The 57,671-nt window shown below is 72.6% G+C and carries 42 protein-coding genes and 1 pseudogene (1 of these 43 only partly in view); 32 read left to right on the plus strand and 11 right to left on the minus strand.

From position 1 onward, the window contains the following. Window positions 1-105 precede the first annotated feature (105 nt). Together Q4C85_RS00325 and Q4C85_RS00330 are read right to left on the minus strand one after the other, a co-directional pair. Window positions 106-1,092, minus strand: a complete 987-nt coding sequence (locus tag Q4C85_RS00325) for an LCP family protein (protein WP_303138377.1) — start codon at window positions 1,090-1,092, stop codon at window positions 106-108. Window positions 1,093-1,717: 625 nt separating this feature from the next. Then, window positions 1,718-2,983 carry an LCP family protein gene (locus tag Q4C85_RS00330; protein WP_303138380.1) on the minus strand — a complete coding sequence of 422 codons (1,266 nt, stop codon included), beginning with the start codon at window positions 2,981-2,983 and terminating at the stop codon, window positions 1,718-1,720. 314 nt (window positions 2,984-3,297) lie between these two features. Here Q4C85_RS00330 and Q4C85_RS00335 point away from each other — a divergent pair, with 314 nt between their 5' ends. Next, window positions 3,298-4,134, plus strand: a complete 837-nt coding sequence (locus tag Q4C85_RS00335) for a glycosyltransferase family 2 protein (protein WP_303138381.1) — start codon at window positions 3,298-3,300, stop codon at window positions 4,132-4,134. A gap of 10 nt (window positions 4,135-4,144) precedes the next feature. On the opposite strand, the gene Q4C85_RS00340 is transcribed toward Q4C85_RS00335, so the two are convergent. Both Q4C85_RS00340 and Q4C85_RS00345 read right to left on the minus strand, forming a co-directional pair. Then, the gene (locus tag Q4C85_RS00340) at window positions 4,145-4,498 is read right to left on the minus strand and encodes a DUF2304 domain-containing protein (RefSeq protein ID WP_303138383.1); all 354 of its coding nucleotides are present in this window, start codon (window positions 4,496-4,498) and stop codon (window positions 4,145-4,147) included. A 13-nt stretch (window positions 4,499-4,511) separates the two neighbouring features. After that, window positions 4,512-5,219: a glycosyltransferase family 2 protein gene (locus tag Q4C85_RS00345; RefSeq protein ID WP_303138385.1), complete on the minus strand. Its 708-nt coding sequence runs from the start codon at window positions 5,217-5,219 to the stop codon at window positions 4,512-4,514. Between the two features lie 94 nt (window positions 5,220-5,313). On the opposite strand from Q4C85_RS00345, the gene Q4C85_RS00350 reads away from it, so the two are divergent. Genes Q4C85_RS00350 through Q4C85_RS00365 form a run of 4 tightly spaced genes read left to right on the plus strand, consistent with a single transcriptional unit; the run spans window position 5,314 to window position 9,362 of the window. Next, complete coding sequence (locus tag Q4C85_RS00350; protein ID WP_303138388.1) at window positions 5,314-5,937, plus strand: acyltransferase; 624 nt, start codon at window positions 5,314-5,316, stop codon at window positions 5,935-5,937. After that, window positions 5,937-7,058, plus strand: coding sequence for a DegT/DnrJ/EryC1/StrS aminotransferase family protein (locus Q4C85_RS00355; RefSeq protein ID WP_303138391.1), 1,122 nt, complete (start codon window positions 5,937-5,939; stop codon window positions 7,056-7,058). Before Q4C85_RS00350 ends, Q4C85_RS00355 begins: the two co-directional genes overlap by 1 nt. A gap of 1 nt (window position 7,059) precedes the next feature. Next, window positions 7,060-8,049 carry a Gfo/Idh/MocA family protein gene (locus tag Q4C85_RS00360; RefSeq protein ID WP_303138393.1) on the plus strand — a complete coding sequence of 330 codons (990 nt, stop codon included), beginning with the start codon at window positions 7,060-7,062 and terminating at the stop codon, window positions 8,047-8,049. Next, window positions 8,046-9,362 (plus strand): glycosyltransferase, encoded by a 1,317-nt coding sequence (locus Q4C85_RS00365; RefSeq protein ID WP_303138396.1) that lies wholly within the window; start codon window positions 8,046-8,048, stop codon window positions 9,360-9,362. Before Q4C85_RS00360 ends, Q4C85_RS00365 begins: the two co-directional genes overlap by 4 nt. Window positions 9,363-9,429: 67 nt before the next feature. Here the strand turns inward: Q4C85_RS00365 and wecB are convergent, their stop codons facing one another. Further along, on the minus strand, window positions 9,430-10,512 hold the full coding sequence (gene wecB, locus Q4C85_RS00370) for a non-hydrolyzing UDP-N-acetylglucosamine 2-epimerase (protein ID WP_303138399.1): 1,083 nt from the start codon (window positions 10,510-10,512) through the stop codon (window positions 9,430-9,432). Window positions 10,513-10,707: 195 nt separating this feature from the next. Here wecB and Q4C85_RS00375 point away from each other — a divergent pair. The 14 genes and pseudogenes from Q4C85_RS00375 to Q4C85_RS00440 all read left to right on the plus strand — a co-directional run. After that, window positions 10,708-11,261: pseudogene (locus tag Q4C85_RS00375) on the plus strand (transposase); the annotation flags it as partial. A gap of 252 nt (window positions 11,262-11,513) precedes the next feature. Next, window positions 11,514-13,343: an ABC transporter ATP-binding protein gene (locus tag Q4C85_RS00380; protein ID WP_303138401.1), complete on the plus strand. Its 1,830-nt coding sequence runs from the start codon at window positions 11,514-11,516 to the stop codon at window positions 13,341-13,343. Further along, window positions 13,340-14,794 carry a glycosyltransferase gene (locus tag Q4C85_RS00385; protein ID WP_303138402.1) on the plus strand — a complete coding sequence of 485 codons (1,455 nt, stop codon included), beginning with the start codon at window positions 13,340-13,342 and terminating at the stop codon, window positions 14,792-14,794. The genes Q4C85_RS00380 and Q4C85_RS00385 overlap by 4 nt, the downstream gene beginning before the upstream one ends. Continuing rightward, a complete protein-coding gene (locus tag Q4C85_RS00390) occupies window positions 14,791-16,074 on the plus strand; it encodes a glycosyltransferase (protein WP_303138404.1) in 1,284 nt (427 codons plus the stop codon). The genes Q4C85_RS00385 and Q4C85_RS00390 overlap by 4 nt, the downstream gene beginning before the upstream one ends. Continuing rightward, window positions 16,071-17,273 (plus strand): glycosyltransferase family 4 protein, encoded by a 1,203-nt coding sequence (locus tag Q4C85_RS00395; protein ID WP_303138406.1) that lies wholly within the window; start codon window positions 16,071-16,073, stop codon window positions 17,271-17,273. The genes Q4C85_RS00390 and Q4C85_RS00395 overlap by 4 nt, the downstream gene beginning before the upstream one ends. Then, on the plus strand, window positions 17,270-18,544 hold the full coding sequence (locus Q4C85_RS00400; protein WP_303138408.1) for a glycosyltransferase: 1,275 nt from the start codon (window positions 17,270-17,272) through the stop codon (window positions 18,542-18,544). Before Q4C85_RS00395 ends, Q4C85_RS00400 begins: the two co-directional genes overlap by 4 nt. Before the next feature lie 15 nt (window positions 18,545-18,559). Then, window positions 18,560-20,269, plus strand: a complete 1,710-nt coding sequence (locus Q4C85_RS00405; protein WP_303138410.1) for a glycosyltransferase — start codon at window positions 18,560-18,562, stop codon at window positions 20,267-20,269. 71 nt (window positions 20,270-20,340) lie between these two features. Beyond that, the gene (locus Q4C85_RS00410) at window positions 20,341-21,645 is read left to right on the plus strand and encodes a nucleotide sugar dehydrogenase (RefSeq protein ID WP_303138412.1); all 1,305 of its coding nucleotides are present in this window, start codon (window positions 20,341-20,343) and stop codon (window positions 21,643-21,645) included. Between the two features lie 8 nt (window positions 21,646-21,653). Beyond that, entirely contained in the window at window positions 21,654-23,639 is a 1,986-nt protein-coding gene (locus tag Q4C85_RS00415; protein WP_303138415.1) for a DUF6541 family protein, read from the plus strand. 28 nt (window positions 23,640-23,667) lie between these two features. Then, window positions 23,668-25,590 (plus strand): DUF6541 family protein, encoded by a 1,923-nt coding sequence (locus tag Q4C85_RS00420; protein WP_303138417.1) that lies wholly within the window; start codon window positions 23,668-23,670, stop codon window positions 25,588-25,590. A 53-nt stretch (window positions 25,591-25,643) separates the two neighbouring features. Further along, window positions 25,644-26,690 carry an XRE family transcriptional regulator gene (locus Q4C85_RS00425; RefSeq protein WP_303138419.1) on the plus strand — a complete coding sequence of 349 codons (1,047 nt, stop codon included), beginning with the start codon at window positions 25,644-25,646 and terminating at the stop codon, window positions 26,688-26,690. Beyond that, window positions 26,687-27,271: a hypothetical protein gene (locus Q4C85_RS00430; protein ID WP_303138421.1), complete on the plus strand. Its 585-nt coding sequence runs from the start codon at window positions 26,687-26,689 to the stop codon at window positions 27,269-27,271. The genes Q4C85_RS00425 and Q4C85_RS00430 overlap by 4 nt, the downstream gene beginning before the upstream one ends. A 236-nt stretch (window positions 27,272-27,507) precedes the next feature. Then, on the plus strand, window positions 27,508-29,106 hold the full coding sequence (locus Q4C85_RS00435; RefSeq protein WP_303138424.1) for a hypothetical protein: 1,599 nt from the start codon (window positions 27,508-27,510) through the stop codon (window positions 29,104-29,106). Between the two features lie 240 nt (window positions 29,107-29,346). Beyond that, window positions 29,347-31,275 carry a DUF6541 family protein gene (locus tag Q4C85_RS00440; RefSeq protein ID WP_303138426.1) on the plus strand — a complete coding sequence of 643 codons (1,929 nt, stop codon included), beginning with the start codon at window positions 29,347-29,349 and terminating at the stop codon, window positions 31,273-31,275. A 726-nt stretch (window positions 31,276-32,001) separates the two neighbouring features. Here Q4C85_RS00440 and rfbB read toward each other — a convergent pair. Then, window positions 32,002-32,997 carry a dTDP-glucose 4,6-dehydratase gene (gene rfbB / locus Q4C85_RS00445; protein WP_303138429.1) on the minus strand — a complete coding sequence of 332 codons (996 nt, stop codon included), beginning with the start codon at window positions 32,995-32,997 and terminating at the stop codon, window positions 32,002-32,004. A 283-nt stretch (window positions 32,998-33,280) separates the two neighbouring features. Between rfbB and Q4C85_RS00450 the strand changes: the two genes are divergently transcribed. The 3 genes from Q4C85_RS00450 to Q4C85_RS00460 all read left to right on the plus strand — a co-directional run bounded on the left by Q4C85_RS00450 (window position 33,281) and on the right by Q4C85_RS00460 (window position 38,826). Beyond that, entirely contained in the window at window positions 33,281-35,488 is a 2,208-nt protein-coding gene (locus tag Q4C85_RS00450; RefSeq protein ID WP_303138431.1) for an N-acetylmuramoyl-L-alanine amidase, read from the plus strand. A 91-nt stretch (window positions 35,489-35,579) separates the two neighbouring features. After that, complete coding sequence (locus Q4C85_RS00455) at window positions 35,580-38,390, plus strand: hypothetical protein (protein WP_303138433.1); 2,811 nt, start codon at window positions 35,580-35,582, stop codon at window positions 38,388-38,390. Window positions 38,391-38,448: 58 nt separating this feature from the next. After that, window positions 38,449-38,826 (plus strand): hypothetical protein, encoded by a 378-nt coding sequence (locus tag Q4C85_RS00460; protein WP_303138436.1) that lies wholly within the window; start codon window positions 38,449-38,451, stop codon window positions 38,824-38,826. 21 nt (window positions 38,827-38,847) lie between these two features. Here Q4C85_RS00460 and Q4C85_RS00465 read toward each other — a convergent pair whose 3' ends face one another. The 4 genes from Q4C85_RS00465 to Q4C85_RS00480 form a co-directional block, all read right to left on the minus strand. After that, the gene (locus Q4C85_RS00465) at window positions 38,848-39,792 is read right to left on the minus strand and encodes a lysylphosphatidylglycerol synthase domain-containing protein (RefSeq protein WP_303138439.1); all 945 of its coding nucleotides are present in this window, start codon (window positions 39,790-39,792) and stop codon (window positions 38,848-38,850) included. Then, window positions 39,789-40,922: a glycosyltransferase family 4 protein gene (locus Q4C85_RS00470; protein ID WP_303138442.1), complete on the minus strand. Its 1,134-nt coding sequence runs from the start codon at window positions 40,920-40,922 to the stop codon at window positions 39,789-39,791. The genes Q4C85_RS00465 and Q4C85_RS00470 overlap by 4 nt, the downstream gene beginning before the upstream one ends. Continuing rightward, on the minus strand, window positions 40,919-41,917 hold the full coding sequence (locus Q4C85_RS00475) for a glycosyltransferase family 2 protein (RefSeq protein ID WP_303138445.1): 999 nt from the start codon (window positions 41,915-41,917) through the stop codon (window positions 40,919-40,921). Before Q4C85_RS00475 ends, Q4C85_RS00470 begins: the two co-directional genes overlap by 4 nt. Window positions 41,918-42,017: 100 nt before the next feature. Beyond that, complete coding sequence (locus Q4C85_RS00480) at window positions 42,018-43,340, minus strand: UDP-glucose/GDP-mannose dehydrogenase family protein (RefSeq protein WP_303138448.1); 1,323 nt, start codon at window positions 43,338-43,340, stop codon at window positions 42,018-42,020. Between the two features lie 183 nt (window positions 43,341-43,523). Here Q4C85_RS00480 and Q4C85_RS00485 point away from each other — a divergent pair, with 183 nt between their 5' ends. Genes Q4C85_RS00485 through Q4C85_RS00500 form a run of 4 tightly spaced genes read left to right on the plus strand, consistent with a single transcriptional unit; the run spans window position 43,524 to window position 47,932 of the window. Then, window positions 43,524-44,354 (plus strand): ABC transporter permease, encoded by an 831-nt coding sequence (locus tag Q4C85_RS00485; RefSeq protein WP_303138451.1) that lies wholly within the window; start codon window positions 43,524-43,526, stop codon window positions 44,352-44,354. A 5-nt stretch (window positions 44,355-44,359) separates the two neighbouring features. After that, complete coding sequence (locus Q4C85_RS00490) at window positions 44,360-45,574, plus strand: ABC transporter ATP-binding protein (protein WP_303138454.1); 1,215 nt, start codon at window positions 44,360-44,362, stop codon at window positions 45,572-45,574. A gap of 1 nt (window position 45,575) precedes the next feature. Further along, on the plus strand, window positions 45,576-47,018 hold the full coding sequence (locus Q4C85_RS00495) for a glycosyltransferase family 4 protein (protein WP_303138456.1): 1,443 nt from the start codon (window positions 45,576-45,578) through the stop codon (window positions 47,016-47,018). Beyond that, window positions 47,015-47,932, plus strand: coding sequence for a glycosyltransferase family 2 protein (locus tag Q4C85_RS00500; protein ID WP_303138459.1), 918 nt, complete (start codon window positions 47,015-47,017; stop codon window positions 47,930-47,932). Before Q4C85_RS00495 ends, Q4C85_RS00500 begins: the two co-directional genes overlap by 4 nt. 706 nt (window positions 47,933-48,638) lie before the next feature. Here the strand turns inward: Q4C85_RS00500 and Q4C85_RS00505 are convergent. Beyond that, complete coding sequence (locus Q4C85_RS00505; protein WP_303138460.1) at window positions 48,639-51,194, minus strand: glycosyltransferase; 2,556 nt, start codon at window positions 51,192-51,194, stop codon at window positions 48,639-48,641. 60 nt (window positions 51,195-51,254) lie between these two features. Here Q4C85_RS00505 and Q4C85_RS00510 point away from each other — a divergent pair, with 60 nt between their 5' ends. The 6 genes from Q4C85_RS00510 to Q4C85_RS00535 form a co-directional block, all read left to right on the plus strand. Further along, window positions 51,255-51,611 carry a hypothetical protein gene (locus tag Q4C85_RS00510; RefSeq protein ID WP_303138462.1) on the plus strand — a complete coding sequence of 119 codons (357 nt, stop codon included), beginning with the start codon at window positions 51,255-51,257 and terminating at the stop codon, window positions 51,609-51,611. Beyond that, window positions 51,608-53,005 carry a glycosyltransferase family 2 protein gene (locus tag Q4C85_RS00515; RefSeq protein ID WP_303138464.1) on the plus strand — a complete coding sequence of 466 codons (1,398 nt, stop codon included), beginning with the start codon at window positions 51,608-51,610 and terminating at the stop codon, window positions 53,003-53,005. Before Q4C85_RS00510 ends, Q4C85_RS00515 begins: the two co-directional genes overlap by 4 nt. Window positions 53,006-53,170: 165 nt before the next feature. Next, window positions 53,171-54,505 (plus strand): hypothetical protein, encoded by a 1,335-nt coding sequence (locus tag Q4C85_RS00520; protein ID WP_303138467.1) that lies wholly within the window; start codon window positions 53,171-53,173, stop codon window positions 54,503-54,505. 169 nt (window positions 54,506-54,674) lie between these two features. Next, the gene (locus Q4C85_RS00525) at window positions 54,675-56,096 is read left to right on the plus strand and encodes a bifunctional dTDP-4-dehydrorhamnose 3,5-epimerase family protein/NAD(P)-dependent oxidoreductase (protein WP_303138468.1); all 1,422 of its coding nucleotides are present in this window, start codon (window positions 54,675-54,677) and stop codon (window positions 56,094-56,096) included. Continuing rightward, window positions 56,086-57,363: a lipopolysaccharide biosynthesis protein gene (locus Q4C85_RS00530; protein ID WP_303138470.1), complete on the plus strand. Its 1,278-nt coding sequence runs from the start codon at window positions 56,086-56,088 to the stop codon at window positions 57,361-57,363. Before Q4C85_RS00525 ends, Q4C85_RS00530 begins: the two co-directional genes overlap by 11 nt. Then, window positions 57,360-57,671: the 5' end (the start) of a glycosyltransferase gene (locus tag Q4C85_RS00535; RefSeq protein ID WP_303138473.1), read on the plus strand. It continues 615 nt past the right edge of the window; 312 of the gene's 927 nt are visible here — the first part of the coding sequence; its start codon is at window positions 57,360-57,362; its stop codon lies off the right edge, out of view. Before Q4C85_RS00530 ends, Q4C85_RS00535 begins: the two co-directional genes overlap by 4 nt.

The following is a 57,671-nucleotide window of genomic DNA, read 5'->3' on the forward strand; positions in this document are numbered from 1 at the left end:
CGCCGGGGGGGGCCCCCCCCCCCCCCCGCCCCCCGCGGGGGGGGGGGGGGGGGGGGCCCCGCCCCCCCCCGCCGGGGGGGGGGCCACGGCCGGCACCCACGCGCCTCAGCCGGAGGTCTGGTTGAAGTCGGCCTCGGTCAGCGAGCCCTCGCTCAGCTTGGTGAAGAAGTCCGGCGCGGTCGTGTCGACCAGGAGCACCGCGGCACCGATCCCGCCGGGCTCGTAGTCGAGGGACTCGATGGGGGGCGCCCCCGAGAGCCCCGCGCCGGAGGCGGAGCGGAAGGCGAGGACCATCTGGCCCAGGTCGATCATCGTGGCGTCCTCATCGACCGTGAGCACCTGGGTCCCCGCCTCGACGAGGGCGTTCTGGCGCCACGGGTTGATCAGGGTGGCAGGCGAGACCGCCTTGGAGACGACGGCGGAGATGACCGTGCGCTGGCGCAGGCCGCGACCGATGTCCCCGGTCGGGTCGGACTTGCGCATGCGGGCATAGGCCAGGGCCTTCGTGCCGTCGACGTCCTGGCAGGTGCCCTGGGAGGTGTCCCACACCAGGCCGGAGTCGGCGTCATCGACGTCGTAGTCCAGGCACACGTTGATCCCGCCGACCGCGTCGACCATCTGGGCGACCCCGCCCATACCGACCTCGACGTAGTGGTCCATGGTCAGCCCGGACAAGGCCTCCACCGTGCGCACGAGCAGCTGAGGGCCGCCGTAGGAGTAGGCGGAGTTGATCTTCTCGTCCCCGTAGTCGGGGATTTCAACATAGGTGTCCCGGGGGATCGAGGTCAGCGACGCCTGCCCGTTCTCCGCCTTGTGGAGCAGCATGATCGTGTCGGCGCGCGCGCCCTCAGTGCCGTCGGCCACGGCACCGTCCGACCGGGAGTCCGAGCCGACGATGAGCCATGTCTCGCCCGGGGTGTCGGCGGCCCCCGACAGGGCGTCGACCCGCTGAAGGTTGGAGTTGACGTCGTGGTAGAGCCACAGCAGCCGTCCACCGACCAGGACGAGCAGGAGCACGAGTACCGCCGCGACCCAGCGCAGGGGGCGGCGCTTCTTGCGCGGGGAGGGCGCGTTCGGCTCGGTGCCCGGCATGAGGGGTGGGGCGCCTCCGGCCCGGCCGGGGCCCGACTGCCGGGGCGCCTGGCCGGGGGCGCCGGAGGCGCGGGCCGCCCCGGCCGGCATGACGCTCGTGGCCTCGGGGCGCCGGGTGGGCGAGCCGCCCAGTGGGACGGCGCTGGAGCCCGGGCGGGCACGGCTGCGGCCCGACCGGGAGACGGCGGGCTGCTCGGAGGGCCGGGAGGCCTCGCGACCGGCCTGCCCGGCCGGACGCGGCTGTCTCTGCCCGGCCGGACGCGGGGGGCCCGAGGACGAACGTGCCGGGGCCCCGGAGCCGCGTCCGTGCACCGAGCGGCGCTCGACCGGCCGGCTCCCGCCGGGTCCGGGGGCGCCGCCGGAGACCGGTCGGTCTCCGCGCTGCGCGGGACCCGCTGACGACGTTGCCCGGCCCGCTGAGGGTGCCTGCCGACCCGGCTGCGCTGGCCGTGGGGCGCCGCCCTCCTCGGCGCGGGTCTTGTCGGGCCGGGGCGCCCCGGGCCGGCGGCCCCCGGCGCCCGGGGGGCGTCCTGCCCGGCCCCGGGAGCCCGGAGTGATGGAGGGCGGCAGATCGTCGTCAGCAGGTGTCACAGTGGGCTGCGTCTCCTTCCGGTGACCTCGCGGGTCAGCGGCACTGAGCCGCGGGGTTGCTCGTCGTCGCGGCGGCCGAGGGGGCGGTGGTCGTGGCCTGCTCCTCGGTCGTCGGCGCCTCTTGGGTGGTGGTGGCGCTGTCGGCGGTGGCCGCGGGGTCCTGGGCGGCAGCGCTCGAGGTCGAGCCATCAGCCGAGACTGTCACGCTCTCCTCCGGCACGGGCGTGTCCTCGCGCAGCGCCGTCCACACCGCGTCGGCCGCGGCGGACGGAACGACGCGGTTGGCGTCCCACGACGCCGGCTCATTGGGCATCGTGATGAAGTTGACGTTCTCCATGCCGATCGCCTGGACCGACTGCGCCAGCCCGGTGAGGGTCGACAGAGACAGGGTGTCGGAGACCGTCAGCGCGGCCAGGGTCGAGCGCAGGAAGCTGTAGAGCTCGCCCGCGTTGGTCAGCAGGTTCTTGGACTGGGCGGTGCGGAGCATCGCGCTCATGAGGTTCTGCTGACGGGCGATGCGGGAGATGTCCGACCCGTCCCCCACGCCGTGGCGCACCCGCGAGTACTGCAGGGCCATCGTGCCGTCCATCGTGTGGCAGCCGGCCTCGAGGACCAGGCCCGTGTAGTCGGTGTCGTCGATGTCCTCACTGACGTAGACCGGCACCCCGCCCAGCGAGTTGACCATGGTCGACAGCCCGTTGAAGTCGACGACCATCCACTCGTCGATGCGCACCTGGGTCAGCGCCTCGACGGTCTTGATCGTGCAGGCCACCCCCGCCCCGACGGCCACGGCGTCCGAGCCGGTGCCCGCGCCGTTGGCGAAGGCCGCGTTGAACTGGGTGTCGTCCATCGCCGGCTCGGTCTGCCCGTCGGCGGTCGTGCACTCGGGGATCGACACGAGCGTGTCGCGGGGGATGGACACGACGTCGATCCGGGAGCGGTCGGCGGACATGTGCAGGACCATGGCCGTGTCCGACCGGGCCACCGCCACATCCTCCGAGCCCTCGGAGTTGTCGACGTTGTTGGCTCCCGAGCGGGTGTCCGAGCCCAGGATGAGGATGTTGACCGCCTGACCCTCGTAGTTGTCGGTGGCCGGCTCGGCGCGCGTGGGCCGGTCGGAGCCGAGCAAGGCGTCGACGTCGAGGCGGTTGAGCTGCGAGATGAGGTCGTGGTAGGCGAATCCCGCGCTGGAGACGACGAAGAGCACGACGGCGAAGCATGTCAGCAGGACGTTCCTGGCGACATGGCGCGTGAGGTCCTTGGCGGAGTGCCGCGCGTGCTTGGTGGGGTAGGTGGGCACGATGAGGATCATATGGAACCGGTGGCCCTGCGTCCGTGTCGTGCCTCATGGTGGCGGCGGTGATTTACTCCCACCGCTGTGGGGTGTCTCACGCCGTTATATCGCTGTGATAATGCTGTGGGGCGACCCGCACCTCCCGCGCCGTCGGCCCGGGGTGGAGACGGGCCTGTCAGATGGCGCGGATGCCTCGGAGGCGCTCCGGTAGGCTCCGACGCATGAGGCACTCCACGCCAGAACCGGTTCGCGATGACTCGGGCCGCTCCGGACGCTCCGAGGACTCGGCCGGCACGACGCCCCGGCGCGACCCTGAGACGGTGAGGGTTGTCACAGTGGCGTACAACCCGGGTGAGGAGCTCGACCGCTTCCTCGCCTCGCTCGGCGAGGCGACCACCCGGCCCGTGACCACTGTCATCGCCGACAACGGCGAGGAGCACGCCGAGGTCGAGCGCCTCGCCGCCCGCCACGGAGCCCGCGTCGTCGGCGACGGCGTCAACCGCGGCTACGGCGGCGGTGCCAACCTGGCGGCCCAGGACCTCCAGGAGGACTGGCTCGTCGTGGCCAACCCGGACCTCGTCTGGCGTCCGGGCAGCCTCGACCTGCTCATCGACACCGGCCAGGACCACCCGCGCGCGGGCTGCCTGGGTCCCCGGCTGCTCAACCCCGACGGCACGATCTACCCGTCGGGACGGGCGCTGCCCTCCCTCGTCGGCGGGGCGGGGCACGCTGTGCTGGGGCGGGTCTGGCCCGCCAACCCCTTCACGAGCGCCTACCACGGCCGCGACGACGGCGGCGTGCGCGAGGTCGGTTGGCTGTCCGGGGCCTGCCTGCTCGTGCCCGCCGCGGTGTGGCGCGCCCTGGGCGGCTTCGACGACTCCTACTTCATGTTCTTCGAGGACGTCGACCTGGGGGCCAGGGTCAGCCGCGCCGGCTGGCTCAACCTCCAGGTCACCGAGGCCGAGGTCGTCCACGAGCAGGGCGCGAGCTGGAAGGCCCGCCCCGAGCGGATGATCCGCGCCCACCACGACTCGGCGCGCCGTTACATCAACCGCACCCACCCCGCCGCCTGGCAGGCACCGCTGCGCTGGTCGGTGGGGGCCGGGCTCCGGCTGCGCGAGGAGCTCGAGGTGCGCGCCTCACGACGCGGGTCCTGAGCCGCCGGGCTCAGGACCCGCGGGGCGGCTCGGGGGCGTCGTCCAGCGCGATGCGGCGCGCCAGGCGGGTGATCTTGCGCTCCTGGGCGGCCTGCCTGCGGAAGGAGGACAGGAGCTGGACGAGGAAGGCCGCGACGAGGGCGTACAGCAGAAGGTCGGCGCCGCGCCCCACCCCGACCCAGTGGGCCACCGTGGTCGTCAGGGAGGGCATCGCCACGGCGATGATGGCGAACAGGACGAAGGTCAGCGTCACCAGGCGCCTGCCGGCCTGGTGGCGCGCGCCCCCCGGGGAGCGCAGCATCATCCAGCCGACCGCGGCGATGACGGTGATGAGGACGGTCTGGATGACGATCTGAGAGCTCATAGCGCTTGCCCCTTCAGGAGAACAGCAGGTCGACGAGGATGTTGACCGAGTTCCACAAGGACTGGCCCTTGGCCTTGGAGTACTCGGTGTAGGCGATGCTCACCGGCATCTCGCGCCAGGGCAGGCCGGTGGCGCCGAGCTGGCGGACGATCTCCGAGGCGTGCGCCATCCGGTTCTGACGCAGCTCGAGGGCCCCGGCCGCGTCGCGGCGCAGGAGGCGCAGGCCGTTGTGCGCGTCGGTCAGCCGCATCCCGGTGGTTCGGGAGGCGACCACCGCGGCGGTCTTGAGCACGAGCCGCTTGAGCCAGCCCACGGGGGAGGGGCCCTCGAGGAACCGGGAGCCGAGCACGATCGCCAGGTCCTCCCGGCGCGCGGTGGCCACCATGGCCGCGGCGTCGGCCACCGAGTGCTGGCCGTCTGCGTCGAAGGTGACGAGGTAGGGGTCCTCGGTGCGCTCGAGCACGTAGGTGATGCCCGTCTGCAGCGCGGCGCCCTGGCCGAGGTTGATGGGGTGGCGCACGACGACGGCGCCCGCGGCGGCGGCCTCGGCGGCAGAGTCGTCGTCCGAGCCGTCGTCGACGGCGACGACGAGCGGGAAGACCCTCCTGGCCTCCTCGATGACGCCGCGCACGACCTGCGCCTCGTTGTAGAGGGGAACGACGAGCCAGGCGTCGGTCACCCGCTCCTCGCCAGGGGAAGGAGAACCGTCTGTGGTAGCCACGCGTGCATTCTCGCACGCGGTGCGGCTTAGGATGGGGCAAGGTGCGCGCTCGTGCGGCGCCCCTCCACCCCTCCGCCACGACGAAGGAGCACCGATGGAGCCAGCAGGACCGCCCCGTGTCGCGCCGAGCGCGGACGTCTCCGACCAAGCCGTCATCGGCGACGGCGGCTCGATCTGGCACCTGGCCCAGGTGCGCGAGCACGCCGTCCTGGGCCAGGGCTGCGTCGTGGGGCGCGGGGCCTACATCGGTGAGGGCGTGCGCATGGGACGCCACTGCAAGGTGCAGAACTACGCCCTGGTCTACGAGCCCGCCGTCCTGGGCGACGGCGTGTTCATCGGCCCGGCAGTCACCCTGACCAACGACCACTTCCCCCGGGCGGTCAACCCCGACGGGACCCTCAAGTCGGCCGAGGACTGGGAGCCGGTGGGGGTCACTATCGAGGAGGGCGCCTCGATCGGAGCGCGCGCGGTGTGCGTGGCCCCGGTGAGGATCGGCGCCTGGGCGACGGTGGCCGCGGGCGCCGTCGTGACCCGCGACGTCCCTGCCCATGCCCTGGTCGCGGGCGTCCCCGCCCGCCGCGTGGGCTGGGTGGGGCGCGCCGGCCACCCGCTCCAGCCGGCCGAGCCGTCCCCGCAGGGGGCCCCGCGGTGGACCTGCCCGGTCACCGGTACCGTCTACGAAGAGTCCGACAACACGATCCGAGAGGTCAGCCACTGATGTCACGCGAGTTCATCCCCGCAGCCAAGCCGATCATCGGTGCCGAGGAGCGCGCCGCCGTCGACGCCGTCATCGCCTCGGGCATGGTGGTCCAGGGTCCGCAGGTGGCGGCCTTCGAGGAGGAGTTCTCCGCGCAGGTCGTCCCCGGCGCGCTGAGCGTGGCCGTCAACTCCGGCACCTCCGCCCAGCACCTGGCCACGCTGGCCTCCCGGCTGCCCGAGGGCGCCGAGGTCATCGTGCCCTCCTTCACCTTCGCTGCCACCGGCAACTCGGTGGCCGCGGCCGGGGCGACCCCGGTCTTCGCCGACATCGACCCGGTCACCTTCACCCTCGACCCCGCCTCAGTCGAGGCGTCCGTCACCGAGCGGACCGCGGCCATCGAGGTCGTCCACCTCTACGGGCTGCCGGCCGATATGCCCGAGATCCTGGCGATCGCCGAGCGTCACGACCTGCTCGTCTTCGAGGACTGCGCCCAGGCGCACGGGGCCGCCATCGGCTCAACGCCCGTGGGCGCCTTCGGCGCCTGGGGCTCCTTCTCCTTCTACCCCACCAAGAACATGACCTCCCTTGAGGGGGGCATGGTCACCACCGCCGACCCCGAGCTGGCCCACCGGGTGCGCCTCCTGCGCAACCAGGGCATGGAGGCCCAGTACGCCAACGAGCTCGTCGGCTTCAACAACCGCATGACCGACGTGGCCGCCGCCGTCGGCCGTGTCCAGCTGACGCGCCTGGCCGCCTGGACCGAGCAGCGCCAGGCCAACGCGGCCGCCCTCGACGCCGGCCTGGGCCAGGTCCCCGGGGTCGTCACCCCCCACGTGCCCGAGGGCTACACCCACGTCTACCACCAGTACACGATCCGCCTCGAGGGGGCCACCGGCGCCGAGCGCGACGCGGTCCAGGCCGCACTGCGCGAGGAGTGGCAGGTCGGCTCCGGGGTCTACTACCCCATCCCCAACCACCGTCTGGAGTCCCTGGCCCCCTACGCCCCCGGCCTGGAGCTGCCCGGCACGGAGCAGGCCGCCCGGGAGTGCCTGTCCCTGCCCGTCCACCCCTCGCTGAGCCCGGCCGACCTCGACCGCGTCGTCGAGGCCGTGGCCGCCACCGTCAAGGCGGGTGCCTGAGATGAGCGGGAATCTGCGCGTCGGCCTCATCGGCCTGGGCTCGATGGGCCGTCACCACGCCCGTGTCATCCGCGCCACCGAGGGCTTCGAGCTCGTCGCCGTGGCCGATCCCGGCGGCGACCGCTTCGGGGTCGCCGGCGACCTGCCGGTCCTCGGGGACGTCCACGCCCTCATCGAGGCCGGTATCGACGCCGCGATGGTGGCCGTGCCCACCGTCTACCACGAGGACGTCGCCCTGGCCCTGGCCGAGGCCGGGGTGCCGACGATGGTTGAGAAGCCCATCGCCGACTCCGCCGCGGCCGGCCGCCGCGTCGCCGGCGCCTTCGCCGAGCGCGGCCTGGTGGGCGCGGTCGGCTACGTCGAGCGCTGCAACCCCGCCCTGCGGGCGCTGCGTGAACGCCTCGACGCCGGCGAGCTCGGGCAGGTCTACCAGGTCCTCACCCGTCGTCAGGGCCCCTTCCCGGCGCGCATCAGCGACGTCGGGGTGGTCAAGGACCTGGCGACCCACGACATCGACCTGACCGCCTGGGTTGCCGGCTCGCCCTACCGCTCGATCAGCGCCCAGGTGACGCACCGCTCGGGCAGGGACAACGAGGACATGGTCGTGGCCACCGGCCTCCTGGCCAACGGCGTCATCGTCAACCACACCGTCAACTGGCTCACCCCCTTCAAGGAGCGGGTCACCATCGTCACCGGTGAGAAGGGGGCCTTCGTCGCCGACACCCTGACCGGCGACCTGACCTTCCACGCCAACGGCACGGTGGCCTCCACCTGGGACCAGATCGCCAACTTCCGGGGGGTCTCGGAGGGCGACGTCGTCCGCTACGCCATCCCCAAGCGCGAGCCCCTGGCCCTGGAGCAGGAGAACTTCCGCGACGCCCTGCGCGGCGACGCCTCACGGATCGTCACAATGGCCGAGGGGGTGGCCACGCTCGAGGTCATCGACGCCATCCTGGCCTCGGCCGCCGACGGGCAGACGGTCACGCTGTGAAGCGCCGGGCGGTTCTGGCGCCCGCGGGGGGCCTCGTGCGCGGCGCCGCCGGGCGTCGCGCCGGGGCCGGGCTGGGAGCCATCGCGGTGGGTGCCGCCGTCGTGGGCGCCGCGGTCGCGATCCACCGGGGGCACGGCCGGACGGGGCGCGGCATCGTCATCGCCTCGCGTCTGTACGCCCCCGAGCCGGCTGCGGCGGCACTGCGCCTGCGCTCCCTGGCCCGCTCGCTGGCGCGGCGCGGGGAGCCGGTGACGGTGCTGACCTCGGTGCCGCCGGGGGACCAGGCGCCGACCGACCCCGGGGTGGCGGTCCGCTCGGCCCCCGCCCTGCGCGACGACAACGGCTACATCCGCGGCTACGCCGCCTACCTCAGCTTCGACCTGCCGCTGGCGGCCCGTCTCCTGGCGGCGCCCCGTCCCCGTCTTGTCGTCGCCGAGCCGCCGCCGACCACCGGCGCGGTCGTGCGAGCCGTGTGCGTCCTGCGCGGCCTGCCCTACGCCTACTACGCCGCCGACGTGTGGTCCGACGCCGCGGGCTCGACGGGGGCGCCCGGCTGGGTCGTCGGCGCGCTGCGCGTCGTGGAGTCGGCGGTGGTGGGCGGCGCGCTGCGCGTGCTCGCCGTCAGCCAGGGGGTGGGGGAGCGGGTCACCGAGCTGGGGGCGCACCGGGTGACGGTGGTGCCCAACGGCATCGACACCGAGACCTTCACGAGCACCGGTCCGCTCGCCCCCGCCGCCCCCCGGGCCCCGTACTTCCTCTACGCCGGGACCGCTTCGGAGTGGCAGGGGGCCGGCGTCTTCATCGAGGCGCTGCGCCTGGTCCACGCCGAGCGCCCCGACGTCGAGCTCGTCTACCTCGGCCAGGGCAGCGACTGGGAGCACCTGCGTGAGCTGGCCGGGGACGACCCGCGGATCACGCTGCATGGCACCGTGCCCGCCGAGCAGGCCGCCGCCTGGCAGCGGGGCGCCGTGGGATCGGTGGTCTCCATCCGCCCCGGGCTGGGCTACGACTTCGCCTACCCCACCAAGATCTTCGCCGCCCTGGCCTGCGGGACGCCCGTGGTCTACGCCGGTCCCGGCCCCGCCCGGGCTGACATCCCGGCCGCCGGTCTGGGGCGGGCCTGCGACCTCGATGCCGCCGAGGTGGCCGACGCGATGCGGGCCGTCCTGGCCGATCACGAGGCGGCCCGGGCCGCGGGGCCCGCGGCGCTGGGAGCCGCGCGGGACAGGCTGCGGGCCTGGGTCCTGGCCGAGCGCTCCATGGGGGCCGCCACCGACCGTGCGGCCGGCGTGCTCCTGGAGGACCTGGGCTGAGGGGCTCGTTCGGCCGCGTTGCTACCGTGACCGTGGCCCGACGGCGGCCCGCGACGGTGCGCCGAGGTCAGTTGCGGGCGTGCTCGGCCAGGACCCGGGCGACGCGTTCGGCGGCGTGGCCGTCGCCGTAGGGATGCGCTAGAGCCTCCGGGGGCTCGGCGGGACGGGGGCGTGAGGCCGCGGCCACAAGATCGGGGCCGGGCTCGACGAGCACGTTCCAGCCCAGCTCGACGGTCTCGACCCACTCGGTCTGCGGGCGCACCGTCGTGCACGGGACTCGCAGGAGGAAGGCCTCCTTCTGCAGCCCGCCGGAGTCGGTGACCACGCCCCGTGCTCCCAGCGCCGCCGCGATAAGCCCCGGGTAGGGCAGGGGCGGGTGGACACGCAGCGAGCCGCGGTCGCTCAGGGCGATCCCGTGCTCGGAGCACTTCGAGACAAGACGGGGGTGGGCCAGGAGCACGACCGGGTGGTCGACCTCGGCCAGGGAGTCGAGCACCTCGACCAGGCGGTCGGCGTCGTCGGTGTTCTCAGCGCGGTGGATGGTGGCCAGGGAGTAGGCGCCAGGCCCCAGCCCGAGGTCGGCGGTCACCGGTGAGGGGCTGCCGGCCACCGAGTCGCGCGCCGAGAGCAGCACATCGGTCATCACGTCGCCGACCACCACGGTGCGTTCTGACAGCCCCTCGTCGGCCAGGTGAGCCGCGGCCACGGCGGTGGGGGCGAGCAGGAGGTCGGCGGCATGGTCGGTCAGGACCCGGTTGATCTCCTCGGGCATCGCACGGTTGAACGAGCGCAGGCCCGCCTCGAGGTGGGCCACCGGCACGTGTAGCTTGACCGCGGAGACGGCGCCGGCCAGCGTCGAGTTGGTGTCCCCGTAGACGAGCACCCAGTCTGCCTGCTGCTGGGTGAGAACCTCGTCCATCGCGGCGAGCATCGCCCCGGTCTGGACCCCGTGGCTGCCCGAGCCCACACCCATGTGGACCTGGGGGGCGGCGATGCCCAGGTCGGCGAAGAAGACCTCCGAGAGCATCGGGTCGTAGTGCTGGCCGGTGTGGACGATGACGTGCTCGACACCGGCGGCCCGCAGGGCCGCGTCGACAGGGGCCAGCTTGACGAACTGCGGACGGGCGCCGACGACGGACAGAACACGCATGCCCGCAGCCTACCGAGATCGGGACATATGACACCTCGAGATCGGGACAAAGGGTACAACCGGGTGGGAGGCGCCCAGCGCCTCCCACCCGGTTGTACCGACAGAGCTCAGTGAGGACCAGCCCGCGGGTGCCGCGGGTGCGGCGGTGGCGCGCTTGCGGCGGCGCACGGCTGACACGATCCCGGTCGTGCCCAGGCCTACAGCACCGACGGGGAGCCACGCCAGACAGCGGACGTGGCAGAGCTGACCGACCTGCTCGATCTGGACGGGTGGCCGGCCGGGATGAGAGTGATCGCGCGCCGAGAAGGACCGCACCCCGGCGCCCAGCTCAGGTTCGACGACGTCGATGGCTACCGGCTGACCGCCTTCGCGAGCAGCACCAGGACTGGCCAGCTGGTCGACCTAGAGGTGCGCCACCGTCAGCACGCCAGGTGCCAGGGGACCGTATCCGGTGCGCCAAGGACACCGGACTGAGCGCCTTGCCCCTCCAAGGCTTCGACCCCAACCGTATCTGGTGCCTGGTGGTGGCCCTGGCCTGTGACAACCTGGCCTGGGCGCAGATGCTCGCGCTGCACGGGCGCCCCGCCCGCAGGTGGGAGCCCACAACCGTGCGTCACCGCTTGCTGACCGTCGCGGCCGTGATCGTCCGCCACGCCCGCCGGACCGCCATCCGCTACAAGGCCTGCCAGCCCTTCGCCGGCCTCCTGACCCATGCGATCAGCAACCTGCGGGCACTGCCGGCCCCATAGCAGCAGCAGGCCCCACCCACCCACGAGCCACAGGGAAGGAACCCACCGGCAAGGACAGCCCGGCCACCGCGACGACACGCGGCAACCCGCCACACCCACGTGCCACAATCAGCCCCATCCCAACAAGGCCGAACCCCCACAAGCCAACCCAACCCACCCACGAAACATCAAGGCTAAGGTCTGACTGCGGTGTCGCGCATGCGGCGGTGCGCGACCACCGAGCTCGGGTGCGTGCACCGATATACTCGCCGGGTGAGTCTGCTGCTGCGCACCGTGCGATCCCTGCTGCGGGTGCTGCCCGACGGCAGCTCGCGGTTCATCCTGACCTTCGCCGGCCTCTTCTCCGCACTGTCGCTGCTCGACGTCGCCGCGCTGGGCCTGCTGGCCCTGCTCATGACCCCGCTGATGACAGGCGCCTCGATCACCGTGCCCGTGCTGGGCGCCAGGATCGACGCCGGAGGGGGGATGACGGCGCTGCTGGCCGTCGTGTGCCTGCTCATCATCTCCAAGGACCTCCTGGCGATCTTCATCCAGCGGGTCTCGACCCGCCGTTTCGCCGACTTCGAGCAGAACCTGGGCGCCCAGCTCCTCGACTCCTTTTTCTACGCCCCCTGGTCCGAGCGCCTGCGCCGACACTCCACCGACCTCGTGCGCTCCACCGACGTCGGCGTTGCCTCGACGGTCTCGGGCGTCCTCATCCCCTTCACCCAGCTCGCCGGGGAGGTGTGCACCTTCATCGCGGTCATGGCGGTCCTCATCGTCGCCCGGCCCGTCATGGCCGTCGTGACGGTCCTGTACTTCGTCCTGGTCGCCGCCGTCATGTACCTGTGGGTCCTGCGCCGCGCCGTGGCGGCCGGGCGGGACAACCGCACCTACTCGGTCAAGGCGGTGCGTCTGGTCTCCGAGATGGTCCACTCCCTCAAGGAGATCACCCTGAGGGACAAGGCCGGCGAGCTCGAGGCCGTCGTCCTGGCCGAGCGGCGCCGCGCCTCAGTGGCTCGCGCCGACCAGTCCTTCCTGGGGGCGGTGCCCCGGTACATGCTCGAGATCGCGCTGGTCGGCGGGCTCGTCCTGGCTGGGGGGATCGGCTACGCCCAGGGCGGGATGAACGAGGCGCTGTCCTCCCTGGCGCTGTTCGGCGTGTGCGGGTTCCGGGTCGTGCCCTCGATCACCCGCTTCCAGACGATCATGGGGCAGACCGGCGCCAACATCCCCCACGCCGAGCGGGTCCTGGCCGAGATCGAGGACGGCCGCGTCAACCGCGCCCAGCACGCCGAGGTCGCCGCCGGCGCGCACCTGCCCGACGACGCCTGCGCCCTGGTCCTCGACGAGGTCAGTTTCACCTACCCCGGCGCCGAGCGCCCCGCCGTCGACTCGGTGAGCCTGGCCGTGCCGTTCGGCACCTCGCTGGCCCTCGTCGGGGCCTCCGGCTCGGGCAAGTCGACCCTGGTCGACCTCATCCTCGGTCTGCTCGAGCCCACTGGCGGCCAGCTGCGCATCGACGACACCGACCTGCGCCAGGTGCTGCGGTCATGGCGCTCCCGGGTGGGCTACGTGCCCCAGGAGGTCTCGCTGTTCGACTCGACGGTCGCCCACAACGTCGCCCTGTCGTGGGACACGAGCACGATCGACGTCGAGCGGGTGCGCCGCGCCCTGCGCCGCGCCCAGCTGCTCGACATCATCGAGGAGCGCCCCGAGGGCATCTGGGAGCCAGTGGGGGAGTCCGGCATGAAGCTCTCCGGCGGGCAGCGCCAGCGCCTGGGCATCGCCCGCGCCCTGTACGCCGAGCCCCTCGTGCTCATCATGGACGAGGCGACCTCGGCGCTCGACACGGCCACCGAGGCGGCCGTCACCCGGGCGGTCAGCGAGCTGAGCGGCGAGGTCACGGTCATCGTCGTGGCCCACCGCCTGGCCACGATCCGCCACTCCGACCAAGTGTGCTTCATGCGCGAGGCTCGTCTGGAGGCGTCCGGCACCTTCGACGAAGTCGTCGCCGCCGCCCCCGACTTCGCCCAGCAGGCGGCGCTGGCGGGGCTCCTGGACGGCGCCGAGCCCGTCCACCCCACTGAGGAGGGCTCATGACGACACCGACCCTTCCGCGCTCCCGGGGCCGCGGGCCCCGCGTGGCCATGCTCGTCTACAACGACGCGCACAACGACACGCGCGTCCTTAAGGAGGCGGCCTCCCTGCGGTCGGCCGGTGCGACGGTGCGCATCTTCGCGGTGGCGCGCCCCCGCGCCGGCTACGGGCCGGGCGTGGAGGAGATCGACGAGGGCCTCGACATCGCCCGCCTCCGCGAGTTCAGCCTGGCCGGGGTGGCCGCACCGCTGCGACGGGGCGGGCCCAGCCCCCTGCCCTCCTCCGCCCAGGACGCGCACGAGCCCCAGGACCACGGGCCCCAGGACGGAGCGCCTGACCACGCCTCCCAGGCGGACCCGACCCCCGACACGTCCCCCGACCAGCACCCCGTCCCGCCCGAGGAGCCCGCCCGGGGGCCGGCGCCCCAGCGGCGCCTTGCCGCCGCCGGGGCGGTGCTGGGCCGGGTCGGCGCCGACGTGGCCATGCGCGCCTACAGGACGGTGTCGCTGTCCGCCTACTGGCTGCGGGCCGCCCGCGCCGTCCTGGCCTGGCGCCCCGACGTCGTCCACGCCAACGACGCCAACACCCTGGCCCCGGCGCTGTGGGTCGTCGACCGCTGCGGCGCCCGGCTCGTCTACGACTCCCACGAGCTGTGGCGCCACCGCAACGTGCGCCCCGACCGCCCGGTGGCCCCCCGCGTCGAGGCGGCCATCGAGACCCGCGGCATCGAGCGGGCCGACGCCGTCGTGACCGTCTCGCCCTCGATCGTCGAGTGGCTCGATGAGCACTACCATCTGTCGGCGCCACCGGTGCTCGTGCGCAACATCCCGGTCGCCGGCCCGCCCCCTGACCCCGCCCGCGGACGCCTGCGCGCGCTGGCCGGCCTGGCGCCCGAGGCCCGCGTCATCGCCTACGGCGGGCGCCTGACGACCTCGCGCGGTCTGGAGGAGACCATCGCCGCCCTGGCCGAGCTGCCCGACGACGTCCACCTCGTCATGCTCGGCTACGGCGAGCCGGACTACCTGGCCGCCCTGGAGGAGGCGGCCCGGCGCGCGGGGGTTGCCGACCGGGTCCACCGGGTGGGGCCCGTGGCCCCCCACGAGGTGGCCGAGTCGCTGGCCGACGCCGACCTGTCGGTGGTTCATGTCCGCCCCACCTGCCTGTCCTACCGTTTCGCCCTGCCCAACAAGCTCTTCGAGTCCATCCGTGCGGGCCTGCCCGTGGCCGCGGCCGACCTGCCCGACATCCGGGCCGTCGTCGAGGGACTGGGGGTCGGGGAGGTCTTCGACGGTGAGGACCCCGGCGCGCTGGCCGCGACCATCTCGACGATCCTGGACGACCCCGGGCGCTACCGGGCCGCCGCCCGCGCGGCAGCCCCGTCGCTGACCTGGGAGAACGAGGCCGAGGCGCTGCTCGGCGCCTACCGTCAGGCCCTCATGGGAGGACGCGCATGACAGCGAGTACCAGCCCCGGTACCAGCACCGGCCCCGCCGCGCCGGACCGTGCCCCCGGGACCGGCCGCCGCCCGCGGCTGCTCATCATCTCCTTGTCGCCGATCACCTCCGACGCCCGGGTCCTCAAGCAGGTGCGCCTGTTCACCCCCACCCACGAGGTGACCACCTGCGGCTACGGGGAGGCGCCTGCGGGCGTGGCCCGCCACGTGCGTATCCCCGACGGGCTCGTGTCCTGGCGCCTGGACCGCTCGGCCCTCATCGCCCGACGCTTCGAGCAGGCACAGGCCGGCCAGGAGGTCGTCGCATGGTGCCGCCGCCACCTCGTACCCGGCTCGTGGGACGTCGTCCTGGCCGACGACGCCGAGACCGTCCCCCTGGCCCTGTGGCTGCGGCCGCCCGGCGGCGTCCACGCCGACCTCCACGAGTACGCCCCCCGGCAGAAGGAGGGGGTCGCCCGCTGGAGGCTCTTCGTGGCTCCCTACGTGCGCTGGCTGTGCCGTACCTACGTCACCCGCGCCGACTCGGTGACCACCGTGGCCCGCGGCCTGGCCGATGCCTACGCCCGCGAGTACGGGCTGGCCGCGGAGGTCGTCACGAACGCCACTCCCTACCGCGCCGCGGAGCCCACCCCCGTCCAGACCGGTGCGGGCCGCCCGCTGCGCCTGGTCCACTCCGGGGCGGCCCTGCCCGACCGCCACCTCGAGATCATGGTCGAGGCCATGGGGCTGACGAACCGGGAGGCCACCCTCGACCTCTACCTCACCCGCAACGACCCGGCCGTCATCGAGGCCTTGCGCGAGCAGGCGGCCGGCCTGGCTCCCGGCCGGGTGCGCGTCATGGACCCCGTCCCCTACGCCGAGCTCGTCGAGACCCTGGCCCGTTACGACGTCGGGGTCTTCTCCATCCCCCCGGTGTCCTTCAACTACCGCCACACCCTGCCCAACAAGCTCTTCGACTTCGTCCAGGCCCGGCTGGCGGTCGTCGTCTCACCGAGCCCCGAGATGGCCCGCGTCGTCACCGAGCACCACCTGGGCGCCGTCACCGAGGACTTCACCGCCGCCTCCCTGGCCCGCACGATCGACGCTCTGAGTGACGCGGATGTGGCCGCAGGCAAGGCCGCCTCCCACCGGGCGGCGCGACCGCTGAGCGCCGAGGAGCAGGTCGGCCCCTGGTGGCGGGCGGTGCGCGCCCTGGACGAGCGGGCTGCGGCCCTCGACCCTGCCCTGCGCCTGCCCACCACCGCACAGGGGCCAGACACCGATGAGGAGGGCGCCTCATGAGGATCACCGCCGTCACCACCTGGTACCCCACGAGGAGGGCCCCGGCCCGGGGCAGCTTCGTCGTGCGCGACCTGGCGGCCATCGCCACGGTCCACGAGGTGCGGGTCGTCCACCTCGTCCCACCGGGGGACGACGACGGCACGCGGAGGCTGCGGCACGAGGGCGTCGAGGTGCTGCGCATCCCCATGCGCCCGGCCGACCCCCGGTCGGTGGCGCGCGCTGCCCGGGCCCTGGGCCCGGCGCTCCGTGGTGCCCAGCTCGTCCACTCCATGGCCTTCTCCTCCCTGGAGCCCTTGGCCCTGCGCCGGCCCGAGGCCCCTTGGGTCCACACCGAGCACTGGTCGGCCCTGACCACCCCCGGGACCCTGCCGAGGGCGGCCCGCCTCGCCCTGCCGGCCATCTCCCGCCTGCTGGCCCTGCCCGACGTGGCCACCGCCGTGTGCGAGTTCCTGGCCGCCCCGGTGCGTGCCGTGCGCGGACGGCGCCCCACCGAGGTGGTGCCCTGCATCGTCGAGCCCTACGAGCCCGCGGAGCGCCGCGACCGGGCCGACGGCGCCCTGCGGATGGTCGGGGTCGGCGGCCTCATCGAGCGCAAGGACCCGATGCTCGCCCTCGACACCGTGGCGGCGCTCGTGTCGCGCGGCGTCGACGCCCACCTGACCTGGGTGGGGGAGGGTCCGCTGCGCGAGCAGGTCGAGGCCCGTGCGGCCGCCCCCGACCTGGCCGGGCGCATCACCCTGACCGGCTCCCTGGACACCGCCGGGGTCCGAAACGCCCTGGCCGGGGCCGACCTCTTCCTGGGGCCGACCCGCGCCGACAACTTCTTCGTCTCCGCCGCCGAGGCCGTCATCGCAGGCCGGCCCTGCGTCGTGGGCTCCACCGGCGGCCAGGGCGAGTACCTCACCGAGCGCAGCGGCCGCCTCGTCGACTCCCGGGCCCCCGAGGACTGGGCGCAGGCGGTGGTCGAGCTCGACACCGCCACCCGGGCCGCCAGCGCCCGCTCCATCGCCGCGACGATCGGCGACGCCTTCTCCACACCGGTGGTCGCCGCTGGCTACAACCGCGCCTACCGCGAGGCCCTCGCCCCACGCACCGGCCCCTGGGCGCCGGACCGGGAGCCCGGGGTCGCAGGGGACCCGGCCGACGGCGGCGCCGAGCCCGCCGCCGGGACCGGCACCGAGGGGAGGGCGCGGCCGTGAGCGCGCTGCCGCCGCAGGCCACGGCCCCGCAGGACCGCCCGGCCGGGCCGTCGACCACCGCGCGCACCGACCTGGGCCGCCCGGAGCCCGGTGGCGCCGTGGTCGACGTCGTCATCGCCTGCCACAACCCCGCCCGTCCCGTGGGCCGCGCCGTCGCCTCCGTGCTCGAGGGCAACCCGCAGGCCTGCGTGACGGTCGTGTGCCACAACCGCCGCGCCGAGGAGATTGCGCAGGTCATCGACCCCGTCCACCGCGGCCGCGTGCGCTACCTCGAGCACCGCGACCCCCGCCCCTCGGCCTCGGGTCCTTTCAACGCGGGCATCCGGGCGGCCCGCACACCGTGGGTGTCGATCATGGGCTCCGACGACTCCCTGGCTCCCGGCGCGGTCGCCTCCTGGCTGCGCCTGGCCCGCGCCACCGGGGCCGAGTTCATCGTCCCCCGCCTGGCCCTGGGCACCCCTCGCACGATCGTGCCGACCCCCGCCGCGCGCCCCACCCGCCTGCTCGGGCCCACCCTGGCCGGTCTGGGTCCACGTCGCAGCGCGGTGCCCCGGCCGCTGGTCCTGCGTCTGGCGCTCATCGGCCGCGGCCTGTCCACCGCCTCCCTGGTCGCCGACCGCCTGTCCTACCGCTCGGCGCCCCTGGGCCTCATGAGCGTGGCGATGCTGGCCCGTGAGGACCTGTGGCTCGTCGAGGGGGCCACCGTGGGCGGCGACGTCGCCATGGTCACCCGCATGTTCGCCACCGTCCCCACCGCCTATGACGCCCGCGGCCCGGTCTACCTTATCGGGGAGGACGCCTCGGACCGGGTCACCTACGTCGTGCGGCCGATCGCCGAGCAGCTCGGCTTCCTCGACGAGCTGCTCGACCAGGACTGGGCCCGTGCCCTGGACCTGCGCTCACGGCGCGCCGTGGCCGCCAAGATGGCTCGCATCCACCTGTTCGGCGCCGTCCACTACCGGCCCGATGCCTCGACCTGGACCCCGCAGGAGCGTGCCGACCTGGCGGCGTGCGCCGCCCACCTCGAGGCCTTCGCCCCCGGTTACGCCACGGTGCTGTCGGTGGCCGAGACCGCGCTGCTGCGGGCCTGCCTCGACCCGCAGGTGCCGGCGAGCGAGCTGATCTCCCGCAGTGCCGCCCGGCGCCGCCACGGCCGGCCCTCCACGCTGCTGACCGGCAGCCCGCTGACTATCCTGTCCCGTGAGGCTCCCCTGCGCCTCATGGGGGCCTCGGTGCTCACCAAGATGGTGCCCGCCGACAGCCGATCCTGAACCACGGGAGGAAACATGCCTCGTTCGGCCACGGGAGTCATCGGTCTGCTCGCCCGGGCGGCCTCGTCGCCCACCGGGGAGAGGGCGCTGGTCGCCCTGACCCTCAGCCGCCTGACCCTGGCCCGCCGACGCGGCCGCGCCCTGGACGCCGCCCTTGAGGCCTCCCGTCGTGCCCGGTTCCTGTCCGACCGCGGCTCGACCGGCCGCGCCCACGGCCTGCTATCCGCCGCGGCCGCCCGGCTGACCGGGCCCGAGCAGGCGGTCCTGGCCGTCGAGGACGCCGCCGTCTCCCTGGACGCGGCCGAGGAGCCCCGCCGCTGGGGCCCCGCCCTCGAGGCCACCCTGGCGCTGGCGGACGCCTCCTGGCTGGCCGGCCAGGACCGCAGGACCGAGGAGCTCCTCGACGCCGTCCTGCGCCTGCTGTTCCACCCCGAGCTGCACTTCTCATCGTCCCCCTCGGCACTGGCGGAGGACCCCGTCGACCACCTCGGGGCGCTGCACGCCTCCCACGCCTGGGCTGCGCTCACCTCCCCCCACCGCGCCCCCGAGGGCGGTGGGTCGGCATCCGCTGAGGCTGCCGGGCCGGCCGAGTCGGCTGATCCCGGCGAGGACCGGCAAGACCCGCAGACGGGTGCGGACCGTCCCCGCAGGGTGCTGTTCGTCTCGATGACCAACTGGAACTTCGTGCGCGACATCGTCGCGGACTACCGCGCCGACCCCCGCTACGAGGTGCGCACCCTCGACCCGGGGGCCCCCGGGGTCCTGCCGACCCGCCCCTCCCGCCAGGGCCTGCTGGCCCAGCGGTTGCGCACCGCACGCGCCGGCGCACCTCCCCAGGTGCCCGAGCCCGTCGCGCAGGACCTGGCCTGGGCCGAGACCATCTTCGTGGAGTGGGGAGCCGCCGCCGCGGTGTGGGTGAGCCTCGTGCGCCCCTACCTGGCGCCGCGGGCGCGCCTCATCGTGCGCGTGCACTCCTTCGAGGCCTCCACGCCCTGGCCTCAGCTCGTCGACTGGTCGGCCGTCGACGTCCTGCTCACCGTCTCCCCGGCGATCAGCGCGCTCCTCGAGGAGAGCCTCGACCTGCCCCGGAGGCTGGAGCGGGTCACCCTGCCCAACCGCGCCGTGCTCACCGACTACCACCTGCCCAAGACCGACCGGGCACCCAGGACCATCGCCATGGTCGGGTGGGGCTCGGTGCGCAAGGACCCGGGCTGGACCCTCGACGTGCTCGACCTGCTGCGCCAGGACGACCCCTCGTGGCGGCTGCTGCTCATCGGGCCGGACTTCCCCGAGGCGACCGGGCTGACCGCCTCCCAGGCCCGCACCGCCGCCGAGGTCCACGCCCGCATCGAGCGGCTCGGGCAGGCCGTGACCATCACCGGCCAGACCGACGTCGTCGCCGAGCACCTGCGTGACGCGGCCGTCATCGTGTCCTCCTCCCGCCGGGAGGGGACCCACGAGGGCTTCATCCAGGGCGTCGCCTCCGGCGCCCTGCCCGTGTGCCGTGACTGGCCCGATGTCGCCGCCTGGGGCGGGCCCGGGGCGCTGTTCCCCACCGAGTGGGTGGTGCGCACCCCCGCAGAGGCGGTCGAGCGGATCCGTGTCCTGGCCGACGACCACGGCTACCGCGAGGCCCAGGCCCGCCTCGTGCTGGACCGCTGGGACTGGTCGGTCGTGCGCGGCTCCTACGACGCCCTGCTCGAGGGCCCGCGGGCCGAGGACTGAGCCCGTCCCAGACACGCCGGGGCGAGGCGGTACGCTGGAGCCCACCGGACACCGCTCACGAAGGAGCTCGTATGCGCATCGCCGTCGTCGCCTTGGGCAAGATCGGCCTGCCCCTGGCCGTCCAGTACGCCGAGAAGGGCCACGAGGTCGTCGGGGTGGACATCAACCCCGCCACCGTCGAGGCAGTCAACGCCGGGACCGAGCCCTTCCCCGGGGAGGCGCACCTGGCCGACAAGCTGGCGGCCCTCAGCCCGGCGACCGGCACGGGCGCCCTGCGTGCCACGACCGACTACGCCGAGGCGGTCCCCGGTGCCGACGCCGTCGTCCTGGTCGTCCCGCTTTTCGTCGACGACGCCACGTGGGAGCCCGACTTCACGTGGATGGACGCCGCGACCGCCTCCCTTGCCGAGCATCTGACGGAGGGCACGCTCGTGTCCTACGAGACCACCCTGCCCGTGGGCACGACCCGCAACCGCTGGAAGCCCATGATCGAGCGGATCTCCGGCCTGGCCGAGGGCACCGGCTTCCACCTCGTCTTCAGCCCCGAGCGCGTCCTGACCGGCAGGGTCTTCGCCGACCTGCGCCGCTACCCCAAGCTCGTCGGCGGCCTCAACGAGGCAGGCACGCGGGCGGGCATCGCCTTCTACGAGCAGGTCCTCGACTTCGACCCCCGCCCCGACCTTCCCCGCCCCAACGGCGTGTGGGACATGGGCACCGCCGAGGCCGCCGAGATGGCCAAGCTCGCCGAGACCACCTACCGTGACGTCAACATCGGTCTGGCCAACCAGTTCGCCGTCTACGCCGACAAGGCCGGCTTCGACATCGAGAAGGTGATCGAGGCCTGCAACTCCCAGCCCTACTCCCACATCCACCGCCCCGGCATCGCGGTGGGCGGCCACTGCATCCCGGTCTACCCGCGCCTGTACCTGTCGACCGACCCCGACGCCTCGGTGGTGCGCACGGCCCGGAGCTTCAACGCCACGATGCCCGACTACGTCGTCGCCCGCGCGGAGCAGATTATGGGGGACTTGACGGGCCTGCGGGTCGCGGTGCTCGGGGCCTCCTACCGGGGCGGGGTCAAGGAGACCGCCTTCTCCGGGGTGTTCCCCACCGTCACCGCCCTGCGCGCCAAGGGCGCGGAGGTCCTCGTCCAGGACCCCATGTACACCGACGCGGAGATCACCGCCTTCGGGTGGACGCCCTACCACCTCGGTGAGCAGGTCGACGTGGCGGTCGTCCAGGCCGACCACGCCGAGTACGCGGCCCTGACACCGGCCGACCTGCCCGGCATCCGGCTGCTGCTCGACGGGCGCCGTGCCACCGACCCCGCCCTGTGGGTCGGCACACCCCGTCTGACCATCGGCGGGGGCGAGTGACCCCAGCGGTGGCCCTCACGGCAGCGCTGGTCCTCCTCTCCATCCTTCTCGTCCCCGGCTACGTGCTGCTCAGAGGCCTGGGAGTCCTGCGCCTCCAGGCCCTGGCGGGCGCACCCGCCATCGCCGCCCTCGAGATGGGCGGGCTGGCGATCGTCTACCACTGGACGGGCCTGGCATGGACCCGCACGACGGTCCTGGCGGGCCTGGCCCTGCTCACCCTCGCCGCCCTCCCGCTGCGCCGCCTGACCATGCGGGGCCGGCAGACCGGCCCCCAGCCGCGGCCCTGGCCGCCGCTGCTCATCGCACTGGGCCTGGCCGCACTCGTCTCCGGCACGGCGTGGATGGTGGGGGCGCGGGACATCGATGCCGCCATGCAGGCCTCCGACGGCGTGTGGCACCTCAACGCCGCCGCCTACGTGCGCACCCTGCTCGACGCCTACCCGGTGGGGGCCCTGGCCCCCATGTACTGGGGCGAGATCCACTACTACCCGGTCTCCTGGCACTCGCTCGTCGCGATCCTGCCCGCGACCGTGCCCACGAGCGCCAACCTCGTCGCCCTGGTCGGCCTGGCACTCGTGTGGCCCCTGGGCTGCGCCTCCCTCCTGGCCGCGCTGTTCCCCGTGGGCAGGCGCACCGTGCTCGACGGCCTGCCGGTGCTTGCGGGGACCCTGGCGGCCACCGCGGCCACCGCCCCCTTCGTCATGATGACGACCCTGTGGCCCTACGGCTGGTCGGTGTGCCTGCTGCCCGGTGTCCTGGCCCTCATCGTCACGGCTCGCCGGGTGCCCGCCCTCTACCTGCGCCGGGGATCGCAGTCCCCCCGGGGCGGCGCGCTGGCCGCCGCCCTGGCGGCCATGGGACTGGTCTATGTCCATGGCGCGGCGGCCTTCAACCTGGCCGTCCTGGGCGCACCGGTCCTCCTCGTGGCCTCGCTGGAGGCCCTGCGGGGCTGGTGGAACCGCACCCCCCACTCCCGTCTCATGGTGCTGGCGGCGGGCGCGGTCGTCATCCTGCTCGTGGTCGTCGGGGCCCGCGTCTTCTGGGACCAGCTGTCGATGCTCCTGTCCTACAGCCGCTCGCGCGCCCTGGTCTCCACCGTCTTCGTCGAGGCGCTGCGCGACGACGTCATGATCTACCGCATCCCCGACGCAGGTGTCGGCTCGGCGCTCCTGACGATCATGGCGATGGCCGGTGTCGTCGTGTCGGTGCGCCGAGAGATCCACCGCTGGGCCGTGCTGGCCGCCGCCCTGGCGATGTTCCTGCTCGTGGCCTCGGTGTGGAGCGCCAGCCCCCTGCACATCCTGGCCACGCCCTGGTACGTGCAGAAGTCCCGCATCCTGCCGCTGCTCGAGATCCCGGTGCTCGTCCTGGCCGCCACCGCCCTGCGCGAGGCGATCATTCAGCTCCGCGCCCAGCGCGAGCGCACCGGGGCGAGCGGTGATCGCCGGTGGCGGCGGCCGGTCGCCGGCGCGCTGGCAGTGGTCGCGGGCGTCGTGCCGGTGGCCACCGCCGCCGTGCGGGCCCCGCTCCACGAACGGGTCGTGGCCTACGCCTACCAGCCCGAGGTGAGCGTGTGGCCGGTCATGCTCGCCCCCGGCGAGCGGGAGTTCCTGGAGTCCTCCGCCGAGCTCCTGCCCGAGGGGGCCATCATCCTGTCCGAGCCGACCAACGGCTCGGCCTACTACTGGTCCCTGACCGGCACGGAGGTCGTGTTCCCCAGCCTGAGGCGCAACTCCGAGCGCGACCGCCTCTACGTCTCGGAGCATGCCACGGAGATCCGCACCGACCCCGAGGTCTGCGCCGCGTTGGGGAGGCTGGGCGCGCACTACCTCTACCTCGACGCCGACCGCTCCGAGGGGCGCGTTCCCGCGGGCGGGGAGCGCGCCCGCTGGCGCAACTCCCTCAAGAACTTCCCCATCGGCGCGCTGCGGCTTGTGGCCACCGACGGCACCCACTCCCTGTGGCTCATCACCGCCTGCGGGTGGGAGGAGTGACCGGGGTGTCGACCCGGGCGGCGACACCGTGAACGGGTGGTGGGCGCTGCTCGCCGGCCTGGCGGTGGGCACGGCGCTCCTCCTCGCGCCGGGCTGGGCCCTGGGCCGCTCCTGGGGGCTGCGCGGCTGGGCGACCGTCGGTGCGGCGCTGCCGCTGAGCTGTCTGGCCATCGGCTCCGCCGAGCTTGCGGCCTCGGTACTCGGCCTGGCCTGGGTGCCCGGGGGATGGGTTGTCCTGGCCGCCGTCACCGTCGTGCTCAGCGCGCCCGCCCTGCTTCTGCGCGGCCGGTGGCCCGGGCTCGAGGCCGCCGGACCGTGTCCGGCGGTGGGTCCGGCGGTGGGCTGCGCGGCCGCGGTGGCCGGGGCCGGCCTGCTCCTGGGCATGGGAGCGCCGGACTCCCCAGTCCAGGCCTACGACGCGGTCTTCCACATCAACGGAGTCCAGGCCGTCCGGGAGTCGGGCAGCGCCTCACCGCTGGGGGGCCTGGCCCTGCTCTACCACGGCGCCTCCTCCTACTACCCGACCCTGTGGCACGGCACCGCCGCCCTCCTGCCGGGCACGCCGGTTGTGGCGACCAACGCCCTCATCGTGGTCCTCGGGGCGGTCTGCTGGCCGGTGGGCGTCGCCGCCCTCGGCGTCGAGGTGCTCGGCGGGCCCGGCTCGCCGCAGCTCGCGCACTGGGGGCGGGCCGTCGCGGTGACGACGGTGCTGGCCTCGGCCTGTGCGGCCCCCACGGTCCTGCTCACCTCGCTGGCGGTCTGGCCCTACGCCTTGTCCGTCCTGTGCCTGCCCGGCGTGCTCGTCCTGGCGGTGCGGCTGCTGCGCGCGAGCCCCGCAGTGCCGGCCCGGACCACCGGGGCCCGGCGCTCCGTGCTCCTCCTGGCGGGTGCCGCCGGGGGCGCGGTGGCCGCCCACGGCACGGGCCTGTTCAACCTTGCCGTGCTCTTGGGGCCGGCCGGGCTCCTCCTGGGGCTGCGCCGCCTGCGTGCCGACGGCCCCCCGGGACGGCGCGTGGCGGCCATCGGCGCGGTCGCGCTCCTGGTGACCGCCGCCGGGGCATGGCTCATGCGGGCGTCGCTGGCCTCCGTCCTCGGGTATTCGCGTCCGGGGGGTTCGGCCCTGGGGACCCTCGGCCAGGCCCTGCTCGACCTGCCCCAGTACGGCCCGCTGGCCTCCCGCGGCCTGCCCGCCGGCATCGTCCTGCTCGTTGTGGCGGTGATCGGGGCGCGGAGCCGGCAGGAGGGGACGCGCCTGTGGACGATGACCGCGCTGAGTGCCCTCCTGCTCGTCGTCCTGGTCGGCGGACCCCAGTGGTGGGGCAGGCAGGTCGGTTTCCCGTGGTACCTCCAGAAGTCCCGGATCGAGCCCCTCGTGCTCATCGCCGCCTTCCCCCTCGCCTTCGCCGGTTGCCGATGGCTGCTCGCGCACCGGCCGGGCCGACGCGCCGGCGCGGCCCTCCTCGCGGTGGCCCTGGCGGCGGCCGGTGCGAGGCTGCCCCTGACGGCCGCCCTGGGGGCCTCGGTCCACGACGCCGGGCGGATCGCCTACGGCACGCTCATCACCCCCGAGGAGGTCGACTTTTACGAGCGCGCCGGGCATGTCCTGCCCGCGGACGCCGTCGTCGTCGGCGCCCCGTCCCTGGGCACCTCCTACCTGTGGTCCCTGGGGGCGGTCCGGGTCGCCTACCCCATCCGGTCGGCACCTGCCTCAGGCACCGCCGAGGCCGAGCTGGCCGCATCCGCCCCCGACCTGCGACCCGGCAGCCGCACCTGCGAGCTCCTGTCCGACATCGGCGCCGAGTACTACCTGAGCGTGGACCGCCCGGCATCGGGCTACAGCGGGGCCCCACTGCGCTGGGACGCCGAGCTCGCGCACTGGCCCACCGACAGCATGGAGGTCGTTGCGACGAGCCCGACCGCCACGATCTGGCGGATCACCGCCTGCGGCTGACCGAGGCCGCCCCAGCCTTGAGTCAGCCGCCGGTGTGTGTGAAAATCACACACATGCCGATGGTTGCGGACGCCTCCGAACTCGGAGCACGGATCCGGGAGGTCCGGCTGGGCAGGGGCCTGGACCAGATCACGCTCGCCCGTGCCTGCGGGCTGGACCGGACTGCGTTGTCACGGGTGGAGTCGGGGGAACGCAAGGTCACGGCGCTGGAGCTGACACGGATCGCTCGTGCCCTCACGGTCTCGCTCATCGACCTCGTCAACCTTCCCGCCCCGGACGTTCGGGCAGCGCGACGCCCGGCGGTCGAGCAGGCCGACGGCTTCGAGCAGCACGCCTTCGCGGCCGATCTGGATCTGGACCGTGCGCTGCGAGACCTCGAGCAGCTCCGGGACATCGGCGGTCTTCGGCCGGTCGATCTCGACTTCGGTGGGTGTGGCCTTGACTCGGAGGATCAGGCACGCGTGCTGGCCAGACGCGTTCGCCGACATCTGGATGTCGGTAACGCTCCACTGGGCGACATCGCCGACGCCGCCGCGGACCTTGGCCTGTGGTGCCGGACCACGGAGGCGGAGGTTGACGGACGATCACTGACCCCCGAACCTGGATTCGGGGTTGCGGTTATCGGTGCCCACCTCGAGCCGGGCCGTCGCCGCACAACTGTCGCGCACGAGATCGGGCACCACTTGTCCGGCGATACCTACGAGTCGTCCGGGCACTACACGACATCGTCTGAGACCGAAAAAAGGATAGAGGCATTCGCCGCCGAGCTCCTGCTTCCTGAGAAGGTCCTCTTGGAGAACCCGGAACCACGACGAGATGATCTTATCGGCGTCGCGGCCGACTACCGAGTCTCCTGGCGGCTTGTTGTTACGACCGCGCGGCGGGTCGGGGTCGATCTCGGGCGGGCCGAGTCAGGAGTTACTCCTATCGACTCCGACTTCCTTCGCGTTAGGGGATGCCGGCCGCAGGAGGACATGGTGCCCCCAGGACTTCCCCCAGCATGGGTCAAGGCCTGTGTGCGCGCCTGGGAGGAGGGGCGTATCACGCGGCGTCGAGCTATCGAGATGACTCTCGGTGTACTCCAAGAGGATGACGGGTGAGTGAAGACACTTTCGTCTGGGACACGACGGGTCCCCTGCACGCCAGTAAGGTGGGTCACCTCGACTGGCTGCTCGATGCCGCGGGCCGTCAACGACGTCATGTGATCCCCTCCAAGGTGGCGGAGGAAATGGGGGGACACGGGTATCCCGCTGACGCCCAGCAACTTGACATCGAGGAGCTGGGGTTCGAGGACCTTCCGCTCCTTGTTCTGTGGCAGCAGCTGCTCGGCTCGGACGAGGGGGCGGGTATCAACGAGGGAGAGGCTTGGGTCGTCACCCTTGCTCAGCGGATGCGAGCGGTGGCGATTGTCGACGATGCTGAGGCGCTCAAGGTCATCCGAAGGACGGGCGCAGTCAACGTGTCTGGCGGTGCGCAATCGCAGGACGCGGTCACGGCGCACGGTGTCCTGTGGGCTATTTCCCGCGGAGTCGTGGAGAAGAGGGTGTCAGGTCCGAGTGCCTACTCCGGTTTGTGCGACAGGATGATGGCAGAGGAGGAGGGTCTGTCCGCCATCCGGTGGCCGTTCCGGCAGGGTGGATATCCGAGATGGTATAAGGCGAACGAGAAAGATCTCGTCTGACGCTTGTCTCCGTATCCTCCGGCGTCGTGGCGGCCCGGTATCCGCAGGGGTGTCGAGCCGCATGCTCCAGGCGCCAGCTGTGGCGGCGCAGATCGGTGGACAATCGTGACCAGGTGAGGGCTGACGGGACCGGCCTGTGCCGGTAGCGTGTCCCACCGACACCACGAGTCACATCAGCCACAGGAGTTGGGGTGCGCCTCGTTTCGCACCCGTTGCCTCCGATGAAAGGGACGCCGATGCATCATCGCTCCCCACAGGTCGTCCTGCCTGTTCTGGCCGCCCTGGCCGCATGCCTCCTCACGCTCCTGGTCCCGGCGAGCACCCCGGCCCCGGCGGCCGCCGCCGAGGCGTGCGCCGCCTCCGACCGCTGCTCCTTCTACCTGGCCAACTCCTGGCGCTCAGGCGGTGCGGACATCGCCTTCGCCGTTGGAGGCACGAGCGCCACCGCGCTCATGGGCGACTGGGACGGCGACGGCACCGACACCGCAGGCCTGCGCCGGACCAACGCCTTCACCCTCCTGAGCGCCAACCGCACCTGCGCACCGGCCGCCGGCCTGGCCTACGGGCGCGCCTGGGACACCGTCCTCGTGGGCGACTGGGACGGCAACGGCACCGACACCCCCGCCGTCCGCCGGGCCAACGTCTACCACTTGAGCAACACCCTGGCGGGCGGGGCGGCGGACAGCGTCGTGGGCTACGGGCGGGCCGCTGACGAGGTCTTCGTGGGGGACTGGGACGGCGACGGCACCGACACCCTCGCGCTGCGCCGCGGCAACGTCTTCTACCTCAAGAACTCGCTGGCCTCAGGCCAGGCCGACGTCGTCTTCGGCTACGGGCGTGCAGGCGACGAGATCCTCGTGGGGGACTGGGACGGCAACGGCACCGACACCCTGGCCGTGCGCCGGAGCTCGCAGTGGCACATCCGCAACGACCTGCGCTCGGGCCCCGCCCAGCAGGTGGTCGCCTACGGGCGCGCGAGCGACACGGCGCTCGTGGGGGACTGGGACGGAGACGGCACCGACAGCCCCGGCGTCTACCGCGGCACCCGGGCCGAGACAGTCTGCCAGACGGGCTCCACCGCCCCGAGCACCACTCCGAGCGCGGCTCCGGCGCCCACCGGGGGGTCACGTCCCAGCACCTCCTTCATGGCCGGCACGATCATCTCCGACGCGGAGTTCTTCAACGCGGGAGCGATGAGCCTCGAGCAGGTCCGCGCCTTCCTGACCGAGAAGAACCCCGGCTGCACACCGGCGGCCGACGGGACCGCCTGTCTCAAGGACTACCGGATGACGACGCCGACACTGACCTCCTCCTTCTGCGCCACCTACCGGGGCGCGCCCGGGGAGGACGCGGCCAGCATCATCTCGAAGGCGGCCACGGCCTGCGGGGTCAACCCCCGGGTCCTGCTCGTCATCCTCCAGAAAGAGCAGGGCCTGGTCGCCGCCAGTGGCTCGGCCCTCACCCCGGCCCGGTACTCCAAGGCGATGGGGTTCCGCTGCCCAGACGGGTCCCCCTGCGACCCGACCTACGCGGGGCTGGCCTCCCAGATCTACTACGCCGCCTCACGGCTCGTGCAGTACGGCGCCCAGCCCGCCTCCTTCCGCTTCCGTGCCGGAGGCACCTATGACATCGCCTACCACCCCACGGCCTCCTGCGGCTCATCGTCGGTCACGATCACGAACCGGGCCACCGCGGCGCTGTACAACTACACCCCCTACCAGCCCAACGCCGCGGACCTGGCCAACATGCAGGGTACGGGGGACGCCTGCTCGAGCTACGGGAACCGCAACTTCTGGCGCTACTACCGGCTCTGGTTCGGCTCGACCGGGGTGTGAGTCCTCCTGCCGTGACGCAGGCGACCATGAATCTGTCGACGACGGTCGACCAGAGGCTCGATGTTCCCGAATATCGTCGCTGGCACGTGGGTTTCCAGTGCTAACAAGTGGTATCGTGTCCCAGTCGCAACGCGGCATTCCTCGGTGCAATTGGCCGAGCGCTTAGCATGCGAGTGCGCGCCCGGAAATGACGGGAATGCGCGTACTCCCCGGTGAGCGTTCCCGAAAGGCCCCTTCCCGATGACTTTATGGATCGGAACCCTCGCGATGTGTGTCGTCTTCCTGGTCCTCCTCGTCCTACCCGGGGCGAGTGTGGTCGCCGCCCTGACCGCCCGCCCCGGCGTGGTCCTGGGCGCTGGTCCTCTCGTCACGGTGCTCCTGACGGCCGTCGTCACGCTCGTCATGCCCCTGGTCGGCCTGCCGTGGACCTCGGTGACCGGCGCGGCGGTGCTCGCCTGCGCCTGCGCCGTCTACCCCCTCCGCCGTCTAATGGCGGCCCGGCGCTCCGGTCCGCGGCACCGCGCCCCGAGCTGGGCGGGGCTGGGGGACGTGGCGCGCACCGCCTCGTCCTGTGTGGCCGCGGCCCTGCCCGCCGCAGCCCTCCAGGTCGGCGTGCTTATGCATTCGATGGGCCGGCCCTACGCGATCCTGCAGAACCACGACGCGATGTTCCACCTCAACCTCATCGAGGAGATCCGGCGCACGGGGGACGCCTCAACGATCACCGCCGCGACCTCGCTCAACGGGGGCCGCTTCTACTCGGCGACCTTCCACGCCCTGACCGCGATCCTTCCCGACGCGATCAGCACCCCGCTGGCCTTCAACATCGCGCTCGTGACGATCGGCGCCCTCCTGCTGCCCTTCCTCACCGCCCTGCTGCTGCGCGAGCTGGGCCAGCCCTGGTGGGTGTGCGTACTCGGCCCGGTCGCCGCCATGGCGACGATGTGGGCGCCCGCGCTCCTCCTGTACTTCCACAGCCACGCCGCCGCTGGCCTGGCGATCGTGCTGGCGCCCGGCGCCCTGGCCGCCCTGACCGCCGCCCGAGAGGGCTCGGGCTCCCGGCGCGCGGCCCCGTGGATCGTCGCGCTCCTGGCCGTGGCCGCCCTGACCGCCGCCCACCCCGGCGGAGGGCAGTGGATCCTCATCGTCCTGTGCGTGCTCGGCGCGACCGAGGCACTCCGGGCCGCCGCCGCGCAGTGGGCCCACAGCCGCCGCCGCGCGGGACGAGCAGTGCTGGGCGCCGTCGTCCTCCTCGTCCCTGTGGCCCTCATGCCGCTCGTGCCCGTCCTGCGGGAGATGGCCGCCTTCCCCCGGGTGCCGACGACCCTGGGCCACGGTCTGGCGCAGGCCCTCCTCCTGGCACCGATCGAGGCCTCGCCGACCACCTACCTCCCGCTGGTCGTCCTGGCGGGCGCCGGTATCGTGTCGCTGCTGCGCGGCGGCGCCTGGCACCTGCCCCTGGTCTGGCTGACCGGCGCCCTGCTCGTCGTGCTCATCTCGGTGCCCACCGGCCCCTGGTCGGCGCTCGTGGGCGGCTTCTGGGGCGACGACAGCCGCTACCTCGCCCTCGAAAGCGTCATGGTCGGCGTGCTCGCGGCCATCGGTTGCCGTGCGATCCTCGACCCGGTCCTGCGATGGGTGCGGGAGCGTCCCGGGCGCCGCCTACCGGCCGCGGTCGCCCCGGTGCTCCTCGTGGGCCTCGTCCTGGGCGGCCTGCTCGTCGGCAACGAGCGGTGGATCACCCGGGGCTACCAGGACAGTGCCCTGGTCCACCCCGCCTGGGTCTCCGACGCCGAGATGGACCTCATCGTCACCGACCCCGCCGACCTGTTCGATGATGCGGTCGTCTACGGCGTACCGACCTCGGGAGCAGGACTGGTCCCCGTCCTCTCGGAGGGGTCGAGCCTGTTCCGCCTCGACGGGAGCGTCGCGGGCGGGGCCGAGCGCTACCTCGCCGCCGCCTTCAGCGCCATCCAGTCGGATCCCGAGGTCTGCCGCGTCATCCGCGATGAAGGAGGAACACCGCTGTACTACGAGGATGCGAGCCTCCCCCAGGACACCTTCGCGTCCCGCTACCCCGGTTTCACCGAAGTCGACACGAGCGAGGGCTTCGAGCTCGTCGCCGTGCTCGACACCGCGATCATTTGGCGGATCACCGCCTGCGACTGAGCCCCGGACCCACCCCTTCACCGAGATCGGGACTAATGGCACCTCGAGATCGGTACATATGACACGGCCGAGCGCCTGGTGAGAAAGGCTCAGCAGTCGTCGGAGGATCTCGGCGGGGAAGAATCTGTGTGATGCCACGGGTCTTCGTCGGATCAGCGGTGGGTCCGGGTGATCGTGGTCCACAGTGACGCCGTTCGTCCTCCGACGGTCCTGTTGCTCCCCGGACAGCCCGCTGGGCGGTCGCCACCCGGGCATGCTCGGGTCTGCTCTGACGGGCACGGCCACCGGCCTGGGGGGCCCGTCGTGTCCGGTACGGGCCCGCCTGCCGACAGTGGCGCGGGCCGTTTGCACACCCTCGACCTCGACGAGCCGGACGAGCGCGTCGAAGCCACCCAGCCCCACGTTGTCCTGCGCCTGGCTCGATCCGCGACACAGCACATACCTCAGGACGCTCCTGCACCCCGCCGTGCCATTTGTACCGATCTCGAGGTGTCATATGTCCCGATCTCGAGGTGCCATATGTCCCGATCTCGGCGAGGGAGAGGGTCCTGGACCTGTGACGCCGACCTCGGACCCGAGCCACCCAGCCCGCGTCCCCCCTTGGACTGGCTCATCGAGGGCAGGGGTGCCAGAAGCACGAGGACGGCCGGTCCGTTGATCGACATGATCAACGGACCGGCCGTGCTCAGCAGTGGTGGAGTGAACGACCGCGCCGGGGCCGCGTCGTCACTGCCCCTGGGCGGCGTACTTGGCCTCGACCTCCGCCTTGAGTGGGCGCCACCAGGACTCATTGTCGCGGTACCAGTCGATGGTGGCCTGGAGCCCGGAGCGGAAGTCGGTGAACCGCGGGGACCAGCCCAGCTCGGTGACGAGCTTGGTGTTGTCGATGGCGTAGCGCATGTCGTGGCCGGGACGGTCGGCCACGTGCTCGTAGTCGTCGGGCTCGCGCCCCATGAGCTCGAGGATGAGCTCGACGACCTCCTTGTTGTTCTTCTCGCCGTCGGCGCCGATGAGGTAGGTCTCCCCGATCCTGCCCTTCTCGATGATGTCCCACACGGCGTCGTTGTGGTCCAGCACGTGGATCCAGTCGCGCACGTTCTCCCCGGCGCCGTACAGCCGTGGGCGCACCCCGTCGATGAGGTTCGTGATCTGGCGGGGGATGAACTTCTCGATGTGCTGGTAGGGGCCGTAGTTGTTCGAGCAGTTCGAGATCGTCGCCTCGACGCCGAAGGACCGCACCCAGGCGCGCACGAGCAGGTCGGAGCCGGCCTTGGAGGCCGAGTACGGCGAGGAGGGGTTGTACGGGGTCGAGGGCGTGAACTTCGCCGGGTCGTCGAGCTCGAGGTCGCCGTAGACCTCGTCGGTGGACACGTGGTGGAAGCGCACCTGGTGGCGGCGCACCGCCTCCAGGAGGGTGAAGGTGCCCACGAGGTTGGTCCGCACGAAGGGGGAGGGGGCCCGCAGGGAGTTGTCGTTGTGGGACTCGGCGGCGAAGTGGACGACGACATCGGCCTGCGCGACCAGCGGGTCGACGGTGTCGGCGTCGGCGATGTCACCCACGACGAGCTGGACCCGGTCACCGAGGTCGGCCAGGGATCCCTTGTTGCCGGCGTAGGTGAGCTTGTCGAGGACGGTCACCGTCGCGTCGGGGTGGCGCACAAGGGTCTGGTGGACGAAGTTGGCGCCGATGAAGCCGGCGCCGCCGGTGATGAGGACGTTCATATGGAGGCTCCATGGGTGGTGGTCGGTGGTCGGTCAGGCGCGATGCGGCCGTTGTACCGCCGACATCATGCCACAGGGCCTCCTGTGCCGGCCCGGCCCGGGAGGCCCGCCGGTGCGGTCCGGAGCCGGATGACACGGGTGTCATTTCGTGAGCCTGGTCAAAGCGGACCCCGTCGGGCGGCGCCGAGGGGTACTGTTCCCAACGTTCACATTCGTCACACACGCATCACTGGGCCCAGGTGTTGCGTGTCTCTTGTTCCGTGCCCTTCCGAAAGGAGTCCCGATGTCGGCCTCCCGACTTCTCCGCCTCGCCGCAGCAGTGCCGCTGCTAGCCGCGGGCCTCGTTCCCACCGCTCTCGCCCAGGAGGACCCGGCGCTCGACGAGGGCCCGGTCCAGCTCCTCGAGCTGACCACGCCACAGGGCGAGGTGACGCAGGCCGCTCAGGCGGGGCTCGACGCCGCCGCCCAGGATGAGGCGACCGACGCCGGCCAGGGCGGTACGGCCGGGACCTCCGACGGAACCGCGGTCGTTCCGGCACGGGCGGATCTGCTCGCCGGGCTCGTGGCCCCGGCGGTCGTCGGCGGTGTCGACCCGGAGGCCGACGCGGTCCTGCTCACCGAGCCCGTCGAGGTCGACGACTTCCTCGTCGCCGGGTTCACCTGGTCCGGGAGCCTGCCCGACACCCTGAGCGTCTACCTGCGGGTGCGCGAGGACGGGGCGTGGTCCGACTGGTACCTCAACGAGCCCTCAGGGGCGGGCCGGGACGATGCCACTGGGGTGGCCGGCACTGAGGAGTTCATCACCGGCGGCGCGGACGCCGTGCAGGCCAGCGTCGTCGGCGAGGCGGCCGACCTGCCGGCCGATCTCACTGTCGCCCTCGTTCCGGGCCAGCCGGTCGGTGAGGAGGTCCTCGACGCCGCCGACCTGTCCAGCACCGAGGCCGAGCCCACCGCGGTCGCCCAGGACCCGGCCGCCGAGGAGGCTGGAACCGGAATCGGGACCCCGGCCCAGCCCGGCCAGGGCACGCAGGAGCAGACGCCCGAGGAGGGACAGGGCGGTACGCAGCCCGCGGCACCCGAGACCGCCTCCCAGCCGACCGTCTCGCCGGCCGGCACAAGCGCGGGCAGCTCGGTCAACCCGTCGGTACCCATGATCCTGGCGGCCACGACCACTGCCAACGGCCTTCCCGTCCCGGTGCACACCCGGGCTGAGTGGGGGGCGAACTCGGCTTACATGACCTGGACGCCCAACCATGTCTCGGCCTCCCACGTCGTGGTCCACCACACGGCGGGTACCAACAGCTACAGCGCGGCCCAGGCGGCATCGGTGGTCAACGGCATCTACTACTACCACGCCGTCACCCTGGGGTGGGGCGATATCGGCTACAACTTCCTCGTCGACAAGTACGGCCAGGTCTTCGAGGGCCGCTCGGGCACGCTCAGCTCGGCCGCCGGCAAGATGGTCGTGGGCGGTCACGCCTACGGCGCCAACACCGGAACCATGGGCATCTCGATGATGGGCACCTACACCTCGGTCAGCCCCTCCTCGGCCCAGGTGAGTGCGGTCGGCAAGATCTCCGGGTGGTTCCTGGCCCGCGCCGGAGTCTCCAGCGCCACGGGCTCGGCCTCCTTCACCTTCCGCTCCACGGACAAGTACGCCGCCGGCCAGAGCATCTCGCTGCCCAGGATCACCGGGCACCGCGACGTCGGCCGCACCGCCTGCCCCGGGGACGCCGGGTACTCCACCCTGGGCCAGATACGCTCGACCGCACAGACCCAGATCTCCGGCGGCTCGGCCTCCTCCACGCCGAGCCCCACCCGCACGATCTACCTCAACGACTCGTGGACCTCCCAGGCCAACACGGTCTTCAGCTACGGGTCCTCGACCTCCCTCATGCTCTCGGGGGACTGGAACGGTGACGGCATCACGACTCTGGCCCGCCGCGACGGCGCCCTGGTCGGCTTCCGCAACTCCAACACCACCGGGGCCTCGCTGCGCACCTTCATCTACGGCGAGCCCACCGACCAGGTGCTCGTGGGCGACTGGGACGGCAACGGCACCGACACCCTGGCCGTGCGCCGCGGGAACGTCTACCACATCAAGAACTCGATGTACGGGGGAGCGGCCGACGTCGCGGTGGCCTACGGCCGGGCCACCGACGAGGTGTTCGTGGGCGACTGGGACGGCAACGGCACCGACACCCTGGCCGTGCGCCGCGGCAACACCTTCTACATCAAGAACTCGCTGACCTCCGGAGCGGCCGACCACGTCGTGGGCTACGGCAGGGCCGGGGACATCGTGCTGACCGGCGACTGGAACGGAGACGGCAAGGACACCCTGGCGGTGCGCCGCTCCAGCACCTACTACGTCAAGAACTCCCTGACCGCCGGCGCCGCCGACATCACCCAGACCTACGGCCGTCCATCCGATAGTGTCCTCGTGGGCGACTGGAACGCAGACCGCAAGGACACTCTGGGAGTCGCCCGTTGAGCCGGTGACGACCGTGTGCCGCGCCGCCCGCGGGCGGCGCGGCACACGGTCCGGCGGCACACACTCCCCGTCCGCACACGAAAAGACCCCGATGCTCGTTCCCCGCCGCGCCCGACTGCCGGTGCCCCCGCGCCTGGCCCGCCTGCGCCCGGCCGAGCGCTGGGACCTCGGCCTGGCCTATCTCGGGTGGTGCCTCCTGGCCGCCCTGACCCTGGCCGTCGTCGCCCCCGGCCTCCTGCCCTCCCGGGTGTTTCTCGCCACCGACGTCCTGGCGGTCTTTGCGCCGTGGAACGCGGCGCTGGGCGACCTCGAGGCGAGCAACATCATCAGCTGGGACACCGTCGACTCCGCCGCCCCCATGGCCATCCTCATCGCGCAGGCGGCGCGCGAGGGCGACCTGGCCCTGTGGGACCCCTACAGCAACGGGGGTGCGGAGCTGCTGTCCCTGCCCAACTCGGCGATGCTCTCACCGCTGTCCTGGGCCTGGTGGGTCCTGCCGGCGCCGATGGCGCCGGCCATGGTCAAGATCACCGAGATCGTGGTGATCGGGGCGGGCATGCACCTGCTCCTGCGTCGTCGCCTCGGCCTGGTGCGGGCCGCGGCGCCCCTGGCCGCACTGGCCTACGCGACCAGCGGCTTCATGGTCGCCTGGACCAACTGGCCCCAGACCCGGGTGGCGGCCCTCATCCCCCTGCTGTTCTGGGCGGTCGACGGCGTCGCCACCGGACGCAGCCGCTGGCGGGTGGCGGCCCTCGGGCTGGTCGTGGCCTCGATGCTCTTGGGCGGCTTCCCCGCCCTGCTCGTCTACTCGGTCTACGCCGCCGTGCCCTACTTCCTCGTGCGCGTCCTGGCCACCGGGGGCCGGTGGCGCGAGGTGGCGCGCGGCCTGCTGCGCAGTGCCGCCGGCATGGCACTGGGTCTGGGCCTGGCCGCGGTCCAGATCCTGCCCTTCGTGCGGGTCATGAGCGGGTTCGTCGACTTCTCGGACCGGGCCTCGAGCTCCTCCGGGCCCCTTCCGGCGCAGTCCCTGGCCTCCTCGATGACGGCGACCCTCCTCGGCGCGCCGGACACCATGGAGGGCGCCTGGCAGACCCACCCCGTCGAGGGCCTGTCCTATGTGGGTGTCGGGGTCGTCGTCCTGGCGGTGGCCGCGCTGCTCCTTCGCCCGCGCAGCCCGCTTCCGCGCGGGCTCGTGCTCTACACCGCGCTCGCCCTGGTCCTGACCGGCTCGGCGGCCTACTACGGCGGCCCCGTCCTGGAGGTGCTCCAGGAGCTGCCCGGCATCGCCACCAGCCCGATCGGACGCGTGCGCGTGGTCATCGGTTTTCTGGCCGCGGTCCTGGCGGCCTGCGGCCTGCACGCGCTGCTCGGGCCGGTCCCGCTGCGCCTCGAGCGCCCGTCCTCGCCCCGGGCGCTGGGGGCGGCGCTGGTGCGGGTGGTCCTGGCCGCCCTCATCGCCGTGCCCCTCGTGTGCGAGACGGCCTGGGCCGCCGGGCAGGTGCCCGACGAGGGCGCCCAGGCGGTCGCCGAGGAGCTGCGCACCGTGTGGATCGCCCTGTCGCTCATCGCACTGCCCCTGGCCGCGGCCTGGCTGCGGCCGGGACGGCGGACCACGGCCCTGGCGGTGGCCGTCAGCCTGGCGGTCACCGCCGTGACGGGGGCCGGGGTCGCCGGCCGCTGGTGGTCCCTCAGCGACGCCCGCTCCTTCTACCCGGACACGCAGACCCACGCCCTGCTCGAGGACCTGCTCGGCCAGGACCGCTACGCCTCGGTCGGCCACACGATGATGCCCGGCACCTCGACGGCCTACGGGCAGCGCGCCCTGACCGGACACTCCTTCCAGCCCCCTCAGTGGCGTGAGCTCTTCGACGCCGCCATCCCCGGCTACTCCGACTCTCCGACCTACACGTCCCTGCCCTTCGGGGTCCTGGCCGAGGGCCGGCCCCTGGGTGTCCTCGACCGCTACGCGGTGCGCTACGTCGTGCAGTCCGGTGCCGACCTCGTGCCCGGGACCCGAGAGGAGCCCGCCGCCGCCCAGCGCGCCGTCGTCCTGTCGGCCTCCTCGGGGACGCTGCGCACAACGAGCGTCACCGGCGCCTTCCGGGGGATCATCCTGGACTGCACGGACTACGGCGGGCTGTCCGCCGACCCCGGGACGCTGTCGGTCTCTGTGGTCGACGACCTCACCGGCGAGGTCCTGATAAGCACCGACGGCACGATCCAGGGTGCCCCGGGCCAGGGGGGCATGATGTTCATCCCCGCCGAGGACCTCGACCCGGACACGAGCTGGCACGTCGAGCTGAGCCTGACCGACACCGCCGCCTCCCTGACCCTGGGGGCGCAGGAGTCGGGCGAGGTCAACCTGGGGGTCCTGCGCCCGGGTGACGACGGCCTCACCCTCATCCACGTCTCGGACTCCGTGGTCTTCGAGCGGGAGACGGCCCTGCCGCGGGTGCGCTGGGCCTCTGAGGAGGTTGTCATCGAGGACACCGCTCGGCGCATCCTTCAGATGAACACCGGTGCCGTCGACGCCGACACGGTGGTCCTGGAGTACCCCGAGGCCCGCCGCGGCGTCTCGGGGGCGAGCGGCACGGTCACGAGCCGGGACCTGAGCACGGACGCCATGGAGATCGACATCGACGCCGACGGCCCGGGCTGGGTCGTTATCGCCGACCCCCTGCGGGACCGCGGGTGGCGGGCGAGCCTGGACGGCCAGGAGGTCGAGCTGGTCGAGGCCGAGCACGCCGCGGTGGCCGTCTACGTCCCCGAGGCGGGCGAGCACGTCCTGCGTCTCACCTACGCCCCGAGGACCTTGGCGCTGGGCGCCGCGGTCAGTGGTGTCTCGTGGAGCCTGCTCCTGGCCGCCGGTGTGGTCGAGGTCCTGCGCCGGCGCCGGGGGTGACGATCGATCGGAGGGCTGATGGCGACATGCGACGAGCAGCACTGTCCTCGAATGATCGTTGTCACATTCCGCCCACCCCCTCGCCGACGCCGTACGCGAGGAGGTGCTCGACTCCTTCCGCAACGGCTACCTCGTGGCCGTCGATGGGCAGGTGGACAAGCCCTGGCGGGGCGGGGACGACGGCGCGAACGGTTCTTGTCAGCAGGCTCAGCAGGCGTGCGCTGTTGGGCGCCGGGGCGGTCCTCGCGGCGGCCGCCGCCGGCTGCTCGACGGACACCCCCGCCGCTGTCAACGGCACTGCATCCACTCCGGCCAGCCCGCGCGAGGTCGTGCCGACACAGGGGGATACCACGTCTACTTCGTCTCCTCGGTGGGGCAGGGCAGCCAGTGGGAGCGTCGTGTCCCTGTGATCCCCGACGATCACTGTGCGCGCTGACGAGTCGTGCGCGCCGCAGGGTCAGGAGGCCCCGGGACGTTCCTCGGCGACAGGCCGGCGCCGTGCCAGGACCACCCCAGCCGCGCCCGCCAGGAGGTCGGCGGCGGTCAGGGCCACGCGCGAGGCCAGCACGACCGCGACCACGCCCCCCGAGGACAGCGACCCGGTCAGGACGAGGCCGAGGACGGCTTCCCGCACCCCGGCGCCCGCCGGGACGACGACGACGAGGAAGCCCAGGGTCCACGCCAAGGCGTAACCGCCCACGCACAGCACGAGGGTCTCGGGCGAGGCGGCCATCCCCGTGCCCACCGCCAGGATCCACACTTGGGCCCCCGCCACGACCCAGGCGGCCAGGGTCCAGGCGGCGCAGGCGCCCACCGCCCGCCAGCCCAGCGGCGCCTCGAGGGGCGGCCGGCCGGCGGCCCGCAGCGCCAGACCCAGGATCCGGTTGAGCACCGGCGGCAGGAGCAGGACGGCGAGCACCGGTAGGGCCAGGACACTCGGCCCGTAGGTCTGGGCGACCTGCGGCGGGGCGAAGGGCATCGTGCCGGCGGCCAGGGCCAGGCCCGTGACGGTCGACACGACGACGGCCACGACCATGACTGACACCGAGCGCCGCCGGGGGATGGCGTGGTCGGCCCCCATCTCGGCGGCGGCCAGCACGTTCCACACCCCACCGGGCAGGTACTTGCCGAGTTGGGAGACGAAGAACACCGAGAATGCCGTCCGCAGGGGCAGGCGGGTGCCGGCGCCCGCCAGCAGGGAGCGCCAGGCGAGCATGGTGAGCAGGACATAGCCGCAGCCGGCCGCCACGGCGCCCGCCGCCGTCGCCGGGCCCATGGCCGTGGCGGCCGCACGGACCTCCGTCCACTGGGAGGCCACCGCCCACACGGCGGCGAGCAGGGCGACGGCGAGGAACCCCAGGCGCACCGGGGTCGAGCGCAGCGCGGCCGTCACCCGGCTCACCGCGGCCCTCCCCGCAGCCGGCCCAGGCCCGCCACAAGGGGGGCGACCACCCGTTGGGGGGTGTAGGCGCGCGCCGCCTGTGAGGCGCCCTGCCAGGCCCGCGCCAGTGCCTGCGGGTCGGTGGCCAGCGTCTCGAGGGCGTCGGCCAGCGCGCGGTGGTCGCCCGGCTCGACGAGCACCGCGCCCCCGCCCAGCGCCCGGCGCTGCGGGGCAGTGTCGGAGGTGACGACGGCGCACCCGGCCGCCATCCCCTGGAAGACCTTGTTGGGCACGACGTCCCGCGCTTTTGGGGTCGTGCCCATGATGCCCAGGCACACGTCGTGGGAGGCCACGACCCTGGCCAGCTCATCGGCCCCGACCCAGTCGACCCACCTCACCGGCACACCTTGCAGGATCCGCTCGCACTCGTCCCGGTCCTGGCCGGTGCCGACCAGCGTGGCACGCACCGGGGCCCCGCGCTCGGACAGCAGCCGCAGCGCCCGGGCGATCGTGGGCGCGCCCTGCAAGGGGGTGAACAGGCCGAAGAAGATGACTGACAGCAGGTGGTCCTCGTCGCGCCGGGGCTCGCGGCGTCCGGGCGCCGCGAGGCGTCCCGCCCCGTACCAGGACGACGGCGCACCGACGGGTACGACGACCGCCCGCCTGCCGACGGCCAGCCGGGCGGCGTTCTCGGCCGTGTCGAGCACGACGACGTCGGCGGTTCGGGTGGCCAGGGCGTCGAGGACCTCGAGGGCACCGGCGCGCAGGCCCGCCTCCCCCCGGTCCCGCGCCGTGCCCGCCGCGAAGATGAGGTGGTCGAGGATGATGGTCGTGCGCGGGTACAGCGCCCGGGCCAGCAGGACGTCGAAATGACCCATGTAGCCCACGAGCAGCGCCTCGGGAGCCCGCGTCCCCCGGAAGCGTCGGCTGCCCGCGACCAGCATCCCCCAGCGCGAGGCCAGGCGGCCCGCCAGCACCGGCAGGCGCCAGGGCTGCTTGAGGATCGCCACCCGCTCGGCCGTGCTCAGGCCCAGCGGCACGTCGAGCTCGCGCACCGTCCATCCCGGGGTGGAGGCCAGCCCCTCGAGGAGGACCCCGACCCGGGGGTGGGCGGCGACGTCGTAGGTGCCGAAGCCCAGGACGCGGGTCAAGGTCGGCCCCCGTCCGGGGGCCCGGCCGGTGCGTCGTCCGGCGCCGCAGGATCGACCCGGCCGTACTCGATGCCCTTGATGCGTTCGAGGGCCTCCTCGAGCAGGACCCGGTTCGTGCGTTGTAGGTCGGCGATGACCAGCAGCGCCACGCTGAGCAGCGCCCCGACGAGCATGACCGTGCCGAACAGGAGGGACTGGATGTGTCCCCCGGCGGAGCCGGTCAGCCACAGCACGCCGAAGCGCAGGAACGGCACGAGGCCGATGACGCCGAAGACGGCGGCCATCGAGCCCAGGACGACATGGGGCTTGAACATGAGGTAGGAGCGGGTGATCGCCTGGGCGGACTTGGCCATGTGCTGAAAGATGTTCGAGAACAGGCGGGACTCGCGGGTCTTGGGGTTGGTGAGGATCGGCACGCTCACGATGCGCAGGCGCTTGTTGCCCGCCTGGATGATCGTCTCCATGCAGTAGGAGAACTGAGTGACGACGTTGAGGCGCACGAGGGCGTACTTGGAGTAGGCCCGGAAGCCCGAGGCGGCGTCGGGCAGGGCGGTGCCGGCCGCGTAGTTGACGACCCGCGAGCCCAGGCGCTGCATGCGCTTCTTGAACCACGAGAAGTGCTCGATCTTGGCGGTCTGCCGGTCGGCGATGACGATGTCCGCCTCGTGGCGCACGAGCGGGGCCACGAGCTGGCCGATGTACTCCTGCTTGTACTGGTTGTCCCCGTCGGTGTTGACCACGATGTCAGCGCCGTGCGCCAGGGCGTAGTCGACCCCGTCGCGGAAGGAACGCGCCAGGCCCATGGTGCGCGAGTGGCTGATGATGTGGGTCACGCCGTGCTGGCGGGCCACCTCGGCGGTCCGGTCGCTCGAACCGTCGTCGATGACGAGGACCTCGACCTCGTCGATGCCCTCGATCCGGCGGGGGATGGTGCTCAGGACCAGGGGCAGGGTCTGCTCCTCGTTGAGGCAGGGGATCTGTACGAAGAGCTTCATCGGTCTCCTGGGCAGGCCCCGCGGCGGCGGGGACGGGGAACACAAGAGGTGGTGGGGAGATGGTGCCACGTCCCGGTGGCACTGGTCGGGGCCGGTCCTCTCACCGGCGGCCGATACCCGTATAGGTCCAGCCCGCGGCCTTCCAGGCCGATCGGTCCAGGGCGTTGCGCCCGTCGATGACCACCGGGGTGCGCACAAGCCCGGCGGCCACGACCGGGTCGAGGGTGGTGAACTGCTGCCACTCGGTGCCCAGGATGACCAGGTCCGCACCCGACAGGGCATCCTCGGTGGTGGCGGCCACCTCGTAGGGCAGCCCCGGACGGCCGGCCAGCAGCGGGCCCGCCTCTGGGTCAACGACGACCACCGAGCCCACCGTGCGGGCCAGCTCGAGGGCGATGTCCAGGGCGGGGGAGTTGCGCATGTCGTCGGAGTCGGGCTTGAAGGCCGCACCGAGCACGGCCACCCGTGCGCTGCCGGCCTGCGGCCCCAGCAGGCCCAGCGCCGTGGCGACCGCCGAGTTGCGCACGGCGTCATTGACCTTGTCGACCTCGGCCAGGAAGCCCAGGGCCTGGCCGACCCCGAGCTCGTCGGCACGGGCCTGGAAGGCGCGGATGTCCTTGGGCAGGCAGCCGCCCCCGAAGCCGATGCCGGCGCGCAGGAAGCGCGAGCCGATCCGCTCGTCCATCCCAATGGCGGTGGCCAGCGCCGTCACGTCGGCGCCGACGGTGTCGCAGACCTGCGCCATGGCGTTGATGAAGGAGATCTTCGTGGCCAGGAAGGCGTTGGCGCTGATCTTGACCAGCTCGGAGGTCGCGTAGTCCATGACGAGCCGGGGGGTGCCCGCCTCCAGGATGGGGACGTAGACCTCGTCGAGCACGGCCTGGGTGCGCTCGGCGGCCGCCGGGTCCTCGGGCAGGCCGTAGACCATCCGGTCGGGGCTGAGGGTGTCGTCCACGGCGAAGCCCTCGCGCAGGAACTCGGGGTTCCACACGAGCGCCGCCCCCGTGGGGTCGATGGCCCGGGCTAGGCGGGCGGCCGTGCCCACCGGCACGGTCGACTTGCCCGCCACGACCTCCTGGCCGTCCGTGCAGTGCCCGAGGTGGGGCAGCATCGCCTCGACGGCGGCGTCGACGTAGGTCAGGTCGGCGGCGCCGGTGGGGGACTGGGGCGTGCCCACCCCGATGAAATGCACCTGCCGCCCGCGGATGGCCGCGGGGTCGGTCGTGAAGGCCAGGCGGCCCCGGGCCACGTTGCGCTCCAGGAGCACGTCGAGGCCGGGCTCGAAGAAGGGGGCTCGTCCGGCGGCCAGGGCCTCGACCTTAGCCGCATCGACGTCGAGGCCGACGACGTCGTGCCCGATCTCCGCCATGGCGGCTGCGTGGACCGCGCCGAGGTATCCGCATCCGATCACTGTGAGACGCATGGCAACCAGCCTATACGCTTGACAGGACTTGTGGCCGTCGCGTGGCAGGTCTCACCGCACGGGCGGGGGCGCCGTCGGTCGCCCCGGGTGCGCCGACCGACGGCGAGGGACCTCCCCGCCGGCCTCCCCTATGATGGCCCCAGCGCGTCGCGACGCGAAACTGCCTTGATCGAAGGATGTGCCTTGGCGATCTTCACCGACCTGCGGGAGTCCCGCGAGCTCCTCTACAACCTCACCATGCGCGAGGTGAAGGGGAAGTACAAGAGAACCGCGCTGGGTCAGCTGTGGTCCCTGGCCAACCCGATCGCCCTCATGCTCGTCTACTCCTTCGTGTTCCGCTTCGTCATGAAGATCGAGCCGGCGGCCGGCGACCCCTCGGGGCTGCACATCTTCGCCCTGTGGCTCATGTGCGGCCTGCTGCCCTGGAGCTTCTTCACCAACGTCGTCAACGGCGGCATGGGCGTGCTGGTCGGCAACGAGAACCTCATCAAGAAGGTCTACTTCCCGCGCTCGGCGCTGCTCGTGTCCAACTCACTGTCCTGGTTGTACTCCTGGTCCATCGAGATGGCGGTGCTCCTGGTGGCCATCGTCGTGCTGGGCGGGGCGCCCTACCTCTACATCCTGCCGGCCGTCGTGCTCATGGCGCTGCTCACCCTCTTCGCCACGGGCGTGGCCATGCTTCTGTCGATCGCCAACGTCTACTTCCGCGACCTGCAGTACCTCATCGGCATCATCTTCCAGATCTGGTTCTACGCCAACCCGATCGTCTACCCCCAGTCCCTGGTCGAGCAGACCTCATCGACCCTGGGCGCCTTCCACGGCGTGACCGTCTTCGACGTCTACCGGCTCAACCCCTTCTACCACTTCATCGAGGCCTTCAGGAACCTGCTCTACGACAACCGGATGCCCGACCTCTCGACGAGCCTTATCGTCGTGTCCCTGTCCCTGGGGGCCTTCCTCATCGGGTGGCGGGTCTTCGACCGCCACCAGGCCCGACTCGCGGAGGCGCTGTGATGACCATGACCACGACCGGATCGGCGATCTCGGTGGACTCGCTGTCCAAGACCTTCCGGGTCTACCAGGAGCGCAACAACACCCTCAAGTCCGCCCTCCTGCGCCGTCGCACCGCCGCCTACCGGGACTTCGAGGCCCTCAAGGACGTCTCCCTCGAGATCCCTCAGGGCTCGACCTTCGCCCTCGTGGGCGACAACGGCTCGGGCAAGTCGACGCTGCTCAAGTGCCTGGCGCGCATCCTGGTCCCCGACGCCGGGACGATCACCCGCCGCGGCCGCATGGCCGCCATGCTCGAGGTGGGCTCGGGCTTCCACCCCGAGCTGTCAGGGCGCGACAACGTCTACCTCAACGGCTCGATCCTGGGGATGAACCGCCGCGAGATCGACCGGAAGTTCGATGAGATCGTCGCCTTCTCCGGCGTGGAGGAGTTCATCGACCAGCCCGTCAAGAACTACTCCTCGGGCATGTACGTCCGGCTGGGTTTCTCCGTGGCGATCCACACCGAGCCCGACATCATGCTCGTTGACGAGATCCTCGCCGTCGGCGACGCCTCCTTCCAGGACAAGTGCGCCGAGAAGTTCGCCGAGTTCCGGCGCGACGGGCGCACGGTCGTCGTCGTGTCCCACTCCCTGCCGCAGCTGCGGTCAATGGCCGACCAGGCCGCCTACCTCGACCACGGGGTCCTCCAGGAGGTCGGCCCGGCGCGCACAGTCCTGGAGAAGTACGCCGATGCCGCTCGCTCCAACATCCGCATCGACCAGGACGGGCGCGTGCGCTGGGGCACCGCCGACGCCCTGGTCAGCCGGGTCGAGGTGCTCACCGCCGAGGGGCGGCCGACCGACTCGGTGGTCGCCACTGGGGACCCGGTGCTCCTGCGCCTGCACTACGAGACCCGCCGGCCCGTCGAGGCCCCGAGTATCGGGCTGACCGTCGACACGATTGAGGGCGTCCAGCTGTGGAGCAGCTTCTCGGCGGACCAGGACATCGACCTGGGCACGCTGAGCGGAGAGGGCCACCTCGACCTGCTCATCCCGCACCTGCCCCTTCAGCCCGGCTCCTTCCCCGTCCACGGCGGCATCCTGGACACCGGGGGCTCCCGGGTCGTCGACTTCGTCAGGGAGATCGCCTGGCTCCAGGTCGCCACCGGCCCGATGCGCGAGGCGGGCGGGCCAGTGGCCATGGAGGGCGTGTGGCAGCCCGGTCAGGACAGGAGGCCGTGAGATGACCAGCAGCGAGACGAGCGCCTCGGGGACGACCGCACCGGCTGCCGGCGGCATACCGCGCCCGGCGGCCACGGGCGCCGGGCGCGGTATGCCCCGCGTCATCGTGGTCACCCTCGACACGATCCGCGAGCGCATGGCCGGGCCCGCCATCCGTGCCTGGGAGATCTCGGCGCACCTGGCCGACCGCGGGCACCCGGTGCGACTGCTCACCTTCGCCGTGTGCGAGCGGGCGGGGGAGGGGTTCACGGCGGCCCACGTCGACGTCTCGGGGTTCCGGGCCGAGGTGGAGGCCTGCGACGTCGTCATCATCCAGGGCTACATCGCGGCGACCTTCCCGTGGCTCCAGGAGGTCGAGCAGTGCGTCGTCATCGACCTGTACGACCCCTTCCACCTGGAGTCCCTCGAGGTCGAGAAGTACCAGCCCGCCGAGCAGCGTCACGCCGCCCTGGCCCGGGCCCTGAGCGAGCTGGGCGCGCAGGTCTCCCGGGGGGACTTCTTTGTGTGCGCCTCGGACAAGCAGCGCGACCTGTGGTTGGGGCACCTGGCGGCCTCGGGCCGGGTCAACCCGGTCACCTACGACGCCGACCCCTCCCTGCGCAGCCTCATCGACGTCGTTCCCTTCGGCACCTCGGACCTGTCTGCCGCGCAGACACGGCACCCCATCAAGGGCGCGATCGAGGGGATCGGCCCCGATGACCCGGTCATCATCTGGGGCGGCGGGGTCTACAACTGGTTCGACCCGCTGTCGGTCGTGCGCGCCGTCGACCTCGTGCGGCGCACGGTCCCCGACGTGCGGCTGTTCTTCCTGGGCATGAAGCACCCCAACCCCGACGTGCCCGAGATGGACATGGCCACCCGGACCCGGCAGGAGTCCGACCGCCTGGGCCTGACCGGCAGGCACGTGTTCTTTCACGAGGACTGGGTGGTCTACGAGGACCGGGTCAACTACCTCATGGACGCCGACATCGGTGTCTCGACGCATTTCGAGCACATCGAGACGGCCTTCTCCTTCCGTACGAGGATCCTGGACTACCTGTGGGCCGGCCTGCCGATCGTGTGCTCGGCCGGCGACTCCTTCGGCGACCTCGTCGAGGCGCGCGACCTGGGGGCCTGCGTCCCGGTCGAGGACGTTGAGGCGCTGGCGGCGGCGATCACCCGGATTCTGACCGATTCCGAGTTCGCCGAGCGCTGCCGGGCCAATGTGCGCCGGACCGCCGAGCGCTTCCCGTGGAGCACCACCCTGGCCCCGCTGCTCGACTACTGCGCCGCACCCCGGCGCGCGGCGGACCACGCCCACCTCGCCTCTCCGGCGACCCAGCCGCTGCCGCTCATGGCGGCGGTGCGCCGCGACCTGCGCGCCACCGTGCGGGTGGTGCGCGCCAAGGGGCTGCGCGGGGTGGTCGACAAGATCCGGTGGCGCCTGGCCGGGCGGCTCAGGTGAGCGGCGCCCGCACCGGTGGGGACGTGGCGGCCGTCGTCGTCACCTACCACCCCGAGGACGACTGCGCCGAGCTGCTCGAGGCGCTGGCCGAGCAGTGCCGGTGGGTGATCGTCGTGGACAACGGCTCGACGCCCGAGGAGCTGGCCTCCGTGCGCGTGGCCTGCGCCGCCGTGGGCGCCCGGCTCATCGAGCTCGGGCGCAACACGGGCATCGCCGCCGCCCAGAACCGCGGGATCGCCGAGGCCGAGCGCCTGGGCGCGCGCTGGGTGCTCCTGTCGGATGACGACTCCGCTCCCGCTGAGGGGATGGTCCCCCTGCTCCTGACCGCCTTCGCCGCCCCGGCCGGGGGGCCGGTGGCCGCAGTCGGCCCCCTCGTGGGGGAGGGCCGGGGCGGTCGCGACCAGCTCGTCTACGTCGCCCGGCGCTGGGGGCCCCGGCGGGCCACCGCCGAGGAGCTGGGCTCGCGGTTCCTCGAGGTCGCCTTCCTCATCGCCTCGGGGTGCCTCATCGACCTCCACGCCCTGCGGGAGGTCGGCCCGATGAACGAGGAGCTGTTCATCGACCACGTCGACCTGGAGTGGGGGCTGCGGGCGCGCCGTGCCGGCTACCGCCTGCTCGTCGTCCCCGAGGCGCGTATGACCCACTCCCTGGGTGACGAGGTCGTGCGCATCCCCGGGCGTCGCCAGCCTGTCCACATGCACGGGCCGGTGCGCAACTACTACCTGGCCCGCAACACCGTGGCCCTCATCCGCTCCGGGCTGCTGCCCGTGGCCTGGCGGATCGGCTACGCGGTGTGGATCACGAAGTACTCGGCCTTCAACGCCCTGGCGGCCGACCGCCGCGGCCTGCGGGCGCGCGCCCTCGCCCAGGGCCTGCGCGACGGGCTGCTCGGCCGCACGGGACCACGTCCCTAGTTGATTGATTCCTATTGATTCCAATTGATTCCAAGGAGTGGGCTGCGCGCCACGGTCCGGGGCTGACGTCAGGGGTCCAGGGTCGACGTCACGAGTCCGGTGCCCTCCCCCTCGCCGAGATCGGTAGATATGGCACCTCGAGTTCGGCTCATCGAGCCCTTCTCGCCAGGTGCTCGGCCGTCGAGGTCCCGCACACCGGTCCTCGACTGGGGCGCAGTGGAGGACCGCCTACGACAGGCCCGCCTTCCCGCCGCACCCCAACGACACCCAGCCCCGACCCTCACCCCCTGGTGAGAAAGGCTCATATGTCCCGATCTCGGCGAGGGGGCCCGGAGACGTGCACGGAGTCCCGGACTCAGTGGCCAAGCCCCGGACCCGGGCCGCCAAGCCCGTGTCCTCCACCCCGTGGACGTGCTCAGCTAGCACCGCCGAGCCACTGGTGTGATATGATGCACATAACAGCGACGTCGGGGTGGGGTAGGAACAGTGGAATCCCGCCGTTTTCCCCAACTGGTTGCTGTTGCCGTGGCGGCCGCTGGAGCCAGATATGTGCGTCGGTCCGTGCGGTACACATGGAGACACGTGCCGGGTGCGACAAAACGATCAACAACCGTTGGAATCTCACGGATTCGTTCCCACCGCCGGGATCAATGATGTGCAGCGTCGGCTACCGGGGCCCCGTGGGGCGGGGACAAGTCGAGCCGGTTCAGCGGTGGAGGCGGCGGGAGACCTTCCGCGCCGTGCGGCGCGCCACCGAGCCCAGACCCTCGGAGCGGGCGACCACGAGCGTGCGCCGCCCCAGCCGCCGGGCCCGGGCCAGTCCCCGGGGCAGGATGACGGCCGGTCGGGCGGGCACCGTGTAGGGGTCCACCGGCGCGTCGGCCGCGGAGAAGGGCTCGTCGTCGGCCACCGGCGTCCAGGTCGAGTCGCTGCGGTGCCCGTGCCGGCGCAGGCGCAGGGCGGCGTCGACCAGGAGGTCCTCGTAGACCCGGCCCTGGATCCGCGGGGAGAGCTCGAGCAGCGCCTCGCGCCGGGCCGCCGCACCGATGGAGCTGCGCAGCGCCACGGAGGACACGAACTCCTCGATGGCCTCCTCCCACTCCTCGGTGGTCGAGGCGAGCATCCCGGTGCGCCCGTGCTCGATGACCTCCCTGAACGGGCCGGTCGGAGTGGCCACGGTCGGCCGGGACACGAGGGCCGCCTCTAGCCACTTGATGGCCGACTTCGACTCGTTGAACACCGAGTCCCCGGTCAGGGGGGCCAGGCAGATGTCGGTGTCCCGGAGCAGCTCGGGGAGCCGGTACCACGGGACGAATCCCGGCCGGCTGACCCGCTCGGCGAACTCGGCCAGGGCGCCGGTGGGCTCGAGGTGCCCGCCCAGGCGCAGGCGGACTTCGGGGTGGCGGCGCATGACGGCGGCCAGCGCGGGCTCGACCATCGCCCAGTCCGCGTCATGGGTCGTCGTTCCCGAGAAGTAGCCGATCGTCACCGTGGAGTCCTCGCGGGAGCGGTCCTCGAGCAGTGCCCGGTCGGATGCCTGGGCCAGCAGGGTGCCCACCCCGTTGGCGTAGCGGTAGGAGGGCAGCCCCGTCAGGCGCGTCGCCTCCTGGCACAGCATCCGGGTGGAGCCCACGAAGCCGTCGCAGGCCTCCAGCGTCGTGCGGTACCGGTCGACCCCGTGCCACCACAGCTCCTCCTCGGCCTCGGTCAGCTTCTCCAGCCCGTCGAGGGTGCCGCGCAGGGAGGAGTCGAAGATGAGGTCGTCGACGTCGTAGAGGATCGGCACCTCGCGGCCGCAGCTGCGGAAGCGCTCGATGAGGTCGAGGACCTGGACGGTGGCCGGGACGCGGTAGAGCACGACGGCGTCGGCGTCCTCGACATCGCCCAGCAGCGCGGGGTCGCGGTAGTGGCGCACGACCACCTCGTGCCCGCGCATGCGCAGCGCCTCGGCGGGCAGGTGGGCGCGGTAGCGCAGCGGCGCCCCGTCGATGCCGATGATGAACAGCACCTTGCTCAGCAGCTGGGCCTGGGCGCGGCGCACCGCCTCGAGCTCGTCGGTCTGGGCGCTCATCAGCTCGGCGTAGTAGTCGAGGAGCTCGGCGCCCTGCTCGGAGAAGGACCGGATCGGTGAGCTCGAGCCCCGGCCCGTCAGGGCCCGGGCGCCGGCCGGGTCGTCGGCCAGGAGGCGGAGGCGCTCGGCCAGGGCCCGTGGCTCGCCGGCCGGGACGATGTAGCCGTTGACACCGTCGGTCACCGCCTCCTCGGGGCCCAGCGTGTCGGTGCACACGACCGCCAGGCCCGCGGCCAGGGCCTCACGGGTCAGGATCGAGTGCGACTCGCGCATGACCGAGGGCAGGACAAGGACGTCGTGGGCGTCCAGGACCGGCAGGAGCTCGTCGGGGTCGAAGGCGGGCTGTGGGCGGAACCACGAGGGGGTGGAGGCGTCCAGGCGGTTCTCGACGCCGTAGGCGTCCAGGACCAGGCCCTCACGCTCGCCGATGAGCCGCGCCGCCCGTCCCAGGACCTCGATGCCCTTCATCTCCTGCATGCCGCCGGCGTACATGAGCCGGACCGGACCCGTGCCCGTCCGGGCCACGGGCTCGGGCCCCAGGCGGGCGAGCTGGGCGTCGAGCAGCCCGTTCTCGTTGACACGCAGGACCCGGGGCTCGACCCCGTTGGCGGCCAGGACCCGCGCCGCCGACCGCGAGGGGGCCAGGACGAGGTCGACCTCGGCCAGGGCCCGCAGCAGGCGCGGGGAGCGGCCCGCGATCGAGGGGGCAGCGTCGCAGTCGCAGGCGCCGCACTCGACCACCAGGGAGCAGGGCCGCATGCTCTGGTCGACGAGGAACTGGCGCGAGCAGAACCACCAGAAGTCGTGCATCGTCAGCACGACCTTGGCCCCGGCGGCGTGCGCCGCCTCGACGAGCCCCACGCCCAGCGTCTGCAGAGAGTGGACGTGGACGATGTCGGGGGAGGTGGTCTCCAGCCACCGGCTGAAGGCCGCGGTGGCCTCCGGGTTGTCGTAGTTCCTCGGGTCCGTCCACGCCGTCCAGGGGGTCGTCACCAGCCAGGTGACCTTCACGCCCTCCTCGTCGGTCTCCGTCCAGGTCTCCAGGGGCCGGCGGTTGTTGTCCAGGTGGCCGGCGTAGACCAGCGACTCGTGCCCCGCGTTCTTGAGATACCGCGCGACCCGCTGGGGCACGAGGGTGCCTCCCGAGACGAAGTTGGGCGGGTAGTGGGCTGACACCTGGACGATCCGCATGGGCGGCATGCTACCGGGGAGATCATCGGCCGGGCCCCGCCGCCACACTATGCTGTCCCCATGACGGGTCAGGATCATGATCACCGAGAGCTCGCGTCCCGGGACGCCGACCTGCACGACCGCGTGGCCGCCGAGCAGGCCGAGGCGGTCGAGACGGGGCTGGCCCAGCGCTGCGCCGAGCTCGCAGCCCGTGTCGGCGCCCTGGAGGCCGCGGGCGCGGTGCGCGCCTCGATCATCCGCGACCAGGCAGAGCGCATCGGGCGCACCGACGCCGAGCTGGCGCGGGTCTCGGCGCGGGCCGGAGAGCTGGAGTCCGCGCTGGCGGTCCGCGAGGCCCAGCTGGCGGCCATCCGCTCCCACCCGGCGGTGCGCGTGGCCCTCAAGGCACGGCGCGTCGTGAGAAGGCGCCCGTCGTGACCGGGGTGACGCTGCTGGTCAGCCCCGGGGAGGCGACGGCCGCCACACGGGAGTCCTTCGACGTCCTGGCCGGGCCCGAGGACCGCTGGGTGGAGGCGGACTGGATCACCGGCCCGCGCATCGACACTCCCTACGCCCTGCTCCTGGGCGCCGGTGACCGCCTCGAGCCCGGGGGGCTCAGGGTGCTCGCCGACTTCGCCGTCGAGCGCGGCGCCGACCTGGTCACCGTCGACCACCGGGTCGACGGCCGGACGCGCCGCGCCCCGCGGTGGATGCCTCATCTGCTCGCCCAGCTGCCGGTCAGCGGGCGCGCCGTCCTTCTGTCCGCCGGGCTCCTGGAGCGGGTGCGGGCCGCCGGTGCCGTCCTCAGCCAGTGGGACCTGCTCGTGCGGGCCACCGACCTCGCCGAGCACCCCGAGCACTGTCCGGCGGTGCTCGTCGACCAGGCGGGCCCCACGACCACCGGCTCGGTGCACGAGCGGCTCGAGACCGCGCGCGCCCACCTGCGGCGCACCGGCGAGGACGCCCTTGTCGTGCCCACCCGGGCCGGCGGCGTCGTCATGCGCGCCCGCCCGGGGTGGACCGCCTCGGTGGGGGTCATCATCCCCACCGCCTTGGCGGGCAGGACCATCGAGGACGGCACCGAGCACGTCCTCGTGCACCTGCTCCTCGAGGCCCTGGCGCGCACCGTCGGCCCCACCCTCCTGGACCTGGACGCTGAGATCGACGTCGAGGTCGTCCTTGTCGTCGACGCCGCCGTCCCGCAGGACCTGCTCGACCGGTGCGGCCAGGCATGGCCGGGGCGGCTGCGGACGGTGCGGACCGAGGGCGACTTCAACTACGCGCGGGCCATCAACGCCGGCGCGCTGGCCACCGAGGCGGAGGTGCTCCTCCTGCTCAACGACGACGTCGAGCCCGTCGAACCGGGCTGGCTCCAGGAGATGCTCGGCGCCCTGGGCCGGCCCGACACCGCGGCCGTCGGCGCCCGCCTGCTCCTGGGCGACCGCCGGCGCCTCCAGCACATCGGCACCGTCTGCCCGCCCGAGGGCCTGCCCATGCACCCCAGGATCTTCGAGCCCGACGACCCCACCCACCCGATGGCGCAGGCCGATGTCGACTACCTGGCCGTCACCGGCGCCTGCCTGGCCTGCCGGCGCGAGGACTTCCTCGAGGTCGGGGGGATGGACGAGTCCCTGCCGCTCAACTTCAACGACGTCGACCTGTGCCTCAAGCTGGGCCTGGACCACGGGCGGGTCGTGTGCGTCAACGCGGCGCGCCTGGTCCACCGGGAGTCCTCGACCCGTCAGGTGCGCATCACCCCCGAGGAGGAGGCCTCCCTCGAGCGTTGGCGGGGGGTCGTCCTGCGCGACCCGCATGTCGAGTACTGGGGCTGAGACCGAGGGCTGGCCCGCCGACCACCGGCCGCCGGGCCGATCGGCCCCGCAGCGGCCCGCTGACGTTATGATCTCAGTGCCTCTCGCGCCGTCGCAGCCGGCGGACCGTGCGGCGCGTGTCATCCCACCCTGCCCAGTCCCAGCCCCGTCCCGGAAAGGTCGACCATGACAGGCCTCCTCAACGGGCTGCGCACCCGCGCGGCCGCCCTGCCCGGATGGGCGCAATGGCTCCTCCTGGCCCTGCTCATGCTGACCCTTGCCGGGGTCATCACCGCCAGGTACGTCCACGCCCATCCCGCCCTGTCGCCCATCGACGAGTACAACTACGTCGACGCCGTCGACAAGGCGACCCGGGGCATCCTGGCCCGGGAGGGCCAGACCGTCGACGCCGTCGCCCGGGAGGCGTCCTCGTGCCGGGGCTTCGGCATGGAGCAGAGCGATGTCACCTACGTCGGCCGCTGCGGCATCGACGAGCCCCTGGCGACCTACCCGTGGGACGGGCACTCCACGGCGGGCATCCACTCGCCGGTCTACTACTTCACAACCGCCTGGATGGCCAAGGCCATCATGACGGTCCTGCCGGGCCTCAGCCTCATCACGGCCGCCCGGCTGACCGGGGCGATCTGGCTGGGCCTGGGCATGGTCATGCTCGCCTACCTCATCCGACGCACGGCCGGCTCGTGGTGGCTGGCCGTGTGGATCCCCATCGTCGTGTGCGCGATGCCCGGCCTGCGGGTGACCAACGCCTACATCAGCCCCGACGCCCCCAACCTCCTGTGCGGCTCAGCGGTGCTCCTGGCGGCCCTCCTCTACTCCCGGGGCCAGTGGCCGCTGTGGCCCCTCATCGCGATCTCCGCGGCGGTCACGCTGGTCAAGTTCCAGAACTCCTTCGTCGTCGTGGCCGCCTTCCTGTTCTTGGTCTGGACCCGGATCGCCCCGCGCCAGGAGGGTGAGGACGGCAGGAGGCCCGGGTGGGCCGCGGTCCTCATCCCCCCAGTGGCGGCGCTCGCGGTCGGCCTGGGGTGGATGAGGCTGAAGACGGCGGTGGCCGTGCCCTCCGCCGGGCTGACTGGCGACCCGCAGGGCGCCGTCGACGTCTCCGGGAGCCTGTACTACCTCGATGACTCCCTCCAGGGGCTGTTCACCGCTAACTGGCCGGCGAGCACGGAGGCGTCCGTCTTCCCGACCCTCGTCCTGTGGGGAGGGATCGCCACCCTGGTGTCCGTGGCCTGGCTCCACCCGGACCGCGGCTGGGTCGAGCGCCGCTTCGCCCAGAGCGGCGCCGTCTCCCTGCTGGGCGTCGGCCCGGCGGTCAACATCGCCTTCGCCGCTGTCTTCGGCTCGGCGGTGGCCATGCAGCCCCGCTACGGCATGGTCCTCATCCCGATCCTGGCGCTGACGGCGGCCTGGTCCCTGGACCGGCGCAGCCTGCGCATCGCCTTGGCGGTCCTGGCCGTGGCCGCCTACGCCTACGGCGCGGTCTCCCTCCACGTCAACTGAGGCCGGCCCGGTCCCCGGGGGCGCAGGGCCGTGTCGCGTTACACTCGCAGGCAGCCGGCCGGGGTGCGCCCCTGAAGCACGGCACCCGAGGCGACCTGACGGGCCCTGACCAGCCCTGGCCAACCCCGACCAGCGCCGACCGACCCCGACGAATGAGGACGTGCACGACATGACCGGAACCGCCAAGCCCCTGGGCATTGAGACCACCCCGATCCCGGGCTTCCTGCGGATCGACCTGACCGTCCGCGGGGACAACCGCGGTTGGTTCAAGGAGAACTGGCAGCGCGAGAAGATGGTGGCCCTCGGACTGCCCGACTTCGGCCCTGTGCAGAACAACATCTCCTTCAACGACGAGGTGGGCGTGACCAGGGGCATCCACGCCGAGCCGTGGGACAAGTTCGTCTCAGTGGCCACCGGGCGGGTCTTCGGCGCCTGGGTGGACCTGCGCGAGGGGCCGAGCTTCGGGACCGTCTACACCTGCGAGATCGACCCCTCGGTGGCCGTCTTCGTCCCCCGGGGCGTGGGCAACGCCTACCAGACGCTGGAGCCGAACACGGCCTACACCTACCTGGTCAACGACCACTGGTCGCCCGACGCCCAGTACACCTTCCTCAACCTCGCCGATGAGACCGTCGCGGTGCCCTGGCCGATCCCCCTGGACCGGGCCATCCAGTCCGACAAGGACCGGGGCCACCCGCGGATGAAAGACGTCATCGCCTTCCCCACCCCGGCCCCCCGGGGACGCAGAGCGCTGGTGACCGGCGCCAACGGCCAGCTCGGGCGCGAGCTGATGCGCCAGCTGCCCGAGGCCGGGTACACGGCCACCGGCGTCGACCTGCCCGAGGTCGACATCTCCGACGCTCAGGCCATGGAGCAGTGGGACTGGGCGTCCTACGACGTCATCATCAACGCGGCGGCCTGGACCAACGTCGACGGCGCCGAGACCCCCGACGGCCGCCGCCTGTCCTGGCGGGCCAACGCCACCGGCCCGGCCAACCTGGCCCGCGTCGCGGCCGCCCACGGGCTGGTCCTCGTCCACGTCTCCAGCGAGTACACCTTCGACGGCACCGCCGAGGTCCACACCGAGGAGGAGGACCCCAGCCCCCTGGGCGTCTACGGGCAGTCCAAGGCCGGCGGCGATGCCGCCGTGGCGGGCGCCCCGAGGCACTACCTCGTGCGCACGAGCTGGGTGGTGGGCGACGGCAAGAACTTCGTCAAGACGATGGCCTCCCTGGCCGAGCGCGGCGTGGCCCCCAAGGTCGTGGCGGACCAGACGGGCCGCCTCACCTTCACCACGGACCTTGCCGCAGGCATCATCCACCTGCTGAGCACGGAGGCGGCCTACGGCACCTACAACCTCTCGGGGGAGGGGCCTGTGGTCTCCTGGGCGGATGTGGCCAAGCGGGTCTATGAGCTGACCGGCCACGACCCGCAGGCGGTCACCCCGATCACCACCGAGGAGTACTTCGCCGGCCAGGACGTCGCGCCCCGCCCGCTCATCTCCACCCTGGACCTGAGCAAGATCGAGGCGACCGGCTTCACCCCGGCCGACTCGATGGAGCGCCTCGAGGTCTATGTCCGTGCCCTCTGAGGCCCGTCGCGTCATCCTCCGGCTCCTGGGCTTCACCGGGTGGCCGCTGCTCACCCTGGTGACGCCCCTGTTGGCCATGCCTGTCGTGGCTCGGCTGGCAGGTCAGGGTTGGTCGTCCATGGCGACGGCGATGTCGGTGGGGACCTTTGGTGCTGCCGCCGTCCTGTGGGGGTGGAACTACGTGGGTCCGGCCCGTGTGGCGCGAGTGCACACAGTCCAGGAGCTGAACCGCCTGTACTCGGGCAGCGTCCTGAGCAGGAGTCTGCTGTGCCTGGGTGTCGTGCCGGTGTGCGCCGTGATCAGTGCCTGGCTCGCCCTGCCCTCGCTGCGGGTCGCAGCCGGGGCAACGGCGGTCGCCTTCGTTCTGCCGGCCATGTCACCTCAGTGGTACTGCATCGGTGTGGGTGACGCACGGCTGCTGGGGTACTTCGACACCCTGCCGCGGACGATCTCGACGGTCATCGCCATCCCGCTCATGGTCCTGACCGGCAAGGTCATCTTCTACCCCTGCCTGCTCGCCGCCGGCGTTGTCATCGGACTGGTCCTGTTCAGGCGCAGCGTCTTCCCCGGAGTTCGCGCCGACTACCCCAGCCTGCCCGAGGTGTGGGACGACATCAGGCACATGAGCGGTGCAGCGGGGTCGAACCTCGTGGGTGCCGCGTACGGCTACACGCCGACACCGATCGCGACTGCCGCACTGGACCCGGCCATATCTTCCCGCTTCGCCTCGGCGGACCAGGTCTACCGTTACGCGCTGTTCCTCGTCCAGGCTCTGGGTAACGCCCTCCAGGGCTGGGTACTGGAGGTCGACGGAGAGCAGGGGCGTCGGCGCCAACGGCTGGCCATCATGGCGCACGTCGCGCTGGGCCTGTGCGGTGCGATCGTAATCGCTGTCTTGACACCCCTGGTCAGTTCGGTCCTCTTCGGCCCGCAGGTCGCCGCCACCTATGCCGCCTCGGCATGGTACGGCGTCGCCTTCTTCGCGATCTCCACGGCGACGCCCCTACTGCGGAACGTCCTGATCCCGACAGGCCAGGCGCACGCGGTGTTCATCGCCACGGTCGTTGCGGCTGTGGGCGGCCTCGGGATGATGGCGGCGGGCGCTGCCGGCCACTCCATGGCGGTGATCGCCGCAGGCATGGCCTGCTCCGAACTGCTCATCTTCCTGATCCTGCTACCCCGGTCCCTGCGCACACTGCGGCGTATGGGAGCCCAGTGCCACGATGGCGCCTCCGGTTCTGTCCCAGGGACGGAGCCCGGCCGATGAGCGCGCCGGCCCTCGACCTGCCCGACCGGATCAGCCGGGTCGGAGCGGTCGTCACCGCCTTCGCCCCGGGCCCGGGACTGGTCCGGGCGGTCGGCGTGCTGCTCGACCAGGTCGAGCAGGTCGTCATTGTCGACGACGGCCCCGAACGGGCCACCGAGGCGACGCGGGCCCTCCTGGCCGACTGCCGGTCCCTCGGCGCGCAGGTGGTGGTCCAGGACCGCAACCGGGGGATCGCCGCGGCCCTCAACGCGGGCGCCAGGCACCTCGACCCCGCCTGCGAGGCCGTGCTCACCGTCGACCAGGACTCG

It is taken from the genome of Actinomyces sp. (assembly GCF_030524025.1).
Taxonomy (GTDB): Bacteria; Actinomycetota; Actinomycetes; order Actinomycetales; family Actinomycetaceae; genus Actinomyces.

Excerpts from the sequence above, each read along its gene's own strand:
- Q4C85_RS00350 (WP_303138388.1), top strand. The coding sequence starts at position 5,314 with ATGGAGCCAGCAGGACCGCCCCGTGTCGCGCCGAGCGCGGACGTCTCC.
- Q4C85_RS00510 (WP_303138462.1), top strand. The coding sequence starts at position 51,255 with ATGACGGGTCAGGATCATGATCACCGAGAGCTCGCGTCCCGGGACGCC.
- Q4C85_RS00440 (WP_303138426.1), top strand. The coding sequence starts at position 29,347 with ATGACTTTATGGATCGGAACCCTCGCGATGTGTGTCGTCTTCCTGGTC.
- Q4C85_RS00455 (WP_303138433.1), top strand. The coding sequence starts at position 35,580 with ATGCTCGTTCCCCGCCGCGCCCGACTGCCGGTGCCCCCGCGCCTGGCC.
- Q4C85_RS00520 (WP_303138467.1), top strand. The coding sequence starts at position 53,171 with ATGACAGGCCTCCTCAACGGGCTGCGCACCCGCGCGGCCGCCCTGCCC.
- Q4C85_RS00325 (WP_303138377.1), bottom strand. The coding sequence starts at position 1,092 with ATGCCGGGCACCGAGCCGAACGCGCCCTCCCCGCGCAAGAAGCGCCGC.
- Q4C85_RS00450 (WP_303138431.1), top strand. The coding sequence starts at position 33,281 with ATGTCGGCCTCCCGACTTCTCCGCCTCGCCGCAGCAGTGCCGCTGCTA.
- Q4C85_RS00405 (WP_303138410.1), top strand. The coding sequence starts at position 18,560 with ATGCCTCGTTCGGCCACGGGAGTCATCGGTCTGCTCGCCCGGGCGGCC.
- Q4C85_RS00425 (WP_303138419.1), top strand. The coding sequence starts at position 25,644 with ATGCCGATGGTTGCGGACGCCTCCGAACTCGGAGCACGGATCCGGGAG.
- Q4C85_RS00495 (WP_303138456.1), top strand. The coding sequence starts at position 45,576 with ATGACCAGCAGCGAGACGAGCGCCTCGGGGACGACCGCACCGGCTGCC.
- Q4C85_RS00385 (WP_303138402.1), top strand. The coding sequence starts at position 13,340 with ATGACGACACCGACCCTTCCGCGCTCCCGGGGCCGCGGGCCCCGCGTG.
- wecB (WP_303138399.1), bottom strand. The coding sequence starts at position 10,512 with ATGCGTGTTCTGTCCGTCGTCGGCGCCCGTCCGCAGTTCGTCAAGCTG.
- Q4C85_RS00505 (WP_303138460.1), bottom strand. The coding sequence starts at position 51,194 with ATGCGGATCGTCCAGGTGTCAGCCCACTACCCGCCCAACTTCGTCTCG.
- Q4C85_RS00475 (WP_303138445.1), bottom strand. The coding sequence starts at position 41,917 with ATGAAGCTCTTCGTACAGATCCCCTGCCTCAACGAGGAGCAGACCCTG.
- Q4C85_RS00435 (WP_303138424.1), top strand. The coding sequence starts at position 27,508 with ATGCATCATCGCTCCCCACAGGTCGTCCTGCCTGTTCTGGCCGCCCTG.
- Q4C85_RS00490 (WP_303138454.1), top strand. The coding sequence starts at position 44,360 with ATGACCACGACCGGATCGGCGATCTCGGTGGACTCGCTGTCCAAGACC.
- Q4C85_RS00355 (WP_303138391.1), top strand. The coding sequence starts at position 5,937 with ATGTCACGCGAGTTCATCCCCGCAGCCAAGCCGATCATCGGTGCCGAG.
- Q4C85_RS00395 (WP_303138406.1), top strand. The coding sequence starts at position 16,071 with ATGAGGATCACCGCCGTCACCACCTGGTACCCCACGAGGAGGGCCCCG.
- Q4C85_RS00480 (WP_303138448.1), bottom strand. The coding sequence starts at position 43,340 with ATGCGTCTCACAGTGATCGGATGCGGATACCTCGGCGCGGTCCACGCA.
- Q4C85_RS00340 (WP_303138383.1), bottom strand. The coding sequence starts at position 4,498 with ATGAGCTCTCAGATCGTCATCCAGACCGTCCTCATCACCGTCATCGCC.
- Q4C85_RS00360 (WP_303138393.1), top strand. The coding sequence starts at position 7,060 with ATGAGCGGGAATCTGCGCGTCGGCCTCATCGGCCTGGGCTCGATGGGC.
- Q4C85_RS00410 (WP_303138412.1), top strand. The coding sequence starts at position 20,341 with ATGCGCATCGCCGTCGTCGCCTTGGGCAAGATCGGCCTGCCCCTGGCC.
- rfbB (WP_303138429.1), bottom strand. The coding sequence starts at position 32,997 with ATGAACGTCCTCATCACCGGCGGCGCCGGCTTCATCGGCGCCAACTTC.
- Q4C85_RS00390 (WP_303138404.1), top strand. The coding sequence starts at position 14,791 with ATGACAGCGAGTACCAGCCCCGGTACCAGCACCGGCCCCGCCGCGCCG.
- Q4C85_RS00525 (WP_303138468.1), top strand. The coding sequence starts at position 54,675 with ATGACCGGAACCGCCAAGCCCCTGGGCATTGAGACCACCCCGATCCCG.